At 55.5% G+C, this 49,898-nt stretch carries 47 protein-coding genes (1 of these 47 cut by a window edge); 33 read left to right on the top strand and 14 right to left on the bottom strand.

Annotated elements, in window-relative coordinates; genetic code table 11:
• Positions 1–597: 597 nt before the first annotated feature.
• Both ubiA and ACE3SE_RS05490 read right to left on the bottom strand, forming a co-directional pair.
• Entirely contained in the window at positions 598–1,470 is an 873-nt protein-coding gene (gene ubiA, locus ACE3SE_RS05495; protein WP_045847624.1) for a 4-hydroxybenzoate octaprenyltransferase, read from the bottom strand.
• Entirely contained in the window at positions 1,467–1,988 is a 522-nt protein-coding gene (locus ACE3SE_RS05490) for a chorismate--pyruvate lyase family protein (RefSeq protein ID WP_374554170.1), read from the bottom strand. The genes ubiA and ACE3SE_RS05490 overlap by 4 nt, the downstream gene beginning before the upstream one ends.
• Positions 1,989–2,160: 172 nt before the next feature.
• Between ACE3SE_RS05490 and ACE3SE_RS05485 the strand changes: the two genes are divergently transcribed.
• The 3 genes from ACE3SE_RS05485 to ACE3SE_RS05475 all read left to right on the top strand — a co-directional run bounded on the left by ACE3SE_RS05485 (position 2,161) and on the right by ACE3SE_RS05475 (position 3,852).
• Positions 2,161–2,517 (top strand): CidA/LrgA family protein, encoded by a 357-nt coding sequence (locus tag ACE3SE_RS05485; RefSeq protein ID WP_045847635.1) that lies wholly within the window; start codon positions 2,161–2,163, stop codon positions 2,515–2,517.
• Positions 2,514–3,227 carry an LrgB family protein gene (locus ACE3SE_RS05480; protein ID WP_045847622.1) on the top strand — a complete coding sequence of 238 codons (714 nt, stop codon included), beginning with the start codon at positions 2,514–2,516 and terminating at the stop codon, positions 3,225–3,227. The genes ACE3SE_RS05485 and ACE3SE_RS05480 overlap by 4 nt, the downstream gene beginning before the upstream one ends.
• A gap of 157 nt (positions 3,228–3,384) precedes the next feature.
• Positions 3,385–3,852 carry a SixA phosphatase family protein gene (locus ACE3SE_RS05475; protein ID WP_242673487.1) on the top strand — a complete coding sequence of 156 codons (468 nt, stop codon included), beginning with the start codon at positions 3,385–3,387 and terminating at the stop codon, positions 3,850–3,852.
• Positions 3,853–4,037: 185 nt separating this feature from the next.
• On the opposite strand, the gene metE is transcribed toward ACE3SE_RS05475, so the two are convergent.
• Positions 4,038–6,320 carry a 5-methyltetrahydropteroyltriglutamate--homocysteine S-methyltransferase gene (metE, locus tag ACE3SE_RS05470; protein WP_374554169.1) on the bottom strand — a complete coding sequence of 761 codons (2,283 nt, stop codon included), beginning with the start codon at positions 6,318–6,320 and terminating at the stop codon, positions 4,038–4,040.
• Between the two features lie 110 nt (positions 6,321–6,430).
• Here metE and ACE3SE_RS05465 point away from each other — a divergent pair, with 110 nt between their 5' ends.
• Positions 6,431–7,348: a LysR family transcriptional regulator gene (locus ACE3SE_RS05465; RefSeq protein WP_374554168.1), complete on the top strand. Its 918-nt coding sequence runs from the start codon at positions 6,431–6,433 to the stop codon at positions 7,346–7,348.
• A gap of 11 nt (positions 7,349–7,359) precedes the next feature.
• Here the strand turns inward: ACE3SE_RS05465 and ntrC are convergent, their stop codons facing one another.
• The 3 genes from ntrC to ACE3SE_RS05450 form a co-directional block, all read right to left on the bottom strand.
• Entirely contained in the window at positions 7,360–8,817 is a 1,458-nt protein-coding gene (gene ntrC / locus ACE3SE_RS05460) for a nitrogen regulation protein NR(I) (protein WP_374554167.1), read from the bottom strand.
• A 26-nt stretch (positions 8,818–8,843) separates the two neighbouring features.
• A complete protein-coding gene (gene glnL / locus ACE3SE_RS05455) occupies positions 8,844–9,899 on the bottom strand; it encodes a nitrogen regulation protein NR(II) (RefSeq protein WP_045847617.1) in 1,056 nt (351 codons plus the stop codon).
• Between the two features lie 100 nt (positions 9,900–9,999).
• Positions 10,000–10,485, bottom strand: a complete 486-nt coding sequence (locus ACE3SE_RS05450; RefSeq protein WP_131358219.1) for a DUF4124 domain-containing protein — start codon at positions 10,483–10,485, stop codon at positions 10,000–10,002.
• Between the two features lie 267 nt (positions 10,486–10,752).
• On the opposite strand from ACE3SE_RS05450, the gene ACE3SE_RS05445 reads away from it, so the two are divergent.
• Entirely contained in the window at positions 10,753–11,175 is a 423-nt protein-coding gene (locus ACE3SE_RS05445; protein WP_052694156.1) for a BLUF domain-containing protein, read from the top strand.
• 102 nt (positions 11,176–11,277) lie between these two features.
• On the opposite strand, the gene glnA is transcribed toward ACE3SE_RS05445, so the two are convergent.
• Positions 11,278–12,696 (bottom strand): type I glutamate--ammonia ligase, encoded by a 1,419-nt coding sequence (glnA, locus tag ACE3SE_RS05440; RefSeq protein ID WP_045847615.1) that lies wholly within the window; start codon positions 12,694–12,696, stop codon positions 11,278–11,280.
• A gap of 279 nt (positions 12,697–12,975) precedes the next feature.
• Here glnA and ACE3SE_RS05435 point away from each other — a divergent pair, with 279 nt between their 5' ends.
• From ACE3SE_RS05435 to prmC, 5 genes are all read left to right on the top strand, one after another.
• Positions 12,976–13,428 (top strand): rhodanese-like domain-containing protein, encoded by a 453-nt coding sequence (locus ACE3SE_RS05435; RefSeq protein ID WP_062787437.1) that lies wholly within the window; start codon positions 12,976–12,978, stop codon positions 13,426–13,428.
• 127 nt (positions 13,429–13,555) lie between these two features.
• Positions 13,556–14,377, top strand: a complete 822-nt coding sequence (gene aroE, locus ACE3SE_RS05430) for a shikimate dehydrogenase (RefSeq protein WP_374554166.1) — start codon at positions 13,556–13,558, stop codon at positions 14,375–14,377.
• 4 nt (positions 14,378–14,381) lie between these two features.
• A complete protein-coding gene (gene mtgA, locus ACE3SE_RS05425; protein ID WP_374554165.1) occupies positions 14,382–15,065 on the top strand; it encodes a monofunctional biosynthetic peptidoglycan transglycosylase in 684 nt (227 codons plus the stop codon).
• A 273-nt stretch (positions 15,066–15,338) separates the two neighbouring features.
• The gene (gene mgtE, locus ACE3SE_RS05420; RefSeq protein WP_374554173.1) at positions 15,339–16,676 is read left to right on the top strand and encodes a magnesium transporter; all 1,338 of its coding nucleotides are present in this window, start codon (positions 15,339–15,341) and stop codon (positions 16,674–16,676) included.
• Between the two features lie 9 nt (positions 16,677–16,685).
• A complete protein-coding gene (prmC, locus tag ACE3SE_RS05415; RefSeq protein WP_374554164.1) occupies positions 16,686–17,510 on the top strand; it encodes a peptide chain release factor N(5)-glutamine methyltransferase in 825 nt (274 codons plus the stop codon).
• A gap of 272 nt (positions 17,511–17,782) precedes the next feature.
• On the opposite strand, the gene ACE3SE_RS05410 is transcribed toward prmC, so the two are convergent.
• Entirely contained in the window at positions 17,783–18,262 is a 480-nt protein-coding gene (locus ACE3SE_RS05410) for an FKBP-type peptidyl-prolyl cis-trans isomerase (protein WP_045847609.1), read from the bottom strand.
• 139 nt (positions 18,263–18,401) lie between these two features.
• On the opposite strand from ACE3SE_RS05410, the gene ACE3SE_RS05405 reads away from it, so the two are divergent.
• Positions 18,402–19,535, top strand: a complete 1,134-nt coding sequence (locus ACE3SE_RS05405; protein ID WP_374554163.1) for a ribosomal protein uL16 3-hydroxylase — start codon at positions 18,402–18,404, stop codon at positions 19,533–19,535.
• 265 nt (positions 19,536–19,800) lie between these two features.
• Entirely contained in the window at positions 19,801–20,013 is a 213-nt protein-coding gene (locus ACE3SE_RS05400; protein ID WP_045847607.1) for a hypothetical protein, read from the top strand.
• A 136-nt stretch (positions 20,014–20,149) separates the two neighbouring features.
• Here the strand turns inward: ACE3SE_RS05400 and bamC are convergent, their stop codons facing one another.
• Together bamC and dapA are read right to left on the bottom strand one after the other, a co-directional pair.
• The gene (gene bamC / locus ACE3SE_RS05395) at positions 20,150–21,310 is read right to left on the bottom strand and encodes an outer membrane protein assembly factor BamC (RefSeq protein WP_374554162.1); all 1,161 of its coding nucleotides are present in this window, start codon (positions 21,308–21,310) and stop codon (positions 20,150–20,152) included.
• Between the two features lie 25 nt (positions 21,311–21,335).
• Entirely contained in the window at positions 21,336–22,211 is an 876-nt protein-coding gene (dapA, locus tag ACE3SE_RS05390) for a 4-hydroxy-tetrahydrodipicolinate synthase (RefSeq protein ID WP_178972359.1), read from the bottom strand.
• Between the two features lie 174 nt (positions 22,212–22,385).
• On the opposite strand from dapA, the gene ACE3SE_RS05385 reads away from it, so the two are divergent.
• Together ACE3SE_RS05385 and fabG are read left to right on the top strand one after the other, a co-directional pair.
• Positions 22,386–24,017 carry an ABC-F family ATPase gene (locus ACE3SE_RS05385; RefSeq protein ID WP_374554161.1) on the top strand — a complete coding sequence of 544 codons (1,632 nt, stop codon included), beginning with the start codon at positions 22,386–22,388 and terminating at the stop codon, positions 24,015–24,017.
• A 266-nt stretch (positions 24,018–24,283) separates the two neighbouring features.
• Positions 24,284–25,024: a 3-oxoacyl-ACP reductase FabG gene (gene fabG, locus ACE3SE_RS05380; RefSeq protein ID WP_131358243.1), complete on the top strand. Its 741-nt coding sequence runs from the start codon at positions 24,284–24,286 to the stop codon at positions 25,022–25,024.
• 153 nt (positions 25,025–25,177) lie between these two features.
• On the opposite strand, the gene cysB is transcribed toward fabG, so the two are convergent.
• On the bottom strand, positions 25,178–26,122 hold the full coding sequence (gene cysB, locus ACE3SE_RS05375; RefSeq protein ID WP_062787463.1) for an HTH-type transcriptional regulator CysB: 945 nt from the start codon (positions 26,120–26,122) through the stop codon (positions 25,178–25,180).
• Positions 26,123–26,244: 122 nt separating this feature from the next.
• Between cysB and ACE3SE_RS05370 the strand changes: the two genes are divergently transcribed.
• The 8 genes from ACE3SE_RS05370 to ispH all read left to right on the top strand — a co-directional run bounded on the left by ACE3SE_RS05370 (position 26,245) and on the right by ispH (position 35,459).
• Entirely contained in the window at positions 26,245–26,949 is a 705-nt protein-coding gene (locus ACE3SE_RS05370; protein WP_045847601.1) for a phosphoadenylyl-sulfate reductase, read from the top strand.
• 46 nt (positions 26,950–26,995) lie between these two features.
• Positions 26,996–28,654, top strand: coding sequence for a nitrite/sulfite reductase (locus ACE3SE_RS05365; RefSeq protein WP_374554160.1), 1,659 nt, complete (start codon positions 26,996–26,998; stop codon positions 28,652–28,654).
• Complete coding sequence (locus ACE3SE_RS05360; protein ID WP_045847599.1) at positions 28,638–29,150, top strand: DUF934 domain-containing protein; 513 nt, start codon at positions 28,638–28,640, stop codon at positions 29,148–29,150. The genes ACE3SE_RS05365 and ACE3SE_RS05360 overlap by 17 nt, the downstream gene beginning before the upstream one ends.
• Before the next feature lie 238 nt (positions 29,151–29,388).
• Complete coding sequence (locus tag ACE3SE_RS05355; protein ID WP_374554159.1) at positions 29,389–30,063, top strand: OmpA family protein; 675 nt, start codon at positions 29,389–29,391, stop codon at positions 30,061–30,063.
• 130 nt (positions 30,064–30,193) lie between these two features.
• A complete protein-coding gene (locus tag ACE3SE_RS05350; RefSeq protein ID WP_062787476.1) occupies positions 30,194–31,129 on the top strand; it encodes a bifunctional riboflavin kinase/FAD synthetase in 936 nt (311 codons plus the stop codon).
• Positions 31,126–33,912 (top strand): isoleucine--tRNA ligase, encoded by a 2,787-nt coding sequence (gene ileS, locus ACE3SE_RS05345; RefSeq protein WP_374554158.1) that lies wholly within the window; start codon positions 31,126–31,128, stop codon positions 33,910–33,912. The genes ACE3SE_RS05350 and ileS overlap by 4 nt, the downstream gene beginning before the upstream one ends.
• 71 nt (positions 33,913–33,983) lie before the next feature.
• The gene (gene lspA, locus ACE3SE_RS05340) at positions 33,984–34,475 is read left to right on the top strand and encodes a signal peptidase II (protein WP_231588895.1); all 492 of its coding nucleotides are present in this window, start codon (positions 33,984–33,986) and stop codon (positions 34,473–34,475) included.
• A gap of 48 nt (positions 34,476–34,523) precedes the next feature.
• Positions 34,524–35,459: a 4-hydroxy-3-methylbut-2-enyl diphosphate reductase gene (ispH, locus tag ACE3SE_RS05335; RefSeq protein WP_045847594.1), complete on the top strand. Its 936-nt coding sequence runs from the start codon at positions 34,524–34,526 to the stop codon at positions 35,457–35,459.
• A 66-nt stretch (positions 35,460–35,525) separates the two neighbouring features.
• Here ispH and iclR read toward each other — a convergent pair whose 3' ends face one another.
• Positions 35,526–36,371, bottom strand: a complete 846-nt coding sequence (gene iclR / locus ACE3SE_RS05330; protein ID WP_374554157.1) for a glyoxylate bypass operon transcriptional repressor IclR — start codon at positions 36,369–36,371, stop codon at positions 35,526–35,528.
• A 301-nt stretch (positions 36,372–36,672) separates the two neighbouring features.
• Between iclR and gcl the strand changes: the two genes are divergently transcribed.
• The 3 genes from gcl to ACE3SE_RS05315 are packed head-to-tail and all read left to right on the top strand — an operon-like array spanning position 36,673 to position 40,167.
• Positions 36,673–38,418 carry a glyoxylate carboligase gene (gcl, locus tag ACE3SE_RS05325; protein ID WP_374554156.1) on the top strand — a complete coding sequence of 582 codons (1,746 nt, stop codon included), beginning with the start codon at positions 36,673–36,675 and terminating at the stop codon, positions 38,416–38,418.
• Between the two features lie 59 nt (positions 38,419–38,477).
• Positions 38,478–39,254, top strand: coding sequence for a hydroxypyruvate isomerase (hyi, locus tag ACE3SE_RS05320; protein WP_131358263.1), 777 nt, complete (start codon positions 38,478–38,480; stop codon positions 39,252–39,254).
• 25 nt (positions 39,255–39,279) lie between these two features.
• Positions 39,280–40,167 carry a 2-hydroxy-3-oxopropionate reductase gene (locus tag ACE3SE_RS05315; RefSeq protein WP_374554155.1) on the top strand — a complete coding sequence of 296 codons (888 nt, stop codon included), beginning with the start codon at positions 39,280–39,282 and terminating at the stop codon, positions 40,165–40,167.
• Between the two features lie 178 nt (positions 40,168–40,345).
• Here ACE3SE_RS05315 and ACE3SE_RS05310 read toward each other — a convergent pair whose 3' ends face one another.
• A complete protein-coding gene (locus ACE3SE_RS05310) occupies positions 40,346–41,587 on the bottom strand; it encodes a urate hydroxylase PuuD (protein WP_374554154.1) in 1,242 nt (413 codons plus the stop codon).
• Positions 41,588–41,617: 30 nt separating this feature from the next.
• The gene (gene uraH, locus ACE3SE_RS05305; RefSeq protein WP_374554153.1) at positions 41,618–41,971 is read right to left on the bottom strand and encodes a hydroxyisourate hydrolase; all 354 of its coding nucleotides are present in this window, start codon (positions 41,969–41,971) and stop codon (positions 41,618–41,620) included.
• A gap of 633 nt (positions 41,972–42,604) precedes the next feature.
• Between uraH and puuE the strand changes: the two genes are divergently transcribed.
• The 8 genes from puuE to htpG all read left to right on the top strand — a co-directional run.
• Positions 42,605–43,543 carry an allantoinase PuuE gene (gene puuE / locus ACE3SE_RS05300; RefSeq protein ID WP_374554152.1) on the top strand — a complete coding sequence of 313 codons (939 nt, stop codon included), beginning with the start codon at positions 42,605–42,607 and terminating at the stop codon, positions 43,541–43,543.
• Positions 43,540–44,070: a 2-oxo-4-hydroxy-4-carboxy-5-ureidoimidazoline decarboxylase gene (uraD, locus tag ACE3SE_RS05295; protein ID WP_374554151.1), complete on the top strand. Its 531-nt coding sequence runs from the start codon at positions 43,540–43,542 to the stop codon at positions 44,068–44,070. The genes puuE and uraD overlap by 4 nt, the downstream gene beginning before the upstream one ends.
• Complete coding sequence (locus tag ACE3SE_RS05290; RefSeq protein WP_374554150.1) at positions 44,067–44,693, top strand: LysE family translocator; 627 nt, start codon at positions 44,067–44,069, stop codon at positions 44,691–44,693. The genes uraD and ACE3SE_RS05290 overlap by 4 nt, the downstream gene beginning before the upstream one ends.
• Before the next feature lie 38 nt (positions 44,694–44,731).
• On the top strand, positions 44,732–45,775 hold the full coding sequence (gene alc / locus ACE3SE_RS05285) for an allantoicase (RefSeq protein WP_374554149.1): 1,044 nt from the start codon (positions 44,732–44,734) through the stop codon (positions 45,773–45,775).
• A gap of 31 nt (positions 45,776–45,806) precedes the next feature.
• On the top strand, positions 45,807–46,310 hold the full coding sequence (locus tag ACE3SE_RS05280) for an ureidoglycolate lyase (RefSeq protein ID WP_131358286.1): 504 nt from the start codon (positions 45,807–45,809) through the stop codon (positions 46,308–46,310).
• Between the two features lie 131 nt (positions 46,311–46,441).
• Positions 46,442–47,797, top strand: a complete 1,356-nt coding sequence (locus ACE3SE_RS05275; RefSeq protein WP_045847584.1) for a nucleobase:cation symporter-2 family protein — start codon at positions 46,442–46,444, stop codon at positions 47,795–47,797.
• A 9-nt stretch (positions 47,798–47,806) separates the two neighbouring features.
• Complete coding sequence (locus ACE3SE_RS05270; protein WP_374554172.1) at positions 47,807–48,271, top strand: XdhC family protein; 465 nt, start codon at positions 47,807–47,809, stop codon at positions 48,269–48,271.
• 135 nt (positions 48,272–48,406) lie between these two features.
• A protein-coding gene (htpG, locus tag ACE3SE_RS05265; protein ID WP_374554148.1) for a molecular chaperone HtpG crosses the window boundary here: on the top strand, positions 48,407–49,898 show its 5' portion. 410 nt of this gene lie beyond the right edge of the window; only the first 1,492 of its 1,902 coding nucleotides appear in the window; it begins with the start codon at positions 48,407–48,409; its stop codon lies off the right edge, out of view.

The following is a 49,898-nucleotide window of genomic DNA, read 5'->3' as shown; positions in this document are numbered from 1 at the left end:
CGCCCCAGCCGCACCGCTCAGGGCGCGGCCGGAACTTGCGGCGCGCTACCGTCGCACCGCTGCGGACAGCCGACCGCTTAAGACCCTGAGCGGCACGTCTGTGTCGGCTCGCGCTGACGGGATTGGGCCAGCTCCGACAGGAGTTGTTAATCAGAAAACCACCGCACCGACGCGCCCATCGGCCCCATCAAGCATGCCGACGGGTGACGCTGCTGCGGTTTTAAGCGGCTGGCTGTCTGAGCGATTGGACGTTAGCTAATCACGAGTTCCAGCCGTGCCGCAGCAGTGTCAGGTCCCGGAGGGCAGCCGCAGGCCATGCTTGCTGGGGTGGCCTTGGAGGTGAAGGAGGGCTTGGCCAGGCAAGCCCTCTTTTCCGTCCGCCGCGCGGAAGCGGCATGCAAATCATCATCCGTGTGAGCGGATGCAGCGCCTGTTTTTACTCTGTGGTGGGAACCGTGAGCGCGAAGGCAAATAAGCACTGCACTGATGCTGCTCCATTCCTTGTCCACCGCGCGGAAGCGGCACTCAAAACCATCATCCGCGTAAGCGGATGCAAAACCTGTTTTAATTTTGACCGCCCACCATGTGGCTAAACCTTCACTTCAACAGATAGCTCAGCACGATACCTGCCATCAGCACCGCACCGACGCGGTTATTGTCCAGAAAAGCCTTGAAACACAGACCTCGGTCGCGGGTGCGGATTTCCAGATACTGCTTGGCAATCAAGCCCAGGCTGATGACCAGCGCGGCAAAGAAGGGCCAGCCCAGGCTCAGGTGCAGGCCGATACCGGTCATCATGCTGATGAACACGGCGTGGCACAGCATGATGCCGGTGACGTCGTGATCGCCAAAAGTGATGGCCGAGGTCTTGATGCCGATTTTCAGGTCATCCGGCTTGTCGGCCATGGCATAGGCGGTGTCGTAAGCCACGGTCCAGAAGGCATTGGCCAGCAGCAGCAGCCAGGCCAGTGCGGGAACGTGATTGTTGAGCGCGGCAAAGGCCATGGGAATGCCAAAAGAGAAGGCAATGCCCAGATAGGCCTGCGGCATGGGGAAGAAACGCTTGGTAAAGGGATAGCTGGCGGCCACGAAAACCGCTGGCACGCTCATCAGCCAGGTCAGCTGGTTAAGCGGCAAGATCAGCAGGAAGGAGAGAATGGCCAGCACCAGGGCCAGCAGCAGCGCTTCGCGCTCGGTCACCGCGCCACGGGCAAACGGGCGCTGGCTGGTGCGCTCTACATGCATGTCGTAGTGGCGGTCGGCATAGTCGTTGATGACGCAGCCGGCGGAGCGCATCAGGAATGTGCCGACCACGAAAATCAGCACCACCAGCGGGTCCGGCTTACCGTTACCGGCGATCCACAGCCCCCACAGGGTAGGCCACAGCAGCAGCAGGGTGCCGATGGGCTTGTCCATGCGCATCAGCTGCTTGTAAACGGTGTAGCGGTCTTTCAGGGCGTGCAGTGTCATCGGGCAAAGTCTTTCAGGGCGGGCAGGAACACCTCGCACACCACCATGGGGGCGTCATCCAGCACAAAACGGCAGCGCCGTGCGCTGAGGCTGTCGGCCTGGGCTGCGCTTGGCTGATACAGCGGATGGCTGCTGTCCAGTTGCCGGTAATGCAGGGGGGCGCGTTGCAGTTGCGGCAGGCCGCCAAACAGGGTGAAACCCAGCGAGCGGCTGCCCCGGTCCAGAATCGGCTGCCATACCGGGCAGTCCAGCCGGGCAATGCTGCGGGCATAGACAACCGGTACCTCGTCCAGCGTCAGTAACACATGACGTGCATACAGCGGTTGGTCCGGGGCGATGCCCAGCAGGGCGGGTTCATCGGCATGGGCCGGGCTGCTGCCCTGGCTGAGCGGTTGCACCGCAAAGCGGTGGCCGGTGGCCAGCAGCCGTTCGGTGAGCGAGCCGGGCTCGGTGACAAAACCGAGCAGGGCCGGGGGGAGGGCGGGCGGCTGCGGCAGCCAGTGTGAATCCTCGATCATGGCGCGCATTATGCCAAAGCCGGACGATGCTTGTCCTGTTTGTCGCCTGTAATACGACAATACGCTTGCCTGTTTATTTCACCGCCGGGCTGCGACAGGTATGATGAAAGCCCCTGTTCTTGCCCTTTGCCGGACTTGTGTCAGCCATGTTGCCGCAAGCGGAATGACGATCATGATAGAAACCCTGTTGTGGCTGGTAGGCTACCAGCTGGCTGGAGAACTGATCAGCCGCACTTTTTCCCTGCCCTTGCCTGGCCCGGTACTGGGCATGCTGTTGCTGTTTGCCACGCTGGCCTTGCGCAAATCCGTACCGGAAAGCATGAAGCTGAATGTGCCGCGCTTTCTGTCGCATCTGTCTCTATTGTTCATTCCGGCCGGGGCTGCGGTGCTGGCCTACCGTGATTTGCTGGCCGGTTTTGGCTGGCAGCTGATTGTGGTGCTGGTGCTGTCCACCACCCTGACCCTGCTGTTGCCCGGCCTGTTGCTCAAGCTGCTGCTGGCGCGTCATCGACACCAGGAGGGCGCATGAATACCGATGCTGCCCTCAGCGTGATCCGCACCTCTCCCTTGACCGGGGTGTTTGTCACCTTGCTGGCCTACAAGCTGGCGGTGTTGTTCAACCGCCGCTGCAAGGGGCATCCCTTGTCCAATCCGGTGCTGATCGGTGTGTTGTTGTTGCTGGCCTGGTTGCTGGCCACCGGTACCAGCTATCGCGATTACATGAAGGGCGGGGTGATGGTGCAGATGCTGTTGGGCCCGGCCACGGTGGCACTGGCCGTGCCGCTGTATGGCAATCTGTCGCGGTTGAAGCGTGCCGCCGGCCCCCTGGCCATCACCATCGGGTTTGGTGGACTGGTGGGGATTGTCAGTGCGGTAGGGGTGGGCTGGCTGCTGCAATTGCCGCAGCAGGTATTGCTGTCGCTCACCACCCGTGCCGTTACCACGCCCATTGCCATGAGCGTGTCGCAGGGCATTGGCGGCATTCCGGAGTTGTCCGCCATGTTCGTGATTTTGTCCGGCATATTCGGTGCGGTCATTGTCAAACCCTTGTTCAATCTGCTGGGCTTGCGCGATGACATGGTGCTGGGAACGGCAACCGGGATTTCTGCTCACGGCATCGGCACGGCCAGGGTGTTTCAGTTGTCGGAAACGGCGGGTGCCTTTGCTGGCCTCGCCATGGGGCTGAATGGTGTGGTGACGGCCATTCTGGTGCCCTTGCTGGCACCTTTGCTGCACTAGGCCGGGCTGGCTAGGTGTTTGTCCGACATGCAGCTGACACAAGGCTGGTGTAGGCTGCCGGTCTGCTGTCATGCTCTGGGATACAGGCATGTCGTGTGGCACCACAAGGCGGGTTTACCTTGCCGTGATGCCGCACCAACAACAATAACGGAGGTGAATGATGGATCTGATTCTATGGCGTCATGCCGAGGCAGAAGAGGGCTCGGATGATCTGGCGCGCGCACTGACGCGCCGTGGTCAACAACAGGCCAGCCAGATGGCCGCTTGGCTGCGCGACCGTCTGCCGCGCGATTTTATCTTGCTGGCATCGGAAGCCAAACGCTCGCAGCAGACCGCTGCGCTGCTGAGCAAGCGTTATACCGTATTGCCGGAATTGAACCCGGATGCCTCGATCGAGGCGGTGATGCAGGCCGTTAACTGGCCTGAGGCAGGCAAGACCATCGTGCTGGTGGGGCATCAGCCTTATATCGGACGCCTGTCTGCCCAGCTCTTGGGCGAGCAGCCTTTGCTGTGGAGTGTGAAGAAAGGGGCGGTGTGGTGGTTGAGCCACCGCGTGCGCCACGATCTGGAGCAAGTGCGGCTGAAGGTGATGATGACACCGGGCATGCTGACGCCCAATGAGTGATGCAGTCACCGCCTTGTGAAAAAAACCGCCTGTATGGCGGTTTTTTCATGCTGTCGCAGATAAAAAGAGGGCTCCCGAAGGAGCCCTTGATCAGCGGGTACCAAGCGGGCCGGGGGTGGGCCCTGAGAGAGAGTCTTGGTAAGCAAATACTAGAAATAGTTTTTACAAATTGCAATAGATGACGGTCAGTCTGCCGTTGCTGCCAGCTGTTGGCGCAGGGTTTTTGCCACAGCCACCATGCGTTGCAGCGCGGCTTCCACTTCCGGCCAGCTGCGGGTTTTCAAGCCGCAATCCGGGTTCACCCACAAGCGCCTGGCCGGTATCACCTGCAAGGCCTGTTCCAGCAATGCCGTCATTTCGTCGGCGCGCGGTGTGCGCGGGCTGTGGATGTCGTAAACACCGGGGCCGATCTGGTTGGGATAATGGAAACGGGCAAAGTCCTGCAACAGCGCCATGTCCGAACGCGAAGTTTCAATGGTGATCACGTCGGCATCCAGGGCGGCAATCTGCGGCAGGATGTCGCCAAAGGCCGAGTAGCACATGTGGGTGTGAATCTGCGTGCTGTCATCCAGCCGCCAGCTACATAGCCGGAAGGCTTCGCCCGCCCAGCGCAGGTAGTCTGCCTGATCGGCCTTTTTCAGCGGCAGGCCTTCCCGGATGGCTGGTTCATCAATCTGGATGATGCGGATGCCGGCATTTTCCAGCTCCAGTACTTCATCGTTCAAGGCCAGGGCAATTTGCTTGCACACCGTGCTGCGCGGCAGGTCGTCACGGACAAAGCTCCATTGCAGCAAGGTGACCGGTCCGGTGAGCATGCCTTTGACCGGGCGCTGTGTCAGGCTTTGCGCGTAGACAGCCCAGCTGACGGTCATGGCCTTTGGCCGTGCCACATCGCCCACGATGATGGGCGGCTTGACGCAACGGCTGCCATAGCTCTGCACCCAACCCAGCCGGGTAAATACAAAGCCGTCCAGTTGTTCGCCAAAGTATTCCACCATGTCGTTACGCTCGGCCTTGCCATGCACCAGCACGTCCAGGCCCAGCGCTTCCTGACGGCGGATGGCCAGCGCGATGTCCTGCTGCATGGCCTGTTGATAGTCGCTTGCAGACAGTTCCCCGCGCTTGAAGGCGGCGCGGGCGCTGCGGATGCTGGCGGTTTGCGGAAAGGAACCGATGGTGGTGGTGGGCAGCAGGGGCAGCTGCAACCAATCCTGTTGCTGTGCCTCCCGGCTGGCGAAGGGGCTGCGGCGTTGGTCGGCACCGGGCGGCAGCGTGGCCAGCCTGTCCTGCACCGCCGGGCGATGAATCAGCGGGCTGTTGCGGCGCAGTGTTTGCACATGGTCGCTGGCCTGCAGTTCATGCACGATGCTGTTGCGGCCTTGTTCCAGAGCACGCTGCAGCAGCTTGAGCTCATTCAGCTTTTGTACGGAAAAAGCAAGCCAGCTGCGGATGTCGGCATCCATGGTGGTTTCGGCGGCGGCATCTACCGGGCAGTGCAGTAGCGAGCAGCTGGGGGCCAGCCACAGCCTATCACCCAGTTGTTCGGCCAGTGGCTCCAGCAGCGCCAGCTGGGCCGACAGATTGCTGCGCCAGATATTGCGTCCATCCACGATGCCGGCGGAAAGAATCTTGTCTGCCGGCCAGTGGGCGGCGAAGGCTGCCAGCTGCTCCGGTGCGCGCACCAGGTCCAGATGCAGGCCGGCGACCGGCAGTGTGCTGAGCAGGGCGGTGTGCTCCGCCACGCTGCCAAAATAAGTGGCCAGCAGGAGGTTCAGCGGAGTGCTGCCCAATTGCTGATAGGCAGTGGCGATGGCTTGCAGCCAGTCGGCGGGCAAGTCCAGTGCCAGGATGGGTTCGTCCAGTTGTACCCAGCTCACGCCGGCTGCGGACAGCTGTTGCAGGATCTGTTCATAGCAGGCCAGCAGTGCGGGCAGCAGTTGCAGCCGGTCAAAATCGCCGCCCTTGCACTTGCCCAGCCACAACAGGCTGACCGGGCCGATCAGCACCGGCTTGGTACGGATGCCCAGTGCCCGTGCCTCAGCCAGCTGGCTTAGCAAGACCGCCGGGTTGGCGGCAAAGCGGGTGTCGGCATGCCATTCAGGCACCAGGTAGTGGTAGTTGGTATCGAACCATTTGGTCATTTCCAGCGCGGGTTGTTGCTGGTTGCCACGTGCCAGCTGGAAATACTGTTCAGGACTGATGGTGGCCGCATCAAAGCCGAAGCGGGGCGGAATGGCACCCACCAGAATCTGCGCATCCAGCACGTGGTCGTACAAGGAGAAGTCGCCCAGCGGTGACAGGGTGATGCCGGCACCCTTTTGCAGCAGCCAGTGGCGCTGGCGCAGTTCGCGTGCGCCTTGCTGCAGTGCTTGCTCGTCTATCTGGCCCTGCCAGTAGTTTTCCAGCAGGAATTTCAGTTCGCGTTTGGCGCCGATGCGGGGGAAACCGGCCAGGTGCAGTGTGGTCATGCGGGGCTCCTTGTTGTCAGTGGCTCCAGCATGGTGGTTTTTACTGTATGATTCAAACGCATAATTTTGTCGATTTGAATTAATTATTTTCATGATTGGACGGTGCGACTGTGCTGGAACTGCGTCATTTGCGAACCCTGATTGCCTTGCAGGAAACCGGCAGCGTGTCGCTGGCGGCAGAGCGGGTGTTTCTCACCCAGTCCGCCTTGTCGCATCAGCTAAAGCAGCTGGAGGCTTACTATCAGCAGCCCTTGTTCGAACGCAAGACCCAGCCGCTACGCTTTACCCTGGCGGGGGAACGCCTGCTGACGCTGGCGCATGAGCTGCTGGGCCGTGTGGCGGCGGCCGAGCGCGATGTGGCGCGCATTCGCGAAGGAGATGCCGGTGAATTGCGCGTGGCGGTGGAGTGTCACACCTGTTTTGACTGGCTGATGCCGGCCATGGACAGCTACCGCCAGCACTGGCCTGCGGTGGAGCTGGACATCGTGTCCGGCTTTCATGCCGACCCGGTCAGCCTGCTGCTGACCCAAAGGGCGGATCTGGCCATCGTGTCGGAAATGGAGCCGCAAGCCGGTGTGGTGCACCATCCTTTGTTTGCTTACGAGATGGTGGGCATCGTGGCGCGGGATCATCCGCTGGCAGAAAAGAAAATCTGGCAGGCAGCGGATTTCGCCGGTGAAACGCTGATCCAGTACCCGGTGCCGGATGACATGCTGGATTTGTGGCGCAAGGTATTGTTGCCCGCCGGGGTGAATCCGCCACGGCGCAGCAGCGAGCTGACGGTGGCCATCATCCAGCTGGTGGCCAGCCGGCGCGGGGTGGCGGCCTTGCCGTACTGGGCGGTGCGGCCTTATCTGGAAAAGGGGTATGTGGTGGCGCGTACCATTGGCGATGGCGGCTTGCGCAGCGAGTTGTATGCCGCGGTGCGCAGCGAGGATGCAGCGCTTGCCTTCATGCAGGATTTTCTGGCCACGGTACGGGAGCGCAGCTTCGCCACGCTCCCCGGCCTTACCGTACTGGCAGGCTGATCAGTCAGCGCCTAGACATGGTCGGCATGTTCGTCATGCCCTTCCATGCCCAGTTCCTGAATCTTGCGGGTCAGGGTGTTGCGGCCCCAGCCCAGCAGATGGGCGGCTTCCACCTTGCGGCCACCGGTGTGGGCCAGCCCGGTGCGGATGCAGCTTTCTTCAAAGCGGCGGGTCAGGTCGTCGATGATGCCCACTTCACCGGCGCGCAGCCGACGGGCCACTTCTTCCGCCAGCCCCAGCGTCCAGTCCACCACGTGCACGGCACTGCTGACTACCGGGCTGCCATCGCTTTCCGTCGCCGGTGCAATGGCTTCCGGTTCGCGCAGTTCGGCGGGCAAGTCGCCCACTTCCACCTGCTGGCCCGGTGCCATCACGGTAATCCACTGACACAGGTTTTCCAGTTCGCGCACATTACCGGTAAAGCTGTGGAACTTGATCACTTCCATCGCCGCTTCGGTCAGGCGCTTGGGCTCAACGCCCAGACTGCTGGCGCTCTTGGCCAGGAAATGGCGGGTCAGCAGCGGGATGTCCTCGCGCCGTTCGCGCAAGGGCGGCAGACGCAGGCGGATCACATTCAGGCGGTGGAACAGGTCCTCCCGGAACAGGCCGCGTTTGACCCGGTCTTCCAGATTCTGGTGGGTGGCGGCAATCACCCGCACATTGGCCTTGATCGGCACATGGCCGCCCACGCGGTAAAAGTGTCCGTCCGACAGCACACGCAGCAAGCGGGTTTGCAGCTCGGTGGGCATGTCGCCGATTTCATCCAGAAACAGCGTGCCGCCTTCCGCTTCTTCAAAGCGGCCGCGACGGGTGGCCAGCGCGCCGGTAAAAGCGCCTTTTTCATGGCCGAACAGTTCGGACTCCAGCAAATCCTTGGGAATGGCCGCGGTATTCAAGGCAATGAAAGGCTTGCTGGAACGCACCGAATGGCGGTGCAGCGCCTCGGCCACCCGCTCCTTGCCGGTACCGGACTCGCCGGTAATCAGCACGGTGACATGGGATTGCGACAAGCGGCCAATAGCGCGGAATACGTCCTGCATGGCAGGGGCCTGGCCTAGCAGCACCGGCATGGCTTCCACGCCGCCGGTGGCTTCGATCTGGCTATTGCTCTCGGCCAGTGCGCGCTCGATCAGCTGCACAGCCTGGTCGACATCAAAGGGCTTGGGCAGGTATTCGAACGCACCACCCTGGAAGGCGGCCACTGCCGAATCCAGGTCGGAGTGCGCGGTCATGATGATGACCGGCAGCTGCGGATGATCGGCCTTTACCCGGGAGAGGAATTTCAAACCATCGGTGCCGGGCATGCGGATGTCGGAAATGATGACGCGCGGTGTATTGTCGTACAGGGCATTCAGCGCATCGTCGGCGCTGGAAAAGCTGTCAAAGCAGATGCCACTGCGGCCGAGTGCCTTTTCCAGGACCCAGCGGATGGCCTTGTCGTCATCAATGATCCACACCGGGTTATTCATAGCAGCCCTCGTTTCTGTAATTGGTTTCAGTCCGTGTTGCTGAAGGGCAGCATCACGGTAAAGCAGGTCTGGCCCGGGCGGGATTCAAATTCGATGCTGCCGCCGTGCTGGTGTACATAAGCCTGGGCCAGTGTCAGCCCCAGGCCGGTGCCTTCGGCACGTCCGGTAACCAGGGGATAAAAAATGTGATCCCTGATTTCTTCCGGAATACCAGGACCGTTGTCGACAATCTGCAATTTTAATGCCAGCACGTGACGCTTCCGTGCCAGGGTGACCTGCCGGGCGACGCGCGTGCGCAAAATCACCTCGCCCTTGGCCTTCATGGCCTGCACCGCGTTCTTGACGATATTGAGCACCACCTGGATCAGCTGTTCTTTGTCCGCCACCATGTGCGGCAGGCTGGTGTCGTAGTCGCGGCGGATGACGAGGCCCTGTGGATACTCGGCCAGCGCAATGCTGCGCACCCGTTCCAGCACTTCGTGGATATTGATTTCGCTGCGCACATGGCGGCGATGCGGGGCCAGCAGGCGGTCTACCAGTGATTGCAGGCGCAGGGCTTCTTCCTGGATGACTTCGGTGTATTCCTTCAGCTCCGGCCGGTCTGACAGTTCATGCTCCAGCAACTGGGCCGCACCGCGGATTCCCCCCAAGGGGTTCTTGATTTCATGCGCCAGGTTACGAATCAGCTCGCGATTAGCCTGTTGTTGCAGCAAAAGCCGCTCTTCATTGGCAATTTTCAGTTGCTGATCCAGTGGTCGCAGCTCGACCAGCGCCAGCCGACCCTCCGCATCTATCGGTGTCACCGACAGGGCGATATGCAAGGGCTGCTCGCCATGCGGTGTGCGCAGTTCGAGGTCGTGCTCGATATAACTGGAGTTGTGTTGTAAGGCGGTGGCCAATGCCTGGCGCAGGGCGGGGCTGTCTTGCAGCAACTCGAACAGCGAGTGGCGCAGCAACTCTCGCCGGCCTATGGCCAGCAGGTTTTCACAGGCGGGATTGGCAAATTCGAGTTTGCCATCGGCATGCGTGATAAGGACCGGGGTGTCGAGTAAATCCAGGCCGGCAAAGCTGGGCGAGTTCATGGTGCTCCGAATCGGATGAGGCTGTGCATCTGGCTATTAGCAATAAGCACGCCAAGCCGGAGCACCGCATATGCACGAAATCGGCCTTAATTATGCACCATTATTGTGCATTGGATGCAGCTTGCCCCAGTTCGCGGCGTAATGCGTCCACATTCTTCTGGCGCTCGGTGACGGCGTCCTTCAGTTTTTGTACCCGGTCCAGGTATTTCTGGTAGTTGCGGGTTTCATCGCCGTTGCGGGTAGCCGCGCCGTCGGTGTAAGCCTTTTGTGCATCAGCCAGGGCTTTTTGCTCATTGGCCAGCTCGTTTTCCAGAATCTTGCGGCGGCCTTCGTCGCGCTTGGTCTGGGTACCGTTGTCCACACTGGGGTAGCCATCCGGTGTGGAGGCAGATTTGCCGCTGGCGGCCGCCTTGCCCTTGCCGCTGCCACTGCCGCCATAGGTGGACAGCGGTGCCAGGTGCATGGGCTTGGCGCCCTTGATCGGCACATTGGTGAAGGTGACATTGCCATTGGCGTCGATGTATTTGTACACCTCGGCATGGGCCAGGCCACAAGTCAGCAGCAGGCAGAAAGCAAGGGTTTTCATGGTGTCGGGCGTCTGCGGTGAAAACGGGAGGATGTGACGCTATGATAAGCAAAAGGTGGTCTCGCGTCACATCTGCATGACAACAAGGCGGCGGCCAGCATGCCGTAGATCTGTGGAATGTGTCATCATGCGCCCGGGCATCACCTTGTGCCAATGGCATGGCGTGTGCCTGTATTTGATGTCCGGTCTCCATGCAGAAGGTAATGAGGAAATGTTTGCAGTCATCCGTTCAGCCCATCGTCCTGGCACTTTACAGAAAGCCGGCCCATGCTGATTCAGTTGCTTTATTCCAGCAAGGCCACCACAGCCCTGTCTCCTGCCGATTTGACGGCAATCCTGGACAAGTCGGTGGCCAATAACCAGGCCCGGCAGATCACCGGCCTGTTGCTGTACCGCGATGGCTGCTTCTTGCAACTGCTGGAGGGGGAGGAGGCTGTGGTTGAGGCTGCGTTCAGCAAAATCAGCCAGGATTCGCGCCATCATCAGGTGGAGTCCCTGTTTTGCAGCGAATGCAAACAGCGTGAGTTTGGCCAGTGGTATATGGGTTTCCATGTGCCGCAGCCCGAAGCACTGGCGCGCTTCCCCCAGTTTGCCCCGGTGTTCGATCCTGCATTTGATGTCAGCCAGCTGGTTGTTGCGCCACAGGATGGCCTGGCCATGCTCAAGGCTTTTGCCGAGTTGCCGGGCTGAGTGTTCCTGGCGGTAGCCGGCAGGCATGAAAAAACCCGCACAAGCAGTGCTTGCGCGGGTTTTCTGTATCCGGCAAGGCACCCGGAGGTGCCCATCGCCCGATTACAGGGAGTAGTACATTGCAAATTCTACCGGGTGGGTAGTCATGCGGGTCAGGTTCACTTCCTGCATCTTCAGTTCGATGTAGGCGTCGATCCATTCGTTGGAGAACACACCGCCACGAGTCAGGAAGTCGCGGTCTGCGTCCAGGGCAGCCAGGGCTTCGTCCAGGCTTGCGCACACGGTCGGGATCAGCTTGTCTTCTTCCGGCGGCAGGTCGTACAGGTTCTTGTCAGCGGCATCGCCCGGGTGGATCTTGTTCTGGATACCATCCAGACCAGCCATCAGCAGCGCGGAGAAGCACAGGTACGGGTTAGCCAGCGGATCCGGGAAGCGCGCTTCGATACGGCGAGCCTTCGGGTTGGCCACGTGCGGGATACGGATGGAAGCGGAACGGTTCTTGGCGGAGTAAGCCAGTTTTACCGGAGCTTCGTAATGCGGAACCAGACGCTTGTAGGAGTTGGTACCCGGGTTGGTGATGGCGTTCAGTGCCTTGGCGTGCTTGATGATACCGCCGATGTAGTACAGGGCGGTGTCGGACAGGCCGGCATAGCCGTCGCCAGCAAACAGGTTCTTGCCGTCTTTCCAGATGGACTGGTGAACGTGCATGCCGGAACCGTTGTCACCAACGATGGGCTTGGGCATGAAGGTAGCGGTCTTGCCGTAGCTGTGTGCCACGTTCTGAACCACGTATTTCAGGATCTGGGTCCAGTCGGCACGCTGGGTCAGGGTGCTGAACTTGGTACCGATTTCCATCTGGCCGGCAGTGGCCACTTCGTGGTGGTGCACTTCAACCGGTACGCCCAGCTCTTCCAGCAGCAGAACCATGGCGGAACGCAGGTCTTGAGCGGAGTCAACCGGCGGTACCGGGAAGTAGCCGCCCTTCACGCCCGGACGGTGACCGGTGTTGCCACCTTCGAATTCTTCAGCGGAGGCCCAGGCAGCTTCTTCGGACTTGATCTTCACGAAGCAACCGGACATGTCGGTGCCCCAGGTGATGCTGTCGAATACGAAGAATTCCGGTTCCGGACCGAAGTAGGCGGTGTCGCCCAGGCCGGATGCCTTCAGGTAAGCTTCAGCGCGCTTGGCGATGGAGCGCGGGTCGCGGTCGTAGCCCTTGCCGTCGGCTGGGTCAATCACGTCACAAGACATGAATACGGTCGGTTCGTCAAAGAAGGGGTCAATCTTGGCGGTAGCCGGGTCAGCCATCAGCAGCATGTCGGAGGCTTGAATGCCTTTCCAGCCGGCAATGGAGGAGCCATCAAAAGCGTGGCCGCGCTCGAACCACTCGTCAGCATCTTCCAGCAGCACGTGTGCCGGAATGGTAACGTGTTGTTCTTTACCACGGGTATCAGTAAAACGCAGGTCTACGAACTTGACGTCGTTTTCTTGAATCAGCTTGACTACGTCTGCAACCGCCATGAATGTTCTCCTAAAGGCAACGTGCATCGAAAGCAATATTGCTTGATAAAGATGGTACGCTTCGCTTGAAGCATGAAGCGTGCCAGGCTAAGAACGCTAATTCAATCATTGTGTCACAGGGTGTTCGGTCCTGCTAGCCGTAAGTTGTGCACCAAAATGATGCCTTGCCAAGTGCAAATGATCGATATTGGTGCATTGCCTGGTGCTGACAGCCGCTCCGCACTGGCAGGCCCTGCGCACCATAGTGTGGCACGGCCCCGTTACAAAGAAAGGTAGCCCATGGAACAAACCGTCAAGATCCTGCAGACCGCTGCGGAACGTGCCGCCAGTCAGCAATTGTCTTATCAGGGCGCACTGACGCCGACAGAAGCATACTGCCTGATTCAGCAAGTGGAAGGTGCCGTACTGGTGGATGTCCGCAGTGCTGCAGAGTGGCAATTTGTTGGCGTGGTACCCGGTGCATTGCGTATCGAGCTGCGCAGTTTTCCCGGCATGCAGCCCAATCCGCAGTTTCTTGCGCAATTGCAGGGCGCGGTCGACAAGCAGGCTTTGCTGCTGCTGATGTGCCGCAGCGGCGTGCGCTCGCATGAAGCGGCCGTACAGGCAGCGGCAGCCGGATATGCCCGTGTATACAACGTGATGGAGGGCTTTGAGGGCGACAAGGATGCCCATGAGCATCGCGGCGTAGTGAATGGCTGGAAAGCCCATGGCTTGCCGTGGGTGCAAGGCTGAAGCAGGCCTGATTTGTTGGGACAGGGGTATTGACCGGTTGATGTTTATGACGTTACACGGCAAAGTGCTACCTCAGCAGATGAACCGCACGATGCGGTAGCACCACAGGAATCCAAGAAAGCTGATCATGACCAACCGTTACGCCGTCATCGGTAACCCCGTTTCCCATAGCCAGTCGCCGTTCATTCACAGTGAGTTTGCCCGAGCCACCGGCGAAGCCGTGCAATATGAAAAGCTGTTTGCCGAACTGGGCAAGTTCAACGAAGTGGTTGGCCAGTTTGTGAAAGAAGGTGGCCTGGGCCTGAATGTCACCCTGCCGTTCAAGGGTGATGCCTTCCGCATGGCCCAGGAAGTGACCGAGCGCGCCCGCGCAGCCGAGGCCGTCAATACCCTGACTTTCCGCGATGGCAAAGTGTATGGCGACAACACTGACGGCGTCGGCCTGGTACGCGATATCGTGGAAAACCTCGATTTCCCGATGGAAGGCAAGAGCATCCTTATTCTGGGTGCCGGTGGTGCCGTACGCGGCGTGCTGGAACCGATTCTGGAACAGAAGCCGGCCAAGGTGACCATTGCCAACCGTACCCTGATCAAGGCGGAATCCATTGCCCATCATTTCGCGCCCTGGGGTGAGGTGGTGGCCAGTGGCTACGAGGCACTGGAAGGCAAAACCTTCGACATCATCATCAACGGTACTTCCACCAGCCTGCACAATGAAATTCCCCCGCTGCCGGCCAACATCTTCACCGCCCGCACCCTGGCTTACGACATGGTGTACAGCAAGGGTCTGACCCCTTTCCTGAAACGTGCCCAAAGCGAAAATGCCGGCATGCTGGCCGATGGCCTGGGCATGCTGGTGGAGCAGGCGGCCGAGTCCTTCCATATCTGGCGTGGTGTCAAACCGGACACGCGCAAGGTCACCAATATGTTGCGAGAAGTGCTGGCCTGATTTGATGCGGCTCATTTTCAAGATCATGGCGGTCCTGGTGGCCGCCATTGTGTTGTACAACCTGTGGATTTTCGGCCATATCGTCTACTGGCGCAGTCATAACCCGGCAGCCAGTGCCTTCATGAACGAGCAGTTGGCCAAATTGCAGGAGGACGACCCGGAGGCTGAGTTGCGGCAGAAATGGGTGCCGTACACCCAGATTTCACCCAACCTGAAACGGGCGCTGATTGCGGCGGAAGATGCCAAGTTTACCGATCACGAAGGTTTTGACTGGGATGGCATCGAGGCCGCTTTCGAGAAGAACCTGAAGCAGGGGCGCATCGTGGCGGGTGGTTCCACCATCAGCCAGCAATTGGCGAAAAACCTGTTTCTGTCCAGCAAGAAGACACCATGGCGCAAGCTGGAAGAAGCTGCAATTACCGTGATGCTGGAAAAGGTGCTGGATAAACGCCGTATCTTCGAAATCTACCTCAATGTCATCGAGTGGGGGAATGGCGTGTTCGGTGCAGAAGCTGCCGCCCGCTACTACTTCCATACCAGTGCCTCCCGGCTGTCTGCCGGACAGGCTGCCAAACTGGCGGCAATGGTGCCCAATCCGCGCTATTACGATGAACATCGCAATGCCACTGGCCTGATGAAGAAAACCCGCATCATCCAGCGTCGCATGGCGTTTGCCGACCTGCCTTGAGATCCCCCCCTTTGCTGGAAGGCAAAGGGGGCTTCATGTTACAATCCCGCTTCTGTTTATACGTTCTGCCGTGCCGAAAAGGTGCGGTATTGCACATGGACTTACCCAGTTATCCCATAGCCCTTGGCTCCCCCGTTTTTTCTTGTTGATTCCCGCCATTACGACCGTGTAGCCCCGTCTCCGTCGCCATGGCGGAAGGAGTTGTGCTTGTCGGTTATTGAAAAAAAACAAACTGCTGAACGATTGAGCGAAAGCCTGGCCGAGGTGCAAAGGCTGATCGCGCTGCATGTCGAAGAGGATGGCATTGCCCCTGCCGCCTCACCGGCACTGGACGAGCTGCAACAAAGGCTGCAAAACCTGCATCCGGCCGATATCGCCTACATTCTGGAAGCCTTGCCGCTGGATGAACGTCTGCTGGTTTGGGACCGCGTCAAGGCACAGCAGGATGGTGAGATCCTGCTGGAGGTTTCCGATGCCGTTCGGGAAACCCTGATCGAATCCATGGCCCCGGCCGAACTGCTGGCGGCTGCTCGCCAGCTGGATACCGACGAGCTGGCTGACCTTGCCGGCGACCTGCCACGACAGGTGGTTTATGAAGTCATGGGCGAACTGGGCGAGGCCGAGCGCCAGCAATTGCAATCGGCCCTGTCCTATCCGGAAGGCAGTATCGGCGCGCTGATGGATTTTGAACTGGTGAAAATCCGGGCCGATGTCAGCTGCGAAGTGGTCTTGCGCTACCTGCGCCGTTTTGACGAGTTGCCACACCAGACCGACAAGATTTTCGTACTGGATGCCAACGAGACACTCTGTGGCGTGCTGCCCTTGCGCAGCCTGCTGGTGGCAGACCCGGAAGCCATGGTGGCCGACGTGATGGCTACCGAAGTGGTGTCCTTTCACCCGGAGGACGAAGCGCGCGATGCCGCGCTGGCCTTCGAGCGTTACGACCTGGTGTCCGCTCCGGTAGTGGATGAGCGCGGAGCCTTGATCGGACGGCTGACCGTGGATGAGATGGTGGACGTGCTGCGGGAAGAGTCTGACAGTGAGGTGCTGAATCTGGCTGGTCTGAAAGAAGAAGAAGACCTGTTTGCTCCGGTTATTGATTCAGTGAAAAACCGCTGGTCATGGCTGGCCATCAATCTGTGTACTGCCTTTGTCGCCTCGCGGGTGATTGGCGCATTCGAACACTCCATCAACCAGCTGGTGGCGCTGGCCGCCCTGATGCCCATTGTGGCTGGTATTGGCGGTAACTCCGGTAATCAGACCATCACCATGATCGTACGCGCCCTGGCCATGGGGCAGATGCAGGTGAATCAGGCCTGGCGCTTGTGGCGCAAGGAACTGGGCGTCAGCATCTTCAATGGCCTGATCTGGGGCGGCGCAATTGGCCTCATCGCCTGGATGCTGTATGGCCGCCTGTCACTGGGACTGGTCATGCTGGCTGCCATGACGCTCAACCTGATGCTGGCCGCCACCATGGGCGTGTTGATTCCCTCGCTGATGCAAAAGCTGGGACGTGACCCGGCGCTGGGCTCCAGCGTGCTGATCACGGCATGTACCGACTCTGGTGGCTTTTTCATTTTCCTTGGCCTTGCCACCCTTTTCCTGCTTTGATGATGAATCATGCTGACACTTGAACAGGCACTGCGCTGCCATTCCCTGCCACGTCTTGAAGCACGCATGCTGTTGCAGCATGTCCGCCCAGGCCTGACCCATGCCCGCATGATTGCAGACCCGGACCTGCCGCTCACGGAAGGCGAAGCCGCGCGTTTCGAGCAGTTGGCACAGCGCCGCCTGCAAGGTGAGCCGATGGCCTATTTGCTGGGCGAGCGCGAATTTTATGGCCGCCCGTTTCGTGTCAGCCCTGCGGTGTTGATTCCCCGGCCGGAAACCGAGCATCTGGTAGAAGCCGCCTTGCAGCGTGTGGCCACCCTTGAACCAAAGAGTGTGCTGGACCTGGGCTGCGGCAGTGGTGCCATCGCCATCACCCTGGCGCTGGAAGCGCCGGCATGGCAGGTACAGGCGGTGGATTTGTCTCCGGCCGCGCTTGAGGTTGCCAGTGGCAATGCCCAGCAGCTGGGTGCCGAGGTCCAGTTCCACCAGGGAAGCTGGTATCAGCCATTGGCAGGGCAGGGGGAGTTTGACCTGATTGTTTCCAATCCGCCGTATATCGAGCAGCACGATCACCATCTGGATGAGGGTGATGTCCGTTTCGAACCGCGCATGGCCCTGACTGATGAAGCTGACGGGTTGATGTGCCTGCGCGCCATTATTGACGGTGCGCCGTCCCGGCTGAAGGCTGGAGCATGGATCATGCTGGAACATGGTTATGATCAGGGCCCGGCAGTGCGAGACTTGCTGCGGCAAGCAGGATTGCAGCAAGTTGAAACCCTGGCAGACCTGGCCGGTCTGGATCGTGTCACGCTGGGGCAGATGCCTGCACCATAAGCCGCTGCCGTTCAGCGTGCATGTGCAGGAGTGCCATGACGCAGCCGGATGGACGCTTTATCCGTCATCGACATCCTTTGCCCTGTATCAAGTGACAAATGCGATTCTGACGGCATGCTGTTGCCCGTCAACCAGCAGACCGACAGTGCCGTATTTGTGCGATCGGCAAGGCCGATGGCATTGAAAATGAAACTGGCGCTTCGCCAGTCCGTTACCAGACAGGGAAGCGCCAGTGTCAGTCGGGCAATACGAAACGATTACCCGTTTATTGCTTAGTGGTGATGACCGTGTGCGCCGTGAACGTGGCCGTGGCTGAGTTCTTCAGCACTGGCGGCACGTACTTCGGTAACTTTGGCAACAAAGCGGATGGTCTGGCCGGCCAGCGGGTGGTTGGCATCCACGATGGCCTTGCCGTCGGCGATGTCGGTCACACGGAACAGCAGAACGTCGCCGGTTTCCGGGTCGTCAGCTTCAAACATCATGCCGACTTCCACGTCAGCCGGGAACACGTCCAGGTCTTCAACGCGAACCAGTTCTTCTTCCGGGTCGCCGAAAGCGTCATCCGGGCTCAGCTTGACGTCGACAGAGTCGCCAACATTCTTGCCGTGCAGGGCCTCTTCCACCAGCGGGAAAATGCCATCATAGCCACCGTGCAGGTAAGCAATCGGCTCTTCGGTCTTGTCGAGGAGGTTGTTTTCCGCGTCGAACATCTCGTAGTGGAGGGTAACGACGGTATCTTTGGCGATTTGCATCAGAAATTGTCCGGGATGAAATGAAAAATCTTGACAGGGCAGGGAGCACAGAAATTCCCTCTCCTGCAAGGAATGGTGCGGAACAGCCGCTTGAACGTATTGTAAACCATAGAAGGGCTCACAAGCCCGTGAAACTGCCATGAAACCGATGACATTACTGGGTGGCCTTACCCCAGAAGCCTTTCTCAAAGAATACTGGCAAAAAAAGCCCTTGCTGATTCGTGGTGCACTGACTGATGTCGGTCCCCATGTCGATTTCAAATGTCTGTCCGAGCTGGCGATGCAGGAGGATGTCGAGTCCCGCCTGATCGAAAACCGTAATGGCCGCTGGCATCTGGAACGCGGGCCTTTCCGTCCGGCACGCTTTCGCAAGCTGGGTGAAACCGACTGGACCATACTGGTGCAGAATGTGAATCATCATTTGCCGCATATCGACAAGATTCTGTGGCAATTCGATTTCATCCCGTTTGCCAGGCTGGATGACCTGATGATCAGTTATGCACCTCCGGGTGGCACGGTTGGTCCGCATTTCGATTCTTACGATGTATTCCTGCTGCAAGTCGGTGGCAAAAAGCGCTGGCAGATTTCCTCGCAGGCTGATGACGAGTTCATTCCGGATGCCCCCATCCGCGTGCTGCAGGATTTTCGTGTCGAAGAGGAGTTCGTGCTGGAGCACGGCGACATGCTGTATTTGCCGCCCAAATGCGCGCATTACGGTGTCGCACTCGAACCGGGCATGACCTATTCAATCGGTTTTCGCGCGGCACCTGCGCAGGAGCTGGCCACGCAGTTCCTGGTTTATCTGCAAGACCACATCTGCCTTGATGGGCGCTATGCCGACCCGGAGTTGAAACGCCAGCCCGATCCAGCCCGCATCAGTGAAGAAATGGTGGACAAAGTCAGCCAGATGCTCAGCCAGATTGTCTGGAACAAAGACACGGTGAGCGATTTCCTGGGTCACTACCTGACTGAGCCTAAGCCACATGTCTTCTACGATTCCCCTGACGACGAGCTGGATGAAGATGAATTTGCCAATGAAGTTTCCCAGCATGGCGTCGAACTGGACCGCAAGAGCCTGATCCTGTTCCACCAGGAAATGTTCTATTGCAATGGCGAAGTTCTCGAAATCGAACCGGCTGATGTTGCGGTGTGGCAACAGTTTGCCAATCAGCGCCATTTGTCGGCAGCCGACATCAGGCCGTCGTTATTGGGTGTGCTGTACGAAGGATATCTCGATGGATATTGGCATTTGTCGCCGTCTGTAGCAAAATAACCACATCAGATGTTCAAATGTACACATGGCAAGGCATCCAAGCGGCAAGCATCGGCGTTCAAACGCTCATTTTGCCGTGAATGTTGCACTGCGGAAGGTTGCCGGGCGATTGGTGGCATTTTTGCTACTCTCCCCCCCTACACAGCAATTTTTTTCGTGATACAATTTGCGCACTGAAAGATTTTCAGTCGCCCAGTCATTTCCAAATACAGCTTGGGCGATTAAATTGACGTCTTGTTAACTTATCTTTAAAGGTCAAGAAAAAATGAAACAGTCGCTCCTCGTTGCTGCCCTGCTGGCCGTTGCTCTGTCCGCTTGCGGTAAGAAGGCTGATGCTCCGGCTGAAGCTTCCGCTCCTGCTGTTGAAGCTTCCGCTCCGGCTGCTGACGCTTCCGCTCCGGCTGCTGATGCTTCCGCTCCGGCTGCTGACGCTTCCGCTGCTGCTGCTTCCGCTCCGGCTGCTTCCGCTGCTCAGTAATTCAGCGCGAAAGCACCAAAAAACCGGCTTCGGCCGGTTTTTTTATGTCCGTCATTTGCTGTTGTATGGCAGATGTGAGGAATGAAATGAAAAAAGCCCGCGGATGCGGGCTTTTTTTTGCTGCGGCAGCAGTTGCTTACTGCAACTCGGTCTGCAATTTGGACAGGACGGATTTGGCAAAGCTGTCGGAAAGAACCTGACCTTGCTTGTTCTGTACCACCAGCGAGCTGGTACCGTTGCCTTCTTCCTTGACCACCACGCGGTATTCCGGCGCGCCGGAGTTTGCTTTCTGATCGGCGTCCTTGCTCTTCCAGAAAGCGAGGCCGGACCAGAAACCACCACTGGACGATTCTTCCTTGTCCAGTTCGCCCTTGGCGGGTTTCACGAAGTAAATACCTTGTGAACGGTCGCGATCATTGACCACCAGACCAATACGATCCAGCGCCAGGCCTACACGACGCCAGGCACGGTCAAAACCGTCGTTGATGTTGAGTTTGCCATCAACAATGCTGTCTTTCGGCTTGTCGGCAACCACCTGGGTTTTCTTGATGGCTTCCTTGGCCTTCTCTTCATTGATACCCATGCGGATCATGAAGCGGCCCAGCAGCTCGGCTTCCAGATTGGGATCAACCGGACGCGGCTGCCACATGGTGTCCGATTTGCCTTCGTTGATGAAGGTTTCGTACATGCCGCGATGCGAGAAGTAGATCTCGGTGCCGTTGGCGGTTTTTTCCAGGCGGATGCGGAATTTGTCGCGCTCCGGTGTGGACATTGCACCACCCAGGCCAACCGTTTCCATCAGCTTGCGAATACCATCGGACGGCAGTTTGGCACGGTTTTCCGCCCAGTCGGTTTCCATGATGCCAAGGTCAGGCTCTTCGGTCTTGATGACAAAACCGTTTTCCTGCCAGAAGGCTTTCAATACAGGCCACAGTTCTGCCGGCGATTTGCCCTTCACCTCAAGCCAGCGTTGGGTGCCGGCGCGTTCCATGGTGATGTTGTCGATACTGTTGACGGCGACAGTATTGCCAGTCACGGCAGCCTGAACGGCGGCGGCTTGCTGGGTGGCTGCCACGGCATTGCTGCTGGCCAGGGCAGAAGCACTGCCAGTGGCCGGAATGACATATTTGTTCTGGATTTGCGGCGCGGTCAGGTCCGGCGGCACTTCCAGAGTGTTGCCCGCCTTGGGCGGTTCGGCGGACTTGTAGTCCAGTTTCTTTTCCAGCGGGTTGGAGGTGCTGCAACCAGCGAGAATGCCGGTTGCAAGCAGAATCGCGGCGGGCGCGCTTCGTTTCATGCGGACTCCCTTGTCGTCAGGGGGTTTAAATGAGTTCAGCCTGCTTCATGGCGGCCGTCAGCTGCGGGCGCAGGCTGTCCGACATTACATGAAGGGGAAGGCGGATGCCTGCAGGAATCATGCCCAGCTCTTGCAGTACCCATTTGGCCGGAATCGGGTTGGGTTCGGCAAACAGCTGCTTGTGCAGACCTTGCAACTTGTCGTTCAGTTCGCGTGCCAAGGCCGCGTTACCGGCAATGGCGGCGTCACACATCTGGCTCATCAGCTTCGGTGCAACGTTGGAGGTGACGGAGATGACGCCATTACCACCACACAGCATGAATGCCATGCCGGTTGCATCATCGCCGGAGTACAGCGCGAAGTTTTTCGGGACACGGCTGATCAGGTCGCAAGCGCGGCCGATATCGCCTGTTGCATCCTTCAGCCCGATGATGCCGGGCACTTCGGTGAGGCGCAGTACGGTGTCATTGTTCATGTCAGCAACGGTACGACCCGGTACGTTGTACAGGATTACCGGAATGTCGACACTTTCAGCAATTGCGCGGAAATGGCGGTACATGCCTTCCTGCGTCGGCTTGTTGTAGTAGGGCACCACGGAAAGGGTCATGTCGGCACCGGCCTGCTTGGCATGGGCAGCCAGTTCGATGGCTTCGGCGGTGGAGTTTGCCCCGGTACCGGCGATAACCTTGACGCGGCCCTTGGCCTGTTTGATGACGGCTTCAACGACGGCGATGTGTTCATCAACAGCAAGGGTGGCGGATTCACCAGTGGTACCAACGGCTACGATGCCGCTGGTGCCGTTGTCGATGTGGAAATCGACCAGGCGGGAAAGAGATTCGAAGTCGACCCGACCATCTGCGGACATCGGGGTGACCAGGGCAACCAAGCTACCGGTAAGCATAGTTCTGCCTATATCTAGGGATGAGGATTCAAAGTCTTCGATTGTAGCGGAATTCCCCTACGGGTCAAAAGCATGTCATTGCATTTGGTGCCAAGCGCCGGAATGTCGTGCTGATGTGTTAGAATCCACGGTTTTTCCGATACTTACGGCTGGATTGGCTGAAGGATCCCAAGCGTGATTACGACAAGCAACATTACCATGCAGTTTGGCGTGAAACCTTTGTTTGAAAAGGTTTCCGTCAAGTTTGGCGAAGGCAACCGTTATGGCCTGATTGGTGCCAACGGTTCCGGCAAATCGACTTTCATGAAGATTCTGGGTGGCGACCTGGAGCAGACCAGCGGTGAAGTGGCCATTGAAAACGGCCTGCGTCTGGGTAAGCTGCGTCAGGACCAGTTTGCCTACGAAGACCAGCGCGTCATCGATGTGGTGATGATGGGCCATACTGAGATGTGGGCGGCAATGAGCGAGCGTGACGCCATTTATGCCAATCTCGAAGCCACCGAAGAAGACTACATGCACGCGGCCGAGCTGGAGGCCAAGTTTGCCGAATATGACGGCTACACTGCCGAAGCACGTGCCGGCGAACTGCTGATGGGTGTGGGCATTCCGGTGGAGCAGCACTTTGGTCCGATGAGTGAAGTGGCACCGGGCTGGAAGCTGCGTGTGCTGCTGGCGCAGGCGCTTTTCTCCAACCCGGACATCCTGTTGCTGGACGAACCGACCAACAACCTGGACATCAACACCATTCGCTGGCTGGAGTATGTGCTGAACGAGCGCAACTCCACCATGATCATCATTTCCCACGACCGCCACTTCCTGAATTCCGTATGTACCCACATGGCGGACCTGGACTACAACACCATCCGTATCTATCCGGGTAATTATGATGACTACATGATTGCCTCGGCCCAGGCTCGCGAACGTCAGCTGTCCTCCAACAGCAAGGCCAAGGAACGTATCCAGGAACTGCAGGAATTCGTGGCCCGTTTCTCGGCCAACAAGTCCAAGGCGCGTCAGGCTACTTCCCGTCTGAAGCAGGTGGACAAGTTGAAGTCGGAAATGGTGGAGGTGAAGCCTTCCAGCCGCCAAAACCCGTTCATCCGTTTCGAGACCGACGACAAGTTCAAGCTGCACCGTCAGGCCGTTGAAGTGGAAAACCTGAGCAAGGCCTACGACAACAAGGTGCTGTTCAAGGACATGAGCTTCATCCTGGAAGCCGGTGCCCGCCTGGCTGTGATCGGCCCTAACGGCGCGGGTAAAACCTCGCTGGTCAAGCTGCTGGCTGGTGCGTTCGAACCCGCTTTTGCCGAAGGACTGACTGCAGACTACGGCAATATCAAATGGGCGGAAAAAGCCCAGATCGGTTATTTCGCGCAGGATCACGAAGCCGACTTCGACACCGACATGAACCTGACCGAGTGGATGCGCGAGTGGGGTCAGGAAGGTGACGACGAGCAGGTCATCCGTGGCACGTTGGGCCGTCTGCTGTTCGGCGGTGATGAGGTGACCAAGCCGGTACGTGTTCTCTCTGGTGGTGAAAAGGGCCGCATGCTATATGGCAAGCTGATCCTGCAAAAGCCGAACGTGATGATCATGGACGAACCGACCAACCATATGGACATGGAGTCGATCGAATCCCTGAACATGGCGCTGGAAAAGTACAAGGGCACGCTGATTTTCGTCTCGCACGACCGTCAGTTCGTCAGCTCGCTGGCTACCCATGTGCTGGAGCTGGATGGCAAGGGTGGTTATGACTACTATACCGGCAATTACGAAGACTACCTGGCCAGCAAGGGTCTGGAATAAGGCGGAAATCGCTCTTTATTCAATGCCTTTGTCCTGTTGACAGGCGGGCTAGAGCGATTGCTTTACCGACGGGAGCAGGTGCGCTATATTGCAGTGCGACATCGTGTTGCGCTGCAAAATAGCACACGATGCTCCCGTTTTTTGTAGCAAAAACATAATAACGACAAGACCAAACAGGAACCCGATCTTGAATGGGTCGATGGTGGAGCCCGAAAGTCGACCCGACACCGGGTTGCCTGCAACCTCAAGTTAATGAAGGAAGAACCATGCGATTGAAAGGGAAAGTCTCCATCATCACTGGCGCTGCCAGCGGTATCGGTAAGGCGACTGCAGAGAAGTTTGTCAAGGAAGGTGCCATTGTTGCCGTCTGTGACCTGAACATCGATGCCGTGAATGTTGTGGTGGAAGAACTCAAGGCTCAGGGCGGGGAAGCTGTAGGCTACCTGGTCAATGTCACGGACAAGGCGCAGATTGCCGATATGGTTGGCGATCTGAAAAACCGTTTTGGCCGTATCGACGTGCTGGTCAACAATGCCGGTATCGTGATGGATGCCCAGCTGATCAAGATGACCGACGACCAGTTCGACAAGGTGATCGACATCAACCTGAAGGGTGTTTACAACTGCGCCCGCGCCGTGGTGGATACCATGGTTGAACAGGGTGGCGGTGTGATCCTGAACGCCTCCTCCGTTGTTGGCGTATATGGCAACTTTGGCCAGACCAACTACGCAGCCACCAAGTTTGGCGTGATCGGCTTTGTCAAAACCTGGGCCAAGGAATTGGGCAAGAAAGGCATCCGTGCCAACGCCGTATGCCCGGGCTTTGTGGCAACGCCCATCTTGAAATCCATGCCGGAAAAAGTCATCCAGGCCATGGAAGACAAGGTGCCGATGAAGCGTATGGCAGACCCGAGCGAAATCGCCAACGTCTATGCCTTCCTGGCATCGGACGAAGCCAGCTACATCAATGGTGCCGCCATTGAAGTAACCGGCGGCCTGACTCTGTAACCAGCAGCAGGTCGACGCAGCAAAAACGCCCCGGCATGCCGGGGCGTTTGCTTGTCGGAGCGTTGAGCCTGCTGTGTGCAGTGGCTAATAAAATAGTACTGCGCCCCTGAAGCAGGAAGGCACAACGCTGGAATGGAGGGGTGTTGTCGGGTCTTAGTCGTCCAGATCGCTGTCATGGGCAAGCAGGGCTGCTTCCACTTCGCGGCGGTGCAGATGCGGCGCAAACAGTTCGACAAAGGTATAGGCAAAGCCGCGCAGGTAGGCGTCCTTGCGAATGCCGATCTTGGTAGTGGACGGCTCGAACAGATGCCCTGCGTCGATAATGCGCAAGCCGGCATCGCGATTGGGCTCGAATGCCATGCTGGCGATGATGCCGATGCCCAGGCCCAGGGCAACATAGGTCTTGATCACATCCGTATCGATGGCGGTCAGCACGACATTGGGGCTCAGCCCTTGGTCGGCAAAGGCTTTGTTGATCTTTGAGCGGCCGGCAAAGGCAAAGTCGTAGGTGACAATCGGATAGCTGGCGATGTCAGCCAGGGTGAGCGGACGATCCAGCTGCAACAAGGGGTGGTCTTGCGGGACAACCACCGAGCGGTTCCACTCATAGCAAGGCAGCATGGCCAGCTCTTTATAAAGAGCGATGCCCTCGGTGGCCACGGCCAGGTCCGCCTCGCCGGAAACCACCATCTCGCAAATCTGGGTGGGGCTGCCTTGCTTGATCGACAGCTTGACCTTGGGATAGCGTTGCACGAAAGCGGCAATGGTGGGGGGCAGGGCATAGCGTGCCTGGGTGTGGGTGGTGGCAATGGTGAGTGCACCTTCCGATTCGCGCGAGAATTCATCCCCGACGCGCTTCAGGTTTTGCGCTTCGCGCAGGATGCGCTCGGAAATGCGCAACACTTCCTTGCCCGGTTCAGATACCGAAACCACGCGCTTGCCATTGCGGATAAACACCTGGATGCCCAGCTCGTCTTCCAGCAAGCGGATTTGTTTGGAAATGCCCGGTTGCGAAGTGTGCAGTTTCTCTGCCGCTTCGGACACGTTCAGACCCTGTTTGGCCACTTCGACCAGATAGCGCAGCTGTTGCAGTTTCATAAGACGGGCATATTCCATAAAACCTGTAGGCATTAAATACTAACACAATATTCTTTTAGGTTTATATAGGGCTTGGGTAGGATGATGCCCTAGCCAGACTTTACCTATTCGTGGAGCGCTCGATGAGCCTGGATGTAAAACTTGCAGCAACTCAAGCCCTGTTGACCGAAATTGCCGCCAAACACCCTGACGCAGTGCTGGCCAACAGCTATGGTGCCGAAGACATGGTGCTGACCGACCTGATCGCCCGCCTGTCCCTGCCGCTGCAGGTGTTCAGCCTGGACACCGGTCGCCTGCCTGCCGAAACCTATACCCTGATGCAGCAGGTGGCCGAGCGTTATCCTGCGGTAGCGGTCAAGGTTTACTTCCCGGAAACCGCTGCAACCGAAAGTTATGTCAACACGCATGGCATCAACGGTTTCTATCAAAGCGTTGAATTGCGCAAGTCCTGTTGCCAGATCCGCAAGATCGAGCCGCTGAAGCGCGCCCTGGCAGGCAAGTCGGCATGGATTACCGGCCTGCGACGCGAACAGTCGCCCACCCGGCAAGACCTGGGTAATCAGGAGTTTGACGCAGACAACGGCTTGATGAAATTCAATCCGCTGATCGAGTGGACCGAGGCCGAAGTATGGGAGTACATCCGCAGCAACGATGTGCCGTACAACGCCCTGCATGATCAGCGATATCCTTCCATCGGCTGCGCTCCTTGCACCCGCGCCATCACCGTTGGCGAAGATGTGCGAGCCGGACGCTGGTGGTGGGAAAACCCGGAATCGAAAGAGTGCGGACTGCACATCAAATCCAGTCCTCTCAAGCGCCCAGCATAAGGCTGGCCGTTCCTACCAGGCCAACCTTACCCAAGGACAAGCAACCATGTACCGTTATGATGAAGTCGACCATCGCATTGTGCGCGAGAGAGTTGAACAGTTTCGCGATCAGACCCAGCGCTTTCTGAGCGGCGCGCTGACTGAAGACGAATTCCGCCCACTGCGCCTGATGAATGGCCTGTATGTGCAGCGCCATGCGCCCATGCTGCGTGTGGCCATTCCCTATGGTCACCTGTCCAGCCGTCAACTGCGCAAGCTGGCGCACATTGCCCGCACCTACGACAGGAACTACGCTCACTTCACCACGCGTCAGAACATCCAGTTCAACTGGCCGGAACTGGCGCGCGTGCCGGATATTCTGGCCGAACTGGCCGAAGTGGAAATGCATGCCATCCAGACTTCCGGCAACTGCGTGCGCAATACCACCACGGATGCCTTTGCCGGCGTCGCCCAGGACGAATTGCTCGATCCGCGTGCCTACTGCGAAATCATCCGCCAGTGGAGCACCCTGCACCCGGAATTTGCCTTCCTGCCGCGCAAGTTCAAGATTGCCGTATCCGGCAGCGTGGAAGACCGTGCCGCAACGCAAGTACACGACATCGGCCTGCATGTAGTGCGCAATGAGGCGGGTGAAGTCGGCTTCAAGGTGATTGTCGGCGGTGGTCTGGGGCGTACCCCGATTGTTGGCGAGGTAGTGAAGGAATTCCTGCCGACCCGCCATCTGCTGACCTATCTGGATGCGGTGCTGCGCGTTTATAACCGTTTTGGTCGCCGTGACAACAAGTACAAGGCGCGGATCAAGATTCTGGTCAAAGCCATGACTGTTGAGGGCTTTGCCGCCAAGGTAGAAGACGAATGGCTGCATCTGAAAGATGGCCCATCCACCCTGCGGGATGTGGATGTTGCCCATTACGCCAGTTACTTCACCGATCCGGCCTATGACGTGCTGCAGTCCAATCCGCCGGAACTGACAGACAAACTGGCTGTAGAGCCTGCATTTGCCCGTTGGCTGGAGCGCAACACCCGTCCTCACAAACAGGCCGGCTATCGTTCTGTCGTACTGTCATTGAAGAAGACCGGCGTACCGCCGGGCGATATCACCGCAGAACAGATGGACGCCGCTGCCGACTGGGCGGACCGCTTTGGCTATGGTGAGCTTCGTGTGGCGCATGAGCAGAACCTGATCCTGCCGGATGTACGCGAACGGGACTTGTATGAAGTATGGCAACTGGCCAAGAGCCAGGGCTTTGCCACCCCCAATGTCGGTTTGCTCACCGACATCATCTGCTGCCCTGGCGGTGACTTCTGCAGCCTGGCCAATGCGCGTTCCATTCCGGTTGCTGAAGCCATCCAGACCCGCTTTGAGGATCTGGATTACCTGTTCGACCTCGGCGAGATTGATTGCAATTTCTCCGGCTGCATGAACGCTTGCGGTCACCATCACATCGGTAATATCGGCATTCTTGGTGTGGATAAGAATGGTGAGGAGTGGTATCAGATTACGCTGGGCGGCAGTCAGGGAAGTCATACCACCATCGGTAAGGTAATCGGCCCCTCCTTTGCCCAGGCTGATGTGCCACTGGCTTTTGAAAAAATCATGACGGTCTATCTGGAGCAGCGCACAAACGGAGAGCGCTTTATTGAAACCGTACGCCGTATCGGCCTCGACCCCTTCAAGGAGCGCGTGTATGCGAAGCATCATTAAGGATGGACAAATTACGCAGGACAGCTGGCAGGTATTGCGTGCTGATGAGCAAGGCCAATACCCGCAAGTGGCTGCGGATGTCGATGTGATCGTTCCCCTTGCATTGTGGCTGGCGGACAAGTCTGCCTGGCAGGGCCGGGTTGGCAAAACGGCAGTGTGGCTGGCTCCGGATGCCGATCCGGCCTTGTTGGCCGCTGATTTGCCGGACTTGCCTCTGGTTGCGGTCGATTTCCCGGCCTTTACGGATGGTCGCGGTTACAGTCTCGGTCGCTTGTTGCGGGAGCGCTACAGCTATGCCGGTGAGCTAAGAGCGCTCGGCGACGTATGGGTGGATTTGCTGCACTATCTGTGGCAAGTCGGCTTCAATGCCTTCGAAATCAAGGATGGCAAGGACACTGATGGTGCGCTGGCCGGATATGACACCTTCACGGAACGTTACCAATCGACACACAGGGAACCTGTTCCGCTGTTTCGTCGGCGTGTAACATCTCAGTGATAGTGTCGTGTGAATGAGACAGAATGACGGCTTGGCTGCAGATTTATGATGCTTTTCTGCAACAATTCCGCTGCTTTTGCCGTCGTGCTGTGTTGACACCGGATAGACGCATTTCTATAGTGCCCGTTAACTGCATAAACACAGTTTGGCGCTTACCCTGTTGTTTGCAGTAGAATTGTCCGCGTGGTGTTTGCGTCAACCGCATCAATACCGATTCATAGATAAAAGAGGGAATAATATGACTAAACAGCTGAAACTGAGCGCCTTGGTTGCTGCTCTGCTGGTTTCCGCTAGCGCGTTCGCAGCTAAGCCGGGCTACACCGTTGATCAATCCACCGATGCCGTTTCCCGTAATAACTATGGCGAATGCTGGCATACCGCTTACTTCGACAAGGCCAAGGAAGGCCTGGTTGAGTGTGGTGATCGCGAAGCTGCCAAGCCGGTTGCTCCGGTAGCTCAGGCTCCGAAGGCTGCTCCGGTTTCCGTGAAGGAACACGTAACCCTGTCCGCCAAGGTTCTGTTCAACTTCGACAAGGCTACCCTGCGTCCGGATGCCAAGAGCGAACTGGATCCGCTGGTTGCCAAGCTGAAGGCACACGCTGGCCAAGGTCAACTGAACGGTGTTGAAATCGACGGTTACACCGATTTCATGGGTTCCGACAAGCTGAACAACGCCCTGTCCCAGAAGCGTGCTGATGCTGTTAAGGCTTACTTCGTTGACGCTGGTGTACCGGCTGAGAAGGTTACTGCCGTAGGCAAGGGCAAGGCTGATGCCAAGATGACCGACGAGTGCAAGGCCAAGTTCCCGAAATACGCCAAGAACAAGAAGCAGAATGCTGAAATCAAGGCCTGCATCGAGCCGGATCGTCGTGTTGATGTTGTAATCGACGCTGTTAAAGTTACCACCAAGTAATTTGCGCTGGTAAACACCGAAAAGCCCCACAAACGTGGGGCTTTTTTGTTTTGTCACTTCTGATTACATGGCTGGACGCTACTGCTTGCCGGCGGCTACAATCATAAGTTTTCAGGATGCTAGGCGTCAGATGCAGGTATTTCTAGGAGATCCACGACGTTTCGGGCTCGCTGGCTGTGCATTGACCATTGGGAACTTTGATGGCGTGCATCTTGGCCATCAGCACATGCTGCGGCGTCTCAAGGACGAGGCTACCGCGCGCGCCTTGCCTACAGCCTTGCTGACATTCGAGCCGCATCCTCGTGAGTTCTTTACCCGAAGTAATCCTCCCGCCCGCTTGTCCACCTTGCGCGATAAGCTGAATGTCCTGCAAGCCTCTGGCTTGCTGGATTATGTGTTTGTCTTTCGCTTCAATCAGCGTTTTGCGAGCATGACTGCGCAGGATTTTATCCAGGATGTTCTGGTTCGGGACCTGAAAACGCGCTATTTGCTGATCGGTGATGACTTTCAGTTTGGTGCTGCGCGCCAGGGCAATTTTCAACTGTTGTCCGCCTGTCCGCATTTTGTGACTGAAGCGATGCCATCGGTTCTGGTACAGGGAGAACGCGCATCCAGCACGCTGGTGCGCGAACGACTAGCCTTGGGAGACCTGGACGCAGCCAATGCATTGCTGGGACGGCGCTACCAGATCTCCGGCAAGGTCATGCATGGGCAGAAGCTGGGGCGCACCATTGGTTTCCCCACGGTCAATGTGCATTTGCCACACCTGAAACCCGCTTTGCAAGGTGTGTTTGTGGTAGAAGTAGATACCCCGTTCGGACGCAAGGGCGGGGTGGCCAGTCTGGGGCTCAACCCTACGGTCAGCAATAGCAGTGATTACAAACTGGAAGCGCACCTGTTTGATTTTGCCGGCGATCTCTATGGCCAGCGTGTCACGGTGCATTTCCTGAAGAAGTTGCGCGATGAAGAGCGCTACGACAATTTACCGGCATTGGTAGCGCAGATAGAACGAGACGCTGCCAGTGCCCATACTTATTTGACCAGTTTGCAGCGAGAGCAGGCATGAGCATCGATTACCGTAAAACCGTCAACCTGCTGGATACCCCGTTCGCCATGCGAGGGGATCTGGCCAAACGCGAACCTGCCTGGGTCAAGCGTTGGCAGGAACAGAAGCGCTATGACAAAGTGCGCAAATTGTCTGCCGGTCGCCCGAAATTTATCCTGCATGATGGCCCGCCGTATGCCAACGGCGACATCCATATTGGTCATGCGGTCAATAAGGTATTGAAAGACATCATTGTTCGCTCCAAGACGCTGGCAGGTTTTGATGCCCCCTATGTGCCGGGCTGGGACTGCCATGGTCTGCCGATCGAGCTGATGGTGGAAAAGCTGCATGGCAAATCCATTCCTGCCGCCAAGTTTCGCGAGCTGTGCCGCGAATATGCCAAGGAGCAGATTGCCCGTCAGAAGAAGGACTTCATTCGCCTGGGCGTACTGGGTGACTGGGAGAATCCCTACCTGACCATGGATTTCAAGACCGAGGCTGACATCGTGCGCACGCTGGGCACGATTTACAGCAACGGTTATTTGTTCAAGGGCGAAAAGCCCGTGCACTGGTGCATCGAGTGCGGCTCCGCACTGGCTGAAGCCGAAGTCGAGTACGAAGACAAGAACTCTCCGGCAATCGATGTTGGTTTCCGTGTGCTGGATCAGGATAAGCTGGCTAGCGCGTTCGACCTGACTGCCGAGCAGGTGGCCGGTGCCATGGCCGTTATCTGGACCACCACCCCGTGGACACTGCCGGCCAACCAGGCGGTGGCAGTCAGTGCTGCGCTGACTTACCAGTTGATTGATACCCCCAAGGGCAAGCTCATCCTGGTCAAGGAACTGGCCGAGTCTGCACTGCAGCGCTACGGCTTTGCCGATGCCAAGGTGCTGGCAGAGACCACTGGCGACAAGCTGGAAATGCTGCAATTGCAGCATCCGTTCTATGGCCGCAGCGTGCCTGTCATCTGTGGTGACCACGTCACTACCGATGCCGGTACCGGTCTGGTGCATACCGCCCCTGCACACGGTCTGGAAGACTTCCAGGTCGGTCAGCAATACGGCCTGCCGATTGACAACCCGGTGGCGGATGATGGCCGCTACAAGTCCACTACCGAGCTGTTTGCCGGTCTGTCGGTCTGGGAAGCCAATCCCAAAGTCATCGAAACGCTGGAACAGCATGGCACCCTGATTCATCAGGCCCGATTGCTGCATAGCTACCCGCATTGCTGGCGTCACAAGACACCCATCATCTTCCGTGCGACGGCCCAGTGGTTCATCGGCATGGACAAGCAGGGCAAGGATGGTGTGGCACTGCGCGAGCGTGCCAAGAGCGCGGTCGATGCAACCGAATTCTTCCCGGCATGGGGGCGTGCGCGCCTGGAAGCCATGATTGGTAACCGTCCGGACTGGTGTGTATCCCGCCAGCGTAACTGGGGCGTACCGATGACCTTCTTCGTGCACAAGGAAACGGGCGAGCTGCATCCGCGTTCACTGGCCTTGCTGGAAGAAGTGGCACTGCGCATCGAACAGCAGGGTATCGAAGCCTGGTTCAGCCTGGATGCACAGGAGCTGCTGGGTAGCGAAGCCGCCGAGTATCGCAAACTGTCCGACACTCTGGACGTGTGGTTCGACTCCGGTTCCACCCACTTTGCCGTGCTCAAGCAGCGCCCGGAACTAGCCTGGCCGGCTGACTTGTACCTGGAGGGTAGCGACCAGCACCGCGGCTGGTTCCAGTCCTCCCTGCTGACAGGTTGCGCCACCATTGGTCGCGCACCGTACAAGCAATTGCTGACCCATGGTTTCGTAGTGGATGGCAAGGGCCTGAAGATGTCCAAGTCCAAAGGTAATGTCGTAGCGCCGCAAAAGGTGAATGACAGCCTGGGCGCCGACATTCTGCGTCTGTGGGTAGCCTCCACTGATTACTCCGGTGAACTGGCGATTTCCGATGAAATCCTCAAGCGGGTGACCGAAAGCTACCGCCGCCTGCGCAACACCCTGCGCTTCCTGCTGGCCAACCTGTCGGATTTCGATCCGCTGGAAAATGCCGTGCCGTTTGGTGAAATGCTGGAGCTGGATCAATACGCCTTGTTGATGGCGCGTCAGGTTCAGGAAAAAGTGGCGGGCGAACTGTACACCCGTTATGCCTTCCACCATGCCATGCAGGAAGTGGTGAATTACTGCTCGGAAGATCTGGGTGCTTTCTATCTGGACATCATCAAGGACCGTCTGTACACCACCAAGGCGGACAGTCATGCCCGCCGCAGTGCCCAGACAGCGCTCTATCATCTGAGCCGCAGCTTGCTGTTGTTGATTGCACCGGTATTGTGCTTCACCGCAGATGAAGCCTGGGAAGTCCTCACCAAGAGTGATGAAGAGTCCACCCTGTACCACACCTGGCACGAGTTCCCTGCACTCACCGCAGCCAGCGAGCAAGCCTTGCAGCAGAAGTGGCAAGCCATTCGCAGCCTGCGCGCCCAGGTCAACAAGCAGATTGAAGAGCTGCGCAGTGCCGACCAGCTGGGTTCCTCCTTGCAAGCCGAGCTGGATATCGAGGCCGCCGGTGATTTGTACCAGCAACTGGCCAGCCTGGGTGACGACCTCAAGTTTGTGCTCATCGTATCGGCCGCGCGCGTCCGTGAGGCCGAGGAGACCCGCATCACCGTGACACCTTCTGCACACCAGAAATGTGATCGCTGCTGGCACTATCGGGCTGATGTAGGGTCTCATGCCGGTCATGGCGCAGTATGTGGACGTTGCGTCGATAATATCGATGGCAAGGGTGAAGTCAGAGCGCACGCCTGATTGTTCCCGAGCATCCCCCGGACAGGCTCCGGGGGATAGACCGGTAAGGAAGTCATCAAATGGAATCTGTCATGCAGGTGCCTCACGCCAGAGTCTGGAGCAAATGGATGGGGCTGGCATTGCTGGTCATCGTTCTGGACCAGCTCTCCAAGATTTATTTCAATACGCAGTACCAGTTTGGCGAAATGCGGGATGTCATTCCCGGCTATTTCAGCTTCACCCTGATTTACAACCCGGGCGCTGCATTCAGTTTCCTGCGTGATGCAGGTGGCTGGCAGAAGTACTTGTTCACCCTGCTGGCGCTTGGTGTTTCAGCCTATCTGGGCTGGAACATCATCAGGGGTCGCTTTAGCCGTCTGATGAATATTGCTGCCAGCTTCATCATGGGCGGTGCCATCGGGAATGTGATAGACCGGCTGGCCTATGGTCATGTGGTCGATTTCATCCTCGTGCATTACCAGCACAGCTGGTATTACCCTGCTTTTAATCTGGCAGATTCCTTCATTTGTGTCGGTGCCGTGCTGATGGTGCTCGACAGCCTGAAGCAACCCAGAGCGCATTGAACCTGTTTTTGCCATCCATCGTGTGGTGGCGTTTTGCAAGGACTACAGATGACGAAGACCATTATGCTGGCCAACCCGCGTGGCTTTTGTGCCGGGGTGGATCGGGCCATCGCCATCGTCGAGCGTGCCATCGAGAAGTTTGGCGCTCCCATTTATGTCAGGCATGAAGTGGTGCACAACCGCTTTGTCGTGGAAAACCTGCGTGCCAAAGGTGCCATTTTCATCGAAGAGCTGAAAGACGTACCCGCCGGCAGCACACTGGTGTATTCCGCTCATGGTGTGCCGCTGGCTGTGCGTGCCGAAGCCGAGGCGCTCGGCTTGCAAGTGTTTGACGCAACCTGTCCGCTAGTGACCAAGGTGCATGTCGAAGTGAAGCGCATGCACAAGGCCGCGATGGAAATCATCATGATTGGTCATGCCGGACATCCTGAAGTCGAAGGAACCATGGGGCAGGTAGATAGCGGCATGTATCTGGTGGAAAGCGTTGAAGATGTCGCCCGCCTTGAAGTGCGCAATCCTTCAGCGCTGTCTTATGTCAGTCAGACCACGCTTTCCGTCGACGAGACACGGGACATCATCACAGCACTCAAGCAGCGCTTTCCCGCCATTACCAGCCCGAAAAAGGACGATATCTGCTATGCCACGCAGAATCGTCAGGATGCGGTCAAGGTACTGTCCGACCAGTGCGATATCATCGTGGTAGTTGGCTCTCCCAATAGCTCTAACTCCAATCGCCTGCGCGAAGTTGCTGCATTGCGAGGCGTGGACGCGTATATGGTGGACAATGCTTCTTTGCTCAAGCCAGAGTGGTTTGACGGCAAGCAGCGGGTTGGTGTCACTGCGGGTGCTAGCGCTCCGGAAGTGCTGGTCCAGGCGGTTATCGAACAGATTCGCAGCTATGGTGCTGAAAGTGTGTCAGAACTCAGTGGTGTGGAAGAGTCCACCGTTTTTGCCCTGCCGCCAGGTTTGCGAGACCCGCAATAGTTTGAGTTTCTCCGGACAAAGCAAAGGCTCTGCACATGCAGAGCCTTTTTTATTTGGCAGAGGCAGTCAGCTGGGCTTTCTTGCTTTTCCGCCATACAAACGGGTGATTTCGCCAGCAGCCCGCATCACCAGAGAGCCCAGGTGGGTGATGCGCTCATCCGGAATGCGCGATGCAGGTCCGGAAACCGAGATAGCGGCAAACGCATTGCCAGATTCATCGTAAATGCAACTGGCAACACAGCGTAAGCCAACCGCATGCTCACCATCATCAACAGCAAATCCCTGTTTATGGATTTGTGCCATCTCCTCTTTCAGCTGTGCCGGGGTCGTGATGGTATTCCCGGTAAACAGGGGCAGACCGGTCTTCTGCAGGATACGCTCGATGTGCGCTTCATCCTGCGCTGCGAGAAATGCCTTGCCTGCTCCTGATGCATGTAGGGGAAGTCGCCCGCCTATCGGTGCAAGCATGCGCATTAGCTCCCGGCATTGCACTTGTCCCACCACGACGCTTTGCCAGGCGTCAGTGTCGAAAACCACCAGATTGCTGGTTTCACCCGCCGCCTCCATCACTTGTCGCAAGATCGGCATTGCCAGCGTAGACAAGTCGCGGCTGCTCAGAAAGCCACTCCCGACGGTAAACGCGCGGACGCCTATGCTCCACAACCCCAGGTCTCCAGTCTGTTGAACAAAACCCATTTGCTGCATGGTGGTCAGCAAGCGATGTGTCGTGGAGTTTGGCAGCCCGACCTGCATCGAAAGATCGGTCAGCATGATGCCAGCTGGTGCTTCTGCAATGCGTTCAAGCAAAACCAGCCCACGGGTTAGCGATTGCACTTGGCCTGTGCCGGCCACCTGGCCATCGGTACGCTTGCGTATATTGCCACGGGCGGGAAGTGTATCGGCTTTGCTCATAAATCCTCGTTGTTGATTGTGGATCGGGCGCTGTGTGCTGTGCAATTTTACGCCTTAGGTACAGCTGAGTGTAATAACTGCCTGGATAGGAGGTTTTCAAGTTTGAAAAGTAATGAATTGGTCTGTTTTTCCATAAATACAAATTCGATAACTTGATGAAAATAAACGATATTTAATGTAAATTTATAAAAATGGAAACCACTTCCATTTGCCATTGACTGAAAATTGTTGCGCAGGATAGTCTCCAAACAAATAGGCTGCAACCAGTGTGGTGAGGCCTGCTTAACCCAGGAGCTATCCAATGGCCAAAATGCGAGCAATCGAGGCTGCAGTACACGTGCTGATCAAGGAAGGGGTGACCACTGTCTTTGGTGTACCCGGTGCTGCGATCAATCCCATGTATGCCGCCATGAAGAAGATAGGTGGCATACGCCATTTTCTGGCACGCCATGTTGAAGGTGCATCGCACATGGCAGAAGGTTTTACGCGGGCACGGGCTGGCAATATCGGTGTCTGCATTGGTACCTCAGGTCCGGCAGGAACCGATATGATTACCGGCTTGTACTCGGCAGCAGCGGACTCCATTCCCATCCTGTGCATAACCGGGCAGGCACCACGCTCACGCTTGCACAAGGAAGATTTCCAGGCAGTGGATATCAAGGAAATTGCACGTCCGGTATCCAAATGGGCGACTACCGTGATGGAAGCTGCGCAACTGCCAGGCGCATTGCAACAGGCATTTCATTTGATGCGTTCAGGGCGCCCTGGTCCGGTATTGCTGGACCTGCCTTTTGATGTACAAATGACTGAAATTGAATTCGATCCGGAAACCTACCAACCGATACCGGCCTTCAAGCCACGTGCCACGCGTGCACAGGTTGAAAAGGCACTCGCAATGCTGTTGGACGCCGAGCGTCCGGTAATTGTCGCCGGTGGTGGCGTGATCAATGCCAATGCCTCCGCAATGCTGACCGAGTTTGCCGAAATTGTTCAGATTCCGGTGATTCCTACCCTGATGGGATGGGGCTGCATTCCTGATGACCATCCGCTGATGGCCGGTATGGTGGGACTGCAAACCTCACATCGCTATGGCAATGCCACTCTTCTGGCTGCTGATTTTGTCTTTGGTATTGGAAACCGCTGGGCCAACAGGCATACCGGCTCGGTCGAAGTCTATACCCAGGGTCGCAAATTCGTTCACATCGACATTGAACCCACCCAGATCGGACGGGTATTCGCCCCCGATTTTGGTATCACCTCTGATGCTGCCATGGCATTGGAACTAATGATTGAAGTGGCACGTGAATGGCGCGCCCAAGGGCGCTTGACCATTCGGCATGACTGGCTGCAGGCGTGCCAGCAGAGAAAGGCCAGCATGTTGCGACGTTCGGATCACGCCGACACGCCAATCAAACCGATGCGCGTGTATGAAGAGATGAATCGCCATTTTGGGCGCGATGTCCGCTATGTCAGCACCATCGGTCTGTCGCAGATTGCTGCGGCCCAGTTCCTGCATGTTTATCAGCCTCGCAACTGGATCAACTGCGGCCAGGCTGGACCACTGGGCTGGACCATTCCCGCGGCGCTTGGTGCCAAGGTAGCGGATTCCACACGCGAAGTGGTCGCCATCTCCGGGGATTATGACTTCCAGTTCATGGTGGAAGAGCTCGCCGTCGGCGCGCAGTTCCGCATCCCATACATTCATGTGTTGGTTAACAACAGCTATCTGGGGCTTATTCGCCAGGCTCAACGCCAGTTCGATATCGACTACTGCGTACAACTGAGTTTCGAGAACATCAATGCTCCAGAGCTTGGTAGCTATGGTGTTGATCACGTCAAGGTAGTGGAAGGATTGGGCTGTAAAGCAGTACGAGTGACTGACCCGGAGCAGCTGGCAACAGGCTTTGCCGAGGCACGCCGCTTGATGGAAGCATTCTCTGTACCGGTTGTAGTCGAGGTCATCCTTGAACGGGTCACCAATATTGCCATGGGTACTGAAATCAATGCCATCAACGAATTTGAAGATATTGTCGATTTGACCGTGTAAGTCGGCAATAACCATGTGGCCGGCAAACTTGACCGGCCGACATCCTGTGGGAGAGTCCTATGCCAAGATTTGCCGCCAACCTCACCATGCTGTTTAACGAAGTAGATTTTCTGTCACGTTTTCAAGCCGCAGCCAAAGCCGGATTTCGGGGAGTTGAGTACCTGTTTCCCTATGGTTACGACAAACAGCAGCTGGCTGAGCTATTGGATAAGCACCAGCTAGAACAAGTACTACACAACCTTCCGGCAGGTAACTGGGCTGCTGGTGAGCGTGGAATCGCTTGTCTGCCTGACCGTAAAGCAGAATTTCAGGATGGCGTTGGCGAAGCAATCAGCTATGCAAAAGTGCTTGGATGCCGTCAATTAAACGTTCTGGCAGGTATACGCCCCCAAAATGCAGACCCCGATGTCGTACAGGAGACCCTGCACAACAACCTGCGTTTTGCTGCAAAAGCCTTGAAAGCAGAAGGGATCAAGCTATTAGTCGAGCCTATCAATACATTCGATATTCCCGGTTTTGTGGTGTCACGAACCCGACAGGTACTCGCCATGATACGGGAACTTGGCTGCGACAATCTGTATGTCCAGTACGACATTTATCACATGCAACGTATGGAAGGAGAGTTGGCCCAGACACTGCAGCTACAACTACCGCATATCGCACATATCCAGCTGGCAGATAATCCGGGCCGGCACGAGCCTGGCACGGGCGAAATCAATTATTCCTTCTTGTTCAGTTTCTTGGACCGAATTGGATATCAAGGGTGGATTGGCTGCGAATACAAACCTAAAAGTACTACCGTCGCAGGCCTGGGCTGGATGACGCAGTACCAGTAAGTTTGATTAAAACGAGGAGACATAGATGAAAAAAATTGGATTTATCGGACTAGGCATCATGGGTGCTCCTATGGCCAAACACTTGATAGAAGCTGGCCATTCACTATTCGTCAATTCACGCAGCGGCGTACCTCCGTCTTTGGCAAGTTATCAGCTTACTGTTTGTGACAGTGGGAAACAGGTCGCTGAGTTAGCCAACATCATTATTCTGATGCTGCCAGATACCCCAGATGTGGGAGCCGTATTGTTTGGGGCCAATGGCGTGGCTGAAGCAAATCTTAGCGGCAAGGTAGTCGTGGATATGTCATCCATTTCTCCGATTGAAACCAAGAAATTTGCCAGTCGGATAGAGCAATTGGGTGGACACTATCTGGATGCTCCGGTCTCCGGTGGAGAGGTGGGAGCACGTGCAGCCAGCTTATCTATTATGGTAGGAGGGCCACAGCCTGTCTTCGAGCAAATGCTACCCGTATTGCAATTGATGGGGAAAAATATCACCAGGGTTGGTGGCAATGGAGATGGTCAAACTGCCAAGGTAGCCAATCAAATAGTAGTTGCATTGACTATCGAGGCGGTGGGTGAGGCACTACTGTTTGCCTCGCGTGCAGGAGCTAACCCTGAAAAGGTAAGGCAGGCGCTACTTGGAGGCTTTGCTTCTTCCAAAATACTGGAAGTGCATGGTGAACGTATGGTAAAGCGGACATTTGATCCAGGATTCCGAATTACATTGCATCAAAAAGATCTCAATCTGGCGCTAAGCAGCGCCCAGCAAATGGCATTGGCCTTACCTGTAACGGCACTGGCGCAACAGTTGTTTAATAGTTGTGTTGCTCAAGGTGGTGGGGCTTGGGATCATAGTGCAATGGTACGTGCGCTGGAGAAACTATCTGATTATTCTATTCCAGCACAATAGTTTTGAAATAACGATTTGTTGATAGTGTATTACGATCGGGGTGGATTTATCCACCCCATTTTATATTACAAGTTGAATGGATTGAAAATGCACCGCAATCCTGGTTGATGGAAAATGGTTGAAAATAAAAAAGGTGAAACTGATTAAAGTTTCACCTGGATAAAAGAGTGCCTGTTCCTTATGGTGCCCACTGTGAAATCTGAAGTCGCTCCTCGTCGCTCATTTTTGTCAGATTGGCCAAGGGCATGTATTTACTGGCTACTACTTGTTTGATTTTGATGTGATGTCTTTGGATATCCTGATCATTATCAAGTAGTATGCCTGCCGGCGCGGCACTAAATCCGACTTGCGTGGGCCTTGCTGAATGGCACGAAACGCAGCGCTCTTGCAGGATGCGACTGACCATATGGATATTATTGCTTGTAGCAGGCAAGGATTTGTTGTTATTGCTATTGCTACTCCTTGTTTCTGTCGGGACTGTTTTGATGTCAGTGGGTGCCGCTATCATTCCAATGACAAACAAGAGAATTCCACTGGCCGCTGGTAATGTCAGCATATTCTGTCCTTGATGGCGCAGCACAAAATACTGCCTGATTAATGCCCCGGCCAGAATGAATAGCGTCATGATGAACCACGATGCCTCATTACTGTAAGCAAAGGCATAGTGGTTGCTGATCATCAGAAAAACCACAGGTAGCGTAAAGTAGGTATTGTGTACAGACCGTTGTTTTCCCCGCTTACCATCCAGTGGATTGGGTTGTTCTCCAGAGTTAAGTGCTTTTACCATTCTTCGCTGACCCGGAATGATCCAGAAGAATACATTTGCAGACATGCATGTTGCCATTACTGCTCCTGTCAAAAGGAATGCTGCCCGCCCTTGAAATACATGACTGCTGAAGTACGCGACTCCTGACATCAGGATTGCAACAGCTACGCTCAAGAGACCATCTCTTTGCATTTCTGGACTGATTCGGCGACATAACTCGTCGTAAAGTAGCCATCCAACAATAAGCAATGCAAGTGCAGCGACACCGGCTTCTCCTGGGGTCAATACTGCTGCCCAAGCCCAAGGACTTGCCGGGTTAACCAGATAGACAGAAGCATTGCTCAGGTATAGCAAGCAGAACAAGGCAAAGCCTGAAAGCCAAGTAGTGTAAGACTTCCAGAATGACCAGTGTAGCTTTTCATCTAAGGGGAAAGGGGGGTGGGTCAGATATTTCTGATTGTGGTAGAAGCCACCACCGTGTACCGATGACATTTCACCAATCAAGTCATAGCGTGAATCCTTTTCTCCATTTGGCTTTGTCAGGCTGTTGTCTAGCATGACGAAGTAAATTGATTCACCGATCCAGGCAATGGCGGCAATGACATGCAACCAGCGTAGCAGCAGGTTGCCAAACTCCGTGAGATAGCTTTCCATAAGTTTTTTTCCTGATAGAAAGAATAGTAGTCAGCTGCCGCGGTAAGTTGAGTACGTCCATGGTGTGACAATTAGTGGGACATGATAATTTTGACTGGGGTCGGCAATACCAAAGCGCAGTATTACACGGTCTATAAAACTGGGCTGAGCCAGTTTTACGCCTTGCGCAATAAAATAATCTCCTGCATAGAAGATCAGTTCGTAGATGCCGGCTTTCATCTCGTCACCGTTCAATAAAGCCTTGCTGCTCCGACCATCCACATCGGTATGCTGCTGACACAGCAGGCTCCGTTTTTCTTCTGTTACACGGTATAGCTCGAAGTACATCCCCTTTGCGGCCCGACCATGCATGGTGTCCAAAACATGTGTGGAAATATGTCCCATTATTGTCTCCTTGGTAAGAAAGCCCTGTCTTTTAGTTCAGATTGAATTCATTTTTTAGGGTGTTGTAAAGCATGATTTTGGCGATATTGTTTTGTTTTTGTGGTAATTGTCAATATTTGAATGGAGGTGCATGCCATGTTGCGGCAATTAGAAAAGTGAAACACTATCCTTTTTGATGAATAAGTAGATTCTTCCCCTCAATGGCACTATCTCTCATCCGGTTAAGCGTAAATGCCGATAGGCTGTGAGCAGCACGCTTATCCTTGAAAGCTTGTGATGGTGTGATTTTATTCTGTGAGTTGGTCTGAAGCTGTACTTTCAGACATGTTTATCCCGTTGGGAGCTACGGTACGCTTGGTGCTGATGAATCGAAACCGAGTAGATGATCGATTTGCTACTTTCGGTACGAAATCTATGTGGAGAATGCAGAGTGTATTTGAAGCCGTGGATGTGTTGATAAATGCAAAGTACGCCAGCGTATCAGTACTTTGGGGTAGTTATAACAGCTGGTGTGGATTAATGTGTTCAGAATCGGGATGATTGGATATAAATGTTAGCATCGCGTTTGAGTGAATCCATCCTTTTTGTTTTGTCGAGGGTGTCAGTGTATGCCAAGGCGAAGGAGTTCATAGCATGAAGAGAGATTATCCACGCGATATGGTCGGCTATGGGAAACAGCGCCCACAGGTGTGCTGGCCAGGCCAGGCCAGAGTGGCAGTTCAATTTGTTCTCAATTATGAGGAAGGTGGAGAAAGTAATGTTCTTCATGGCGATGCTGTTTCAGAGCAGTTTTTATCAGAAATTGTAGGAGCTGCTGCATATACGGCACGTCATATGTCGATGGAAAGTTTATACGAATATGGGTCACGCGTTGGAGTATGGCGTATTTTGCGTGAATTTGAGCGGCGTGAATTGCCATTGACAGTTTTTGCTGTTGGTATGGCGCTAGAGCGTAATCCGGAAGCTGCAGCTGCATTTGTGGAGCAAGGTCATGAACTGGCATGTCATGGTTATCGCTGGTTACATTACCAAGATATAGATGTAGGGCTGGAGCGAGAGCATATGCAACGTTGTGTTGAAATCGTGCAGCAATATACCGGTGAGCATCCTGCAGGCTGGTATACGGGAAGAGATAGCCCCAATACGCGACGCTTGGTGGTTGAAGAGGGAGGATTTCTATACGACGCCGATAATTATGGTGACGAATTACCCTTTTGGACTGAGGTGCGTTTGCACAATGGGGAATACAAACCTCATCTGGTGCTGCCATATACGCTGGATGTTAACGATATGCGCTTTGCCTCCCCGCAAGGGTTCAATACAGGAAAGCACTTTTATCAGTACCTCAAAGACAGTTTTGATGTGCTGTATGCCGAGGGTGAATCATCCCCGGCAATGCTGTCCATTGGTTTGCACTGCCGCTTGATCGGGCGGCCTGGCCGATTTGCTGCACTGCAAAAATTTCTTGATTACGTTCAACAGCATCAATGGGTATGGATATGCCGCCGCGTTGATATTGCCCGTCACTGGGTACGCCATCATCCTTATTCAGCGCGGGAGGTATGCCCATGAAACCTCGCATGACACTAGAGTTGTTGAACCAACTGCCTTTTGATGATTTTGTTGATGCACTTGGTGGGGTATTCGAACACTCTCCCTGGGTGGCCGAACGTACTGCTGCGTTGCGTCCGTTTCATTCGGTGATGGAACTGGCTGCAGTAATGAGCGCCGAAGTGGAAAAGGCAGGCTATGGTCCGCAGATGGCGTTGATCAGAGCACACCCCGAGTTGGCAGGCAAAGCCGCAGTTCGTGGTGAATTGACCCGGGAGTCCTCGGAAGAGCAGGTGGGAGCCGGGCTGGATCAATGTTCACCCGAAGAGTTCGCCCGGCTGAATCATCTTAATCAGGCTTACCAGGCTAAATTCGGGTTTCCTTTCATTCTTGCCGTTCGTGGATATGACCGAATGGGAATTCTCCGTGAGTTTGAACGACGTTTGGGATCTGAAGTTGAAGAAGAACGTCGAGAGTGCTTGAAGCAAATATACCGCATTGCACGTTTACGCTTGGAGGCCATGTTTCCTGAGGATGTTGCTAGATGACTGCTGAGATGTTGGTCTTGTACCTGTTGGCGATTACGGTAGTGATTGCTGTGCCGGGCCCCTTGTCTCTTTTCATGGTCGGCAACGCAGTGCAATACGGTGTATGGCGGAGTTGGCCAGGTTTTGTTGGAGGAGTTCTGGCATCGGTCAGTTTGTTACTGTTGTCTGCACTAGGGATTGGCTCCCTGTTATTGGCATCTCCTTCTATGTTTTTGCTATTGCAGCTGTTTGGGGCTTGCTATTTGTTATATCTGGGGTTGCGAACATGGCAAGGAAGAATGAAATCTATTCAAGTGGAAATGAGAGGCTTACCGATTGGCACTGAGCTCTTTTCCAAAGCCTTTCTGCTTGGTATCAGTAATCCAAAAGATATTGTGTTTTTTTTGGCACTTTTGCCACAGTTTTTGGTATCAACGCAACCACTGTTTCCTCAACTTGTATGGATGATTGTTGGGTGGATGGTTGTGGATTTTTTTTGCAAGTTTGGCTATGGACTGTTGGCTAATTACTTGCTGTCCAAGATGGCTGGTCTTCGTAAGTTCTTTCTCGCTGTTTCAGCTTTATGTTTTTTCTCTATTGGTGTAGTCCTGCTCGTACAAACCGTAGCACATACTATTCATTAGAATCGTTTTTTGAATATTGATAATAAAGGAGAGACATCATGAGCATTAATTCTCAGCATGAATTCACTGTGCTACATGCCGCGGCAGTAGAGTTGCCCGATTATGCCCGGCGCTATGTGAATCTGGCAGATGCTGATTTTGGAGCCAAGGTTGTACACTGTTCTGATGAATGGTTTGCCCCAGCTGAGCGTATGTTGCAGTCAGCATCACCTGTGTTTTTGGTTGGCAAGTTTGACGATCATGGGAAATGGATGGATGGCTGGGAGACGCAGCGTCGCCGTAATGGAGGACATGACCATGCTGTCATTCAATTGGGTTTGCCAGGCGTAATCAAAGGGATTGATATTGATACCAGCCATTTTACTGGTAATTTCCCACCCGCAGCAGTGCTGGAAGCTTGCTATTCCGATGGAGTGCCCGACGAAAATACGCAATGGACAACGCTTATTCCCGCAGTATCTATAAGCGGTAATGCGCACCATTTTTTTGCCATTGATGAAGCCCGTGTCTGGACTCATGTTCGTTTGAATATTTATCCTGATGGCGGTGTGGCACGACTACGTGTTTATGGAGAGGTTCATATCGACTGGAGTAGTAAGGATAAAAGTGCTTTATACGAAGTATCTGCTCTGCAGCAGGGGGGACGTGTCCTTGCATATAACGATGCTCATTTTGGTGTGCCATTTAGATTGATTATGCCCGGTAGGGGTATCAATATGGGGGATGGGTGGGAAACCCGGCGTCGGCGAGAACCCGGAAATGACTGGTGTATTGTAAAGCTTGGTCATGCGGCAGTGATCGAACGTATTGAAGTTGATACCGCTCATTTCAAGGGTAACTATCCAGATAGTGTTTCCATTCAGGCAGCATTGGTTAATCATGGGGCAGATCAGTCTATTGTGACCCAGGCAATGTTCTGGGGAACTTTGTTGCCAGAACAAAAAACGACCATGGATGCCCAGCACTTTTTCGATCGAGAATATATCCGTCCTTTAGGTCCGGTTAATCATGTGCGGTTGAATATTTTTCCTGATGGAGGCGTCAGTCGTTTGCGTATTTGGGGTCGTTTGGCAAGTGAGTAAAGTCAATAAAATATGAGTGAGGAGAATTATTATGGCTTTGCTTAATTTGGAAGTGCTGACCAAGGAAGCATTTTTACCATTCGGTAATGTAATTGAAATAACGGGTAGTGATTGGTTTCCTATCAATAATGGTAGTACGCGTCGTTATCACAAGCTTGGTCTGGTCGATATTTGCGGGGATGATGGTTTGCCTGCCATCAGTATGGCACGAGGCGTCGCATTTGATTTTCCGCTTAGTATAAGTATGCTGGAGCGGCATCCTTTAGGTAGCCAGTCATTCATTCCTTGTAATGGTGTTTCATTTGTCGTGGTAGTTGCTCCCAGCTTGCCTGATGGAATGCCAGACGAGCGTGGTTTGCGTGCCTTTCATGCCAAATCCGATCAGGGTGTTAACTATTTTCGGAATTGTTGGCACCACCCATTGATCAGCTTGCAGCAGGAAGGCGATTTCATTGTGGTTGACCGTGTAGGCAGTGGTCACAACTGTGATGAAGTGATGCTCTCACAACAATACCAAATCGAAGCTTCCCGCTAGTTTATTTGCCTGATTTTGCTATTTTCCTTGTTGCCGAAGTAACTGGGTGGCCCGCTCATGCTCGTATTTTGCTGGTTTCATCGGTGGACTACACAAGTCATACGGCATGAGCGATGCACAGGAGAGATCTGATGAGCGTAATAAAACCCATTCATCCGGTAGATGAAAAGCTACCATTTCTGCAGTTATTTACTCTTGGACTACAACATGTATTGGTGATGTATGCCGGTGCTGTGGCTGTCCCGCTGATTGTTGGAGGTGCTGTCGGTCTACCCAAAGAGCAAATTGCATTCTTGGTGAGTGCCGATTTGTTCTGTTGTGGCTTAGTTACCTTATTGCAATGTCTGGGTATCAAGGGTTTCGGTATACGCATGCCTGTCATTATGGCAGTTACATTTGCCACGGTTGGGCCAATGATTGCGATCGGACAGAACCCTGAGTTAGGTCTTCCCGGAATTTTTGGGGCAACCATGGCCGCAGGTTTGATATCGCTGCTGCTGGTTCCACTGATCGGCCGTCTGATTCGTTTCTTTCCACCATTGGTCACCGGGGTAGTAATTACTTCTATTGGGCTTTCTATTATTGGCGTCGGTATCAATTGGTCGGCAGGTGGGCTCGGTTCTCCTGATTACGGTAGCCCCTTATATCTGGGAATTTCGTTGACCGTCCTCGTCTTCATCCTGTTGATCATCCGGTTTGCTTCGGGCTTTCTTGCCAATATTTCCATTCTGCTGGGCCTGGTACTTGGCTTTGTCATTGCTTTGTTACTGGGAAAAGTTGATTTTAATGGACTGCAGGATGCCAATTGGTTTGCCATGATTCTGCCTTTCAAGTTTGGTGCACCAAGATTTGAACTATGGTCCATCGTCACATTGACAGTGGTGATGCTGATTGTCTTCATTGAGTCCATGGGCATGTTTCTGGCACTGGGTGAAATCGTAAATCGCCCTGTCAAGCGTCAGGATCTGGTACGTGGTTTGCGTGTCGATGCTGTGGGCACCCTGTTTGGTGGCATGTTCAATACCTTCCCGCATACTTCGTTTTCGCAGAATATCGGACTGGTCAGCATTACCGGTGTGAGTAGCCGCTGGGTGTGCGTGATGTCGGGTTTTATCCTGATTGCTTTCGGGCTGGTACCTAAGATGTCCATTGTTGTGGCCTCCATTCCTCCCTTCGTACTGGGTGGTGCTGGCATCGTGATGTTTGGCATGGTGCTGGCCACTGGCATCAAGGTGTTATCACGTGTGGACTTCCATAATCGTTACAACCTCTACATCGTTGCCATCAGTCTGGGTATGGGCATGATTCCGACAGTTGCCAAGGATTTTTTTGGACAGATGCCCGCAGGTATGGCACCGCTATTACATAGCGGTATCTTGTTGGCAAGCTTGACTGCGGTAATCTTGAATGCCTTTTTCAATGGGCTTGGGAGTAGTGATCTGACCGAAGCCAGCTCGACGGAGGTCATGTCCGTACCTGGACACTAAGTGCTTGATATGGCTGCCGGCACGATGCAGGTGGTGTTGTGTGGAGCAGGCCCTGTCGGTCGGGCGGTGATTCGTTTGCTGGGCGAGCTGCCTTGCACCGTATTTTGGCTGGATCGTCGCCCGTCAATTTTTCCCGAGGAGTTGGCTGGCAATATTCACCCTGTGGCAGGCGGCGTCGAGCAGATGTGCAATTTGCCTGCCAATGCTTGCTGGCTGGTGATGACTGATGACGATTTGCTTGATTTCGACTGGATCGAGCAGATTTTGCTGCGCGGTGATGCACGCTTTATCGGCTTGCTGGGATGTCGTGGCAAACTGGCCAGTTTCAATTTGCGCCTGATCAATCGAGTACCCCTTGGGTGTATTGCCAGTATTCACTGCCCTTTGGGAATAGAAGGGATCAACAGTCGACAACCATCGATAATGGCAATTTCCATCGTGGCGCAGCTTATGCAGCAACTGAAGCCGGACTGATTCGGTATCTTGCTGCGTGGGAGTTGCTTGTCCACACAGACAATCCTGACCATTGCTGTGTTGAGGGTATTGAAATCGGCTGGCTTGTCCCTATCTGTCTGCTCACTGTTACCCAACCACTGATGAATAGAGACCATGAGCGCACAGAAAGAAACCCTGGGCTTTCAGACCGAAGTCAAACAACTGCTTCACCTGATGATCCACTCCTTGTATTCCAACAAGGAAATCTTCCTGCGAGAGCTGATCTCCAATGCATCGGATGCTGCCGACAAATTGCGTTTTGAAGGTCTGGCCAAGCCCGAATTGTTCGAGAATGATGCCGAGCTGAAGATCACTGTTGGCTTCGACAAGGACGCCCGCACCATCACCATTTCTGACAATGGTATCGGCATGAGTCGCGACGAGGTGATTGCCAATATCGGTACCATCGCCAAGTCCGGCACCAAGGCATTCTTCGAACAGCTGTCTGGTGACTCCAAGAAGGATGCCAATCTGATTGGCCAGTTTGGTGTTGGCTTTTACTCGGCCTTCATTGTTGCTGACAAGGTGAGCCTGACTACCCGCCGCGCCGGTGCTGCCGCCAGCGAAGGTGTTCGCTGGGAATCCCAGGGCGAAGGGGAGTACACGCTGGAACAGGTGGAAAAGGCTGGTCGTGGTACCGACATCGTCCTGCACCTGAAGGAAGGTGAAGACGAGTTGTTGGCCGATTGGGCACTCAAGCGCATTGTGCGTACCTACTCCGACCATATTTCCATCCCGATTCTGATGAAGAAGGGCAATAGCTACGGCGAAAATGGCGAAGTAATTGAAAGCGACGAGCTTGAAGCCGTCAATGCCGCTTCGGCCTTGTGGACCCGCAGCAAGAGCGAAATCAGCGACGAGCAGTACATCGAGTTTTACAAACATGTGGCACATGACTTCACCGACCCGCTGGCCTGGAGCCATGCCCGCGTCGAAGGTCGCCAGGAATACACCGAACTGCTATATATCCCGTCCCGTGCACCGTTCGACATGTGGGACCGCGAGCGCAAGCAGGGCATCAAGCTGTATGTACGCCGCGTGTTCATCATGGAAGACAGCGACAAGCTGATGCCGCAATACCTGCGTTATGTGCGTGGCGTAATCGACAGCAATGATCTGCCGTTGAATGTTTCGCGTGAGATCCTGCAGGAAAGCAAGGATATCGACGCCATTCGCGCCGGTTGCGTCAAGAAGGTGCTGGGCTTGCTGGAAGATCTGGCCAGCAATCAGCCGGAAAAATACGCCGCATTCTGGAAAGAGTTCGGCCAGGTGCTGAAAGAAGGCGTGGGCGAAGACCATGCCAACAAGGAGCGTATCGCCAAGCTGTTGCGTTTTGCATCTAGCACCGTTGAAAGCGATGAGCCGACTGTCAGCCTGAGCGACTATATCGGCCGTATGAAAGAAGGTCAGGACAAGATCTACTACATCACCGCCGATACGCTGGCCGCGGCGCGTAACAGCCCACATCTGGAAGTGTTCAAGAAGAAGGGCGTGGAGGTGCTGTTGCTGACCGACCGTGTGGATGAGTGGGTGGTTGGTTCGCTGTTCGAGTTCGATGGCAAGTCGCTGCAGTCGGTAGCCAAGGGCGAACTGGACCTGGGCGGGC

The sequence above is a fragment of the Aquitalea pelogenes genome, from assembly GCF_041914625.1.
GTDB classification, from domain to species: domain Bacteria; phylum Pseudomonadota; class Gammaproteobacteria; order Burkholderiales; family Chromobacteriaceae; genus Aquitalea; species Aquitalea pelogenes.
The sequence above is the reverse complement of the archived record's forward strand: the minus strand, read 5'-3'. Positions and strand labels throughout refer to the sequence as shown.

What these genes read in the sequence shown, in the direction of transcription:
- ubiA (WP_045847624.1), bottom strand. Translation starts at nt 1,470, where the DNA reads ATGACACTGCACGCCCTGAAAGACCGCTACACCGTTTACAAGCAGCTG.
- prmC (WP_374554164.1), top strand. Translation starts at nt 16,686, where the DNA reads ATGCTGACACTTGAACAGGCACTGCGCTGCCATTCCCTGCCACGTCTT.
- bamC (WP_374554162.1), bottom strand. Translation starts at nt 21,310, where the DNA reads ATGAAACGAAGCGCGCCCGCCGCGATTCTGCTTGCAACCGGCATTCTC.
- ACE3SE_RS05445 (WP_052694156.1), top strand. Translation starts at nt 10,753, where the DNA reads ATGCTGATTCAGTTGCTTTATTCCAGCAAGGCCACCACAGCCCTGTCT.
- metE (WP_374554169.1), bottom strand. Translation starts at nt 6,320, where the DNA reads ATGACCACACTGCACCTGGCCGGTTTCCCCCGCATCGGCGCCAAACGC.
- ACE3SE_RS05435 (WP_062787437.1), top strand. Translation starts at nt 12,976, where the DNA reads ATGGAACAAACCGTCAAGATCCTGCAGACCGCTGCGGAACGTGCCGCC.
- uraH (WP_374554153.1), bottom strand. Translation starts at nt 41,971, where the DNA reads ATGGGACATATTTCCACACATGTTTTGGACACCATGCATGGTCGGGCC.
- ACE3SE_RS05400 (WP_045847607.1), top strand. Translation starts at nt 19,801, where the DNA reads ATGAAACAGTCGCTCCTCGTTGCTGCCCTGCTGGCCGTTGCTCTGTCC.
- iclR (WP_374554157.1), bottom strand. Translation starts at nt 36,371, where the DNA reads ATGAGCAAAGCCGATACACTTCCCGCCCGTGGCAATATACGCAAGCGT.
- aroE (WP_374554166.1), top strand. Translation starts at nt 13,556, where the DNA reads ATGACCAACCGTTACGCCGTCATCGGTAACCCCGTTTCCCATAGCCAG.
- ACE3SE_RS05490 (WP_374554170.1), bottom strand. Translation starts at nt 1,988, where the DNA reads ATGATCGAGGATTCACACTGGCTGCCGCAGCCGCCCGCCCTCCCCCCG.
- ACE3SE_RS05310 (WP_374554154.1), bottom strand. Translation starts at nt 41,587, where the DNA reads ATGGAAAGCTATCTCACGGAGTTTGGCAACCTGCTGCTACGCTGGTTG.
- ACE3SE_RS05350 (WP_062787476.1), top strand. Translation starts at nt 30,194, where the DNA reads ATGCAGGTATTTCTAGGAGATCCACGACGTTTCGGGCTCGCTGGCTGT.
- ACE3SE_RS05280 (WP_131358286.1), top strand. Translation starts at nt 45,807, where the DNA reads ATGGCTTTGCTTAATTTGGAAGTGCTGACCAAGGAAGCATTTTTACCA.
- mtgA (WP_374554165.1), top strand. Translation starts at nt 14,382, where the DNA reads ATGCGGCTCATTTTCAAGATCATGGCGGTCCTGGTGGCCGCCATTGTG.
- glnA (WP_045847615.1), bottom strand. Translation starts at nt 12,696, where the DNA reads ATGGCGGTTGCAGACGTAGTCAAGCTGATTCAAGAAAACGACGTCAAG.
- glnL (WP_045847617.1), bottom strand. Translation starts at nt 9,899, where the DNA reads ATGAACTCGCCCAGCTTTGCCGGCCTGGATTTACTCGACACCCCGGTC.
- dapA (WP_178972359.1), bottom strand. Translation starts at nt 22,211, where the DNA reads ATGCTTACCGGTAGCTTGGTTGCCCTGGTCACCCCGATGTCCGCAGAT.
- ACE3SE_RS05450 (WP_131358219.1), bottom strand. Translation starts at nt 10,485, where the DNA reads ATGAAAACCCTTGCTTTCTGCCTGCTGCTGACTTGTGGCCTGGCCCAT.
- ntrC (WP_374554167.1), bottom strand. Translation starts at nt 8,817, where the DNA reads ATGAATAACCCGGTGTGGATCATTGATGACGACAAGGCCATCCGCTGG.
- ACE3SE_RS05290 (WP_374554150.1), top strand. Translation starts at nt 44,067, where the DNA reads ATGACTGCTGAGATGTTGGTCTTGTACCTGTTGGCGATTACGGTAGTG.
- ACE3SE_RS05360 (WP_045847599.1), top strand. Translation starts at nt 28,638, where the DNA reads ATGCGAAGCATCATTAAGGATGGACAAATTACGCAGGACAGCTGGCAG.
- fabG (WP_131358243.1), top strand. Translation starts at nt 24,284, where the DNA reads ATGCGATTGAAAGGGAAAGTCTCCATCATCACTGGCGCTGCCAGCGGT.
- ACE3SE_RS05405 (WP_374554163.1), top strand. Translation starts at nt 18,402, where the DNA reads ATGAAACCGATGACATTACTGGGTGGCCTTACCCCAGAAGCCTTTCTC.
- ACE3SE_RS05365 (WP_374554160.1), top strand. Translation starts at nt 26,996, where the DNA reads ATGTACCGTTATGATGAAGTCGACCATCGCATTGTGCGCGAGAGAGTT.
- hyi (WP_131358263.1), top strand. Translation starts at nt 38,478, where the DNA reads ATGCCAAGATTTGCCGCCAACCTCACCATGCTGTTTAACGAAGTAGAT.
- lspA (WP_231588895.1), top strand. Translation starts at nt 33,984, where the DNA reads ATGCAGGTGCCTCACGCCAGAGTCTGGAGCAAATGGATGGGGCTGGCA.
- puuE (WP_374554152.1), top strand. Translation starts at nt 42,605, where the DNA reads ATGAAGAGAGATTATCCACGCGATATGGTCGGCTATGGGAAACAGCGC.
- uraD (WP_374554151.1), top strand. Translation starts at nt 43,540, where the DNA reads ATGAAACCTCGCATGACACTAGAGTTGTTGAACCAACTGCCTTTTGAT.
- ACE3SE_RS05370 (WP_045847601.1), top strand. Translation starts at nt 26,245, where the DNA reads ATGAGCCTGGATGTAAAACTTGCAGCAACTCAAGCCCTGTTGACCGAA.
- ACE3SE_RS05315 (WP_374554155.1), top strand. Translation starts at nt 39,280, where the DNA reads ATGAAAAAAATTGGATTTATCGGACTAGGCATCATGGGTGCTCCTATG.
- ACE3SE_RS05275 (WP_045847584.1), top strand. Translation starts at nt 46,442, where the DNA reads ATGAGCGTAATAAAACCCATTCATCCGGTAGATGAAAAGCTACCATTT.
- ACE3SE_RS05475 (WP_242673487.1), top strand. Translation starts at nt 3,385, where the DNA reads ATGATGGATCTGATTCTATGGCGTCATGCCGAGGCAGAAGAGGGCTCG.
- ACE3SE_RS05480 (WP_045847622.1), top strand. Translation starts at nt 2,514, where the DNA reads ATGAATACCGATGCTGCCCTCAGCGTGATCCGCACCTCTCCCTTGACC.
- ACE3SE_RS05485 (WP_045847635.1), top strand. Translation starts at nt 2,161, where the DNA reads ATGATAGAAACCCTGTTGTGGCTGGTAGGCTACCAGCTGGCTGGAGAA.
- ACE3SE_RS05410 (WP_045847609.1), bottom strand. Translation starts at nt 18,262, where the DNA reads ATGCAAATCGCCAAAGATACCGTCGTTACCCTCCACTACGAGATGTTC.
- ileS (WP_374554158.1), top strand. Translation starts at nt 31,126, where the DNA reads ATGAGCATCGATTACCGTAAAACCGTCAACCTGCTGGATACCCCGTTC.
- ACE3SE_RS05355 (WP_374554159.1), top strand. Translation starts at nt 29,389, where the DNA reads ATGACTAAACAGCTGAAACTGAGCGCCTTGGTTGCTGCTCTGCTGGTT.
- ispH (WP_045847594.1), top strand. Translation starts at nt 34,524, where the DNA reads ATGACGAAGACCATTATGCTGGCCAACCCGCGTGGCTTTTGTGCCGGG.
- alc (WP_374554149.1), top strand. Translation starts at nt 44,732, where the DNA reads ATGAGCATTAATTCTCAGCATGAATTCACTGTGCTACATGCCGCGGCA.
- cysB (WP_062787463.1), bottom strand. Translation starts at nt 26,122, where the DNA reads ATGAAACTGCAACAGCTGCGCTATCTGGTCGAAGTGGCCAAACAGGGT.
- ACE3SE_RS05270 (WP_374554172.1), top strand. Translation starts at nt 47,807, where the DNA reads ATGGCTGCCGGCACGATGCAGGTGGTGTTGTGTGGAGCAGGCCCTGTC.
- gcl (WP_374554156.1), top strand. Translation starts at nt 36,673, where the DNA reads ATGGCCAAAATGCGAGCAATCGAGGCTGCAGTACACGTGCTGATCAAG.